This window comes from Rhizobium sp. CFBP 8752 (assembly GCF_014842035.1).
In the GTDB taxonomy this organism is placed as follows: Bacteria; Pseudomonadota; Alphaproteobacteria; order Rhizobiales; family Rhizobiaceae; genus Neorhizobium; species Neorhizobium soli.
The window spans coordinates 402,951-460,621 of record NZ_JACYUZ010000002.1; the positions used below are offsets into that span (position 1 = coordinate 402,951).

A 57,671-nucleotide genomic window follows, 5' to 3' on the forward strand; every position below is an offset into this window, starting at 1 on the left:
AGCCGAACATTGGGCAAGGCAACAACGGCCGAGGGTGTCGAAACCGAGGAGCAGAGGGAGTTCCTGATCGCAGCGGGATGCGACGAGCTGCAAGGTTACCTTTTCTCGCGACCCATACCGATCGGGGCCTTCGGCCACCAGGTGCGGCCGAGCCAAATACGCGTCTCTATATAAACGGAACACGAACGGTGGCAGAATTCCATCGGTCGTTTCGGATCTGCCACAACTCTCGACAGTCGATGACGTCTTGCCTACAACGGATCAGGTCGTATGTTGACTTGCTAACGTTACCGCGCGCGAAACAACTCCTGAGGAGGAAAGCTGGAATGAATTTCTTCCCGAGGGTGGCTTTGGTGGCCGTCGTCTTGCAGTTGGGTCTCGGTCACGCGCGAGCAGACCGTCCTGATCTGGATCAGTCGGTGATGGTGTTCGGTGGCGCTATGGTCGATGAGAATATGCTCGACGCTGCCAACGTGTTCGGTTCTGACTACGAAGATAACGCGTTGATTGGGCTGGGGTACCAGGTGTTCCCATACCAGTTCGGGACGTTCAGCTTCGGCCTGGAGGCGGGTCTTGCTGGTCGGTTCGGCCAGAGCACGAGCGGCGAGGTGTGGGGCGGTGTTGTGGGCCGACATGACGGCGTCAAGCTCGGCCCTGTGCGTGTCGCGCCATCGTTCACGTTCGGCCTCAGCCATGTCACCAAAAGCCAGAAAGGTCGGGAGCGGGATCACGAGCAGGAACGGGACGGCAACGCCCGCACCCTGTTCTACCTTGGACCCGAGCTGAGCCTTTCGAGCGACAAGCTCCCGAACACGGAGGTGTTCTGGCGGCTCCACCATCGCTCAGGTGCCTGGGGAACGTTAGGCGACATGCACGGCGGCTCGAACGCCAATGTCGTAGGGGTCCGGTACAAGTTCTGACAAAAAAGGCCCGTATCAGGCTCAGCCTGATCGCATAGCCTGACGTTGGAAATGTCGATCAGCAGATGCAGGCTGCAGATCACACTGACTTTGGGAACAGTGGCGTCACATTCGTGGCTGCATTCCCAGTGGCGGGTTGGAGCTTGTTTGCGGTCGCCTTATCGAGGCCGTGCAGAATCTTGGCCAGCCCTTCCGCCTGACGATAGTAGTCCGGTTTTTCAGGAAGGGTCAGGTCGAACTCGCTGCTGATCCGAGCAATCAGATCCATCGCTCTTGCAGCAAGCCGGGCGTAACCCTCAATGCGGCGCTCGAAAAAGCCGTCATGCGCGGGTTTCGACAAATCGAGGCTTTCGAGAGCGTTCTCGTGGTTGCTAACACGGTTTGAAAACCACAATATCTCTTCGCCAAGATCTGCACCGAAAAGTTGCCAGTCCGCGTCGTCAGGAAGGATCAGCACTGGTTCGGGAAGATGGAACGCGAACTCCTCTTGGTCCATAGGATTGAACTCAGGCCGGTCATGGACGGCTGCGTAGGCAGCCCCGACGTAGTCATCGAGCGCCAGCATCGTTCGCATTGCAAGGCTGCGCGCGTTCCGGTTTGTCTGTCCCGGACGGACGAGAACGCCAAGTTTGTGGATGGACCGACTGGCGGATCCCAGAGCAAAGCTACCAGCGCCAATCAGCGCTCCCAACGTCATGAAACCTTGCGTTGTGCCGAAGAAATCAATCACCGAGTACCTCGTTAAGTAAGCCCGTCGTGGAGTCGACTGAAGAGTAAAAACCGGAATCGTTCCAAGTGACAGTCTGCACCGAAGTGTGCAGAAAACAAACGTTACCGTTCCAGTTTGATGAGATTTTCAAGACGGAGCGGGCTTTACTGGCAATAGATGTGATGCCGAGCAGCCGTGTTCAAGTCTGCGGGCGATGCCCATCCTTCAGCGCGGGGCCTACGTCATAGAGGTTCTCCATGTCTTCTGGACGAGGCATTGTCACGAGAAACAGGCTTCGTCGCCGGCAACAAGAACCGCGTCCATGCGTTATCGTCGCAACGGTCTGATGGTAACTGCGAATAGATCGATAATGGAGACGACGATGGTGGCGGGTGTATTTGACGTTAGGCAACTCAACTTGATCAGAGACGCGCACCTCGACTGGTGCGCCGTTAACACCGTTGAGCCGACCAGCGTGTTGGGGGAGGAAGCGGTTGCCTATCTGTTGAGGGCATATGGCGCTGGCTGCGACAGCCCCCAAGAGATGATCGCGTCCCTCGATCGTCACATCAGCGAACGGGCGAGCCACGTACAGCTGGGATCGCCTGCTATACCATCATCCGGCGACGAACGTTGAGATCAGCGGCTGAGGCAACTCTGCCCGGCGACCGACCACGCAATTTCGTTCGTAAGTCTTAGACGATCGTTCGAGCGTCGGTCACAAGGCTTTGCCTTCCAGACGGGCCCGCAGTGTCGCGTTTTCGGCTTCCAGCTGATGCAGTCTTTGACGAAGGGGTGCTACCGCTTCCTCGACCTGCTGCTCGGTGTAGCGCGGGATGATGTGTTGTGGGCAGTTCCAGTCGTAAGCCTCGAGCCGAAGCTTGAATAACCGCTCAGGCCTGCCTTTGTAGGTGGGATCGGAGACCAGATCTGTAAGAGCCTGATCGGCATCGAGCGTTAGCCGGTCGACATGTGCGTAGATTTTGAGCCGGGCTCGTCGGACGTAGTCCATCAGGAACAGGCAGGCCCGGTCATTGGCTGCGAAATTTCCTGCACTGATGTACTGGCGGTTACCTCGATAATCGGCAAATGCCATGGTTCGATGATCGACGACCTTCAAAAAACCAGCTGTCCCTCCACGGTGTTGAACGTATGGCCACCCGGTTTCAGACACCGATGCCATGTAGAAGCTGTCGCGCGAGGCGATGAAGGCGATTTCGTTTTCCGTGAATGTATCTGAGGGGCGGTCGTGGTTGCCCAACCATATTTGATCCGCACCCATATCCGCCTGTGCGGCTCTGACGCTCGGCGTCACGGCGACTTCCAGGAAATGATACGGCACGTGAACCCCCATATTCAGGCGGGCCCGCATGGTGACCGGACGGTGCGGCGCCGCGGATCGGACTATAGCTCGACCAAATCAAAGATTGGAATGCTCATTCTTCCGGCCGGTGGACATTCCGGCCGCAGTTGATCGGGATCACACTCTTCGGTTCGTCTCTATCGATGCACGCTTTCTCCCGCCAAATTCTTCCTGTCCGATCTCCTACCGCACAACAGTGAAAACCGAGACTTCCTCGCTCTTGCCTTTGACGAGGATGCGGCCGAGCTCCCTCACACCGCTCGTGTCGGCCAGGCTGGCCGCGGTCCCGGCCCCGATCAGTAGGGATACGCCGAGGTTCTTGGATTCCCCCTCGAGACGTGCTGCCAGATTGACGGCATCGCCGAGCGCGGAATAGTCAAAGCGCCGGGTCGAACCCATGTTGCCCACGACGCAATCACCCGTGTTGATGCCGATGCCGATACGCAGCTCGTGATGCGTTCGACCGGCGATCTCCGCCTCACGCGCGAGCTCGGCGTTCAGGCTCTCCATTGAAGCGAGCATTGAGAGCGCGGCTGAAACCGCGTGATCGGCATGGTGGGGATCGTCGAGCGGCGCATTCCAGAATGCCATCAGGCAGTCGCCGATATATTTGTCGATCGTTCCCCCATGGGAGAGCACGATATCCGACAGCGGCGTCAACAGCCGGTTTATCAGCTCGGTGAGGTGTTGAGGGTCATCCTTTAGCTGCTCGGCGATTGTCGTGAACCCGCGGACATCGCAGAAAAGGACGCTCAGCTTCTTCTTCTCGCCGCCAAGCTTCAAACGGGTCGGATCGCTGGCCAATTGAGAAACAAGGTCAGGCGATAGGTACTGAGCGAACGCTTGCGTGATTTGGCGACGGCCCGCCCGCTCCTTCGCGTAATCGAGCCCCGCCTGCGCAGCGCTCATGCTGAGCATCGCCAAAGCGGGTGAGACCGGAGACACAAACACCCTCCCGAACCGCAACGCCGCGTAAGCTCCACCCAGCATCACGACAAGCGCGACACTGTTGTACAACACGGTTTTCCAACCCGTATCCTTGCGGACCAGCAGCGCCCCGATGACGACCGCACCAAACAGCAGAAGTTGACGCAGTGCCTGGTCAGCTTCTGTAACGGAAGATCCCAGTCTTATGTTGTCGACGATCGTCGCCTGGATTTCAGCGCCGGCCGTCAGGTGACCGGTGTGGACGGTGTAGGGTGTTGCATAAGCGTCCGCTCCGCCCTTCTCCACCGTCGCTGCGGTTTGAAGGCTTAGACCGACCAGAACGATCCTATCCTTGAAAAACCCATCGGGCAGGAACCGCTCCGGCTCGAGCGCCTGGTAATAGGAAACTGTCGGGTATGTGCGGGCTGGCCCGTAAACCTGAAGCAGTTTGTTCGGCACTCCCAGAGGAATTTCGAAACCTGCAGCAGTCGCAACCGTGGCGGCGAAGCCATCGTCATAGGGTGGCAGACGACGCAGAACGCCGTCGCGATCAAGCGTAATCGAGGCAATGCCCGTCAAAGCATAGGCGTCACTGAACATTTGCAGCGGCAGAACCCGCACGAACTGATCCGCCTGCGCAGACGTCACAAGCGTTTCGTCACCGGCGAGCACGACGTCTGGTCCAAGCGCTGCGGCAAGGGCGGCGTCGTCTCCCGGATTGGACGGCTCCGCGAAGATGATGTCCATGCCGATCGTCTTGGCACCGGCCGCGCGCAACGCCGTGACCAGTCTTGCATGCAGGCCTCGTGGCCACGGCCACTGGCTCTGGATTTCGGCGAGAGAGGGTTCGTCGATCGCAACGACGATCGGGCTGTCCGAGGTAAGCGGCAAAGGGTTGAGGGTCGAGAGATAGTCGAACGCACGGTTGTCGAGCAGCGACCAAGCTGGAAGCTGAGCGATCAACGTCAATGCGACGTAGATTATCAGTGACAGCGCCGTGAGCTTTAGCTGCCGAGACCGGAGCATGGGCCCGCCGCGGGCATTCGACCGACTACCGGACATCTAAAAACGAACCTTCAACGTACCCTTGAAGGATCTTCCCCATGCGGGAACGCCGGCGTCGACTTCGAACTCTTCGTCGAGCAGATTGAAAGCCTCCAGTATCAGCGCCATCCGCTTGTCGAGAGGCTCCCAGGTCAGCTTGCTGTCGAGCGTCCAGTAGTCACCAAGGCCAGTCCCGGCACTGCCTATCCGCTCGCCAATGTAGTTGGCGGCCAGCGAAACCTGGACATTGGCCGGATTGACATAGGTGAGCGCCAGCTGGCCTGCCCATTCCGGGATGAACGGCAAGGATGAGCCGGCGGGCAGGCTGCCGCCTTTTTCTTCCGAATCCGCGTAGGCGATCGTGGACGAGAGACCGAAGCCGTGCCCTAAGAGAAGATTGCCTGTCAGACTCGCCCTATCGATGCGTCCCTCGCTGGTGGTGAAGGGAACGGCTGTCAGTGGAACTGCAATCTGCATGTCGCGCACGTCCTGGTGCTGGAACTCCGCAGCCGTGAAGAACCGGTCTGTCCACTCGGCATCCCACCGAAGTGCGACCGTATCGGCACGTCCTTCGGGTGCAACGTCGAAAGCATTCGGCTGCAGGCCGACGACAGAGACCGGCGACAGCGTCGGCGTCGACAGATCCGTGCTGCTGCGCATCACGGCAGCGCGGAGCCACTGTCCCTCGACCGGTGACCAGGCAAGGCCGAGACGCGGCTCAAGGCGAACACCGTCAGATGCGTCGTTGCTGAGGTAGTTACCGAATACGGCGTACTCAGCCTTCAAGTTTGACTGGATCTCGTGGAGCAGATCGACATAAACGCTTGCGACGCTCGTGCGATCCGAGCTGCTGGCGGTCCCGGAAGCCCCGCCGATAAGGTCTTCTATCGTCTGTGTCTGGGATTCGGAGATCCAGCCACCTTCCAAACCATAGCGCCAGGTGAGATCACCCGCTTTGAACGTATGGCTTAGAGCAGCAATATAGGCATTTTCTTCATACTCATCGCGTTCGCGAGCATTTGGAATCGTCGGAAACGGAGTTCCAAGGTCGATCTCGCTGTACCGTGTGTCATTGCGCCTCGTGCCGCTGTGAAGAATGGCGGCATTCATGACATTCTCGTAGGCGAACGTGTGGCTCCAGCCCAAACCTCCGTTGCGGCTTCGGCCGACAATCTCGTCTTGCCGCGTTCCCGTGACGACGGGCAACGTTCCGGGGATCGTCACCTCCTGCTCGAAGGTACTCTTTGCATCGTTGTAGTAGAACACGATGCGGTCGTAATAGGTCGGACTGGTGGTCAGGAAGACATTGCCGCCGAGCACCTCCAGCTCTGTCCCGATATCCGTGATCAAGCCGGCATCGCGGGCGTCGAGTGACTTCTGCCATTCGAAATTGGCATAGTAGCTCGTCGGGTTCGGGAAGTTCGTATAGCCCTGAATCTCTGCCTCGCCCGTCCCGCCGGTGCCTCCGCCCGCCGCAGTGAAGCCACCTCCGAGAGACACTTCGAAGAACGGCCGGGTGAGAATGTCAAACCCGCGACTGGGAGACGAGATCAGTGTCGGCTCCAGCAGGAGCCCCTGAAGCGTTGATGAAAAGAATTGCCCGTTCGGGGCGTTGTTGATGACGTCCTCACCATAGAGGTAGCTGTTCGCGAAAGGGTTGACGCTGCCACGGATGCTTTCATCGATATAGGCAGCACCGGAAAATGGATCGAAGACGGCATCGCTGTAGAATTCGCCCCAGGCGTTCAGCCCTTGAAAGCGGAACGCACTGTTGAGAATCGAACCCGCCTGCTGGTTTGCGCCAAGCGACGTGTACTCTCCACCGCGCGCTCGCGCACGCAGGACGTAGTCTCGCGCATGTTGGATCGCACCCGGCGCATCATACTCCGAAATGGCCACCGAGGCCCGAACCGCCGAGATGACGGGATCGTTGTTATCCAGTCTATCGGCATTGTCGATCGCCTGTTCTGCAGCGACACGGTCCCCTTTCTGGTAGTAGGCCGCGCCAAGGACAATTTGCCCCTGGGCATCCGCCGGATTGGAAACAGTGCCTGCGAGCAGGTCTTCGACCGCCTTGTCGGGCTCGCCTTTCTGGAGATAGTAGCGACCTCTCGCAATCAGAACCTGATCCAGCGCCGGATCCGCAGCCATGGCGAGATCGATCTCGCGCTTCGCCTCCTTCACCCGGTTTGTGTCCAGATAGAAGATCGCCAGATTCGAGTGCGATATAGGATCGATCGGATCCAGCTCGATCGCCTTTCGAAGCGCTGCCTCTGCCTCTCGATTGGCACCTCTGGTCGAGTGGATGTCGGCGATCGCATTCCAGGTGGTGCTGCTTCCAGGCGTTACCTTCAGAACCTCGTAGAGATCTGCCAGCGCTCCGTCGTTATCGCCCTGGAACCCTGCCTTGAAATGAGATCGCGCCTCCAGCGCAGTGGGCTCATGCGGATCGAGAGACAGTGAGCGGTTTATCGCCTCCTCCGCCTGCATGCGGTCATTCAACAACAGTGCGATCCAGCCGCGATAGGCCGGAAGCGAGGGGTCGGAAGGGTACTGTCGCTCCGCTTCGCGAAGAGCCTCGATCGACGCGTTCAGGTCCTTCAGGAAACCGACCGCATAGGCCCGCAGAAATGCGGCTTCCGGTCCCCCATTGCTCGGTGGCAGCGGCTCGACACGGCTCGGATCTGCCAGCGACCGTGCGTAATAGCCACCCCAGAGCGCGATCGCTCTCCTGCGCGGATCGAGGCGGTGAGAAACCTGCGCGAAAAGGGCCGCCGCTTCACCGTATCGCGCTTGGTTGGCTGCGATGATGGCCTTGATCAGGATCAGCCGGTCCCGTTGGGTCGATGATAACTGCGTGCGCTCCAGCGCACCAAGCATCCCCATTGTCTTTGCCGGGCCTTCAAGCGACAACTGCGCTTCCGCCAGATCGACCAGGTCGGCGGTCGAACGTTTCTCAGGTGGAATCGCCAGAATCCGATCGGCATTTCGGCGCATGTCTGCAAATGGGACCGCTGCTGGCGGCATACGCTCGAACGCTTCTCGCGGTGGAAGGTAGAACGCATTTGTTCGCGGTCATCGGACTCGACGATAACCACCTTGCGAGGCGCCTGACCCAAGGTGGCTGCTGCCGCCTCACCCGCACGCACGTCGACCATGCCTTGTGGATTGGCGAGTTGCACGATCCCGTCGAGAACCGTCAGCGACGTGTCGTTGCCGCTGACCGTCATGGTCCAGTCGGTCCCTCGAATAGCGGCAGCCGCTGCGGCCGTCTGGACCTGTACGCCGGGCCCGCCGCGCTCGGCCCGGGCCCAGATCGTTCCTGACTGAAGCTGCAACACCGTGTCGGAACTCGTTTCGCTGGTGATCTGCTTCACGACCATCGAGGTGTTGCGGCCGAGCCTGACCTGGGTACGGTCCGAGAAAACGATGGCGAGCTGGCCGACCTCGTTCGTGCGCAGGATATCGCCGCTCATCAGGTCCTGTTTGAGATCGACGGACTGCCAGTCGGACACGTCAATAAAGCGGACTTCCTCGCCGGTCTTACGTGCGATGACGGCCCCAGCTGCAGTACCTGAGCGCGGAACGGGCTCCGCACCCGCATGCTCAAGTGCAGCCGACAACAGAACAGCCGTCGTCAGCGACAGCACTGTTACTGCCTTAAAAAGTTTCACTCTACAATCCGGCATCCCCCGCCGCTCCAACCTTAAGCAACTAAGTGTCGTAGTCGCCCTACCAAGACTATTGAATAGCCGCCAGAGTCTTATTAGAGAGGATACTTTGTAAGCGGAGAATTTTCACGTGAGTGACTTTGATAGCGCACCTACAGAGATGCTTGACCTGACCATGGCGAGCGGTGAGGTGACGGAGGAGTACATAAACCACATCCGAAAGATCAACGACGTCTTCTATGACCAGATCAAGATAGCCGACCAAAAGGCCGCCTATATCTTCACGTTCATGCTGGCTTTCTTGATCTCTTCTGCGGAAGGGCGAAGCGTGTTCGATTGGGCGCTCTATGCAAAGGCAGACATTCCGGAGGCATTGCTTCGCGCGATACTGGCCTGCGCGTCAGTCTTTTCAATCATTTGCGCAATCCTGGTTGTCCTCCCCCGCAACATCCCCCGCTCGACGTCTCTCTTCTGGGGCACCTGGCCGCATCATCGCCCGCTGTTCGAGCTCGCTGCGGCGAACCGCGATGTCTCTTACCTGTTCAACGAATATCTCGATAACGCCGACATCCTGTCGCTGATCGCGCGCCGCAAGTACAAGTGCGTGTCGTTCGCCTTTCGCGGACTGGTCCTGACGGTCCTCGCGTATGTCATTCTCCTGCTGGCGACGCAGAACATCCGCTAATCCCGCCACTTGGAGGCGATGAGCGATACTCAACCCCGGTCCTGCGCTTCATCGTCACATCGGCAGAATTGCACGGCTGCGGCACCCACCAAGCGACCGCGGGCTCGGTCTTTCGAAAGAGGTCGATCCCTTCCGTTTCTGACGTCGATTTGGATCAGGTGTGATCGCCGCTATGCCACATCGTGTTTGTATCGATCTCGGACCGATGCGAGGGAAAGTCTTCGCCGCGGTAGCTGATCAGCAGCTTGAACAGGTCGCTGCGCAGCCTTTTGCGGGGTTCGAGACGGTGCTCGATCTGACGCGTCAATGCGGCCTGCATGACCGATAAAGCTTCGACAGAGGTTCCTTCGGCGATGATGACAACATTGACCGTATCAGGGTCGGTCGCTTCATCTTGCTCGAAAACCTCGTACACCTGGTTGGGCTCGGCGAGTGCGACCTGGAAGCCCGTTATGCGGGTTTGGGTCATCAGCTGGCGCAGAGTTTCTTCCATCATCGGTATTGATGCATGGGCCTTTCCGCTTTCGACAGAATAGGCCTGCACGAGTGTTGCGCCGCCGATACCGCTTCCAGCCTTTACAGCGATCTCGCCTGGGATCCGCAGCACGCTCGAAAAATGCTGCCGCATTTTCTGAGACCAGGGGGTCGGATTTCGCACAAGATCGAGATAGGACGGCTGCTCGATCACCGCGAGACTTTCAAGCTCGTAGAGGGTGAAATAGCTCTCTTTTCCGGCTGCCGAAACGTATCGGCTGGCGGCACGCATGCCGGCGACCGTCAATCGCTCCGGGACATGCTCGAATGTGTGCCAGGCTTCGTATTCCTCCGCCATGGCGGCGGGATAATCGTTCCAGAGCGCGAGAATGGCGGGGCTCATCAGGGCTCTCCCATGCGAAGGACGACCTTGGATGCGATACGGTCCTGCGCGGCCTGGAAACCCGTTAGCGCGTCCGACAGTGGGAGCGTGTGCGAAATCAGCTGTCGCATCAGCGGCTGATTGGCGTCAAGAAAGGCAATGACGCCGTCCCAGTCGGCAGCAGGTGCCCGGTAGGAGCCGCGGATCTGCTGATGCATGCGCACGACGGATGTGAGGTCAATTTCGGCTGGCCGAGGGTGGATGCCGACAACGGTGAAGATCCCTCGCTTCTTGAGATACGGGAGCGTGGCGCTGACGAGCGCGGGTACGCCGGCCGCCTCGATGATCGCGTCGAACGGCGCAAGGTCCGCCAGGACGCCCGCCATGTCTGTCTTCGCCGTATCGATCAGTTGCTCGAAACCCGCCGCGCGGAGGGAATCCAGCCGCGGCCCGTCATCGCGGCCGATCACTACGACCCTGGCACCTATCGCCCGTGCCATGATGGCGATGCCCTGTCCGATGAAACCCGGACCGATCACCAGAATTGTTTGACCCGGCTGGACCTCCGCAGTCGCGACCGCCTCGGCGCAGACAGTCATCGGTTCTGTCAAAGCCGCGACATCCATGTCGAGACTGTCGGGAAGGACGTGGCAGTTATCGTAGGGCACACAAACAAACCCTGCGAATGCGCCGTTGCGGCCGATGCCGATCCCTTTGCGCGCCGTGCAATTGTCTTCGTCGCCGCGAAGGCAGGCATCGCAACGGCCGCAGGTGGTAGAGGGTCTTGCGGTCACGCGGGTGCCGATAATCGTTTCCGACAAAGCTTCCCCTACCCGTTCGATCGTGCCCGCAAACTCGTGGCCAAGGGTGACGGGCATGGCGCGCTCCATCGACTCGTAGCCCGGCGTCCACTCCGCGATGTGCAGGTCTGTTCCGCAGATGCCGGCCGAATGGACACGGACCAGAACGTCGCGCGGAGCAAGAGCTTCCGGCACGCCGATCTCGCGAAACTCCACGCCTTTGGCGGGCCGGACCTTTTGCAATGCCAGCATGGTGTCGTTCCCTTCGATAATATTTAGGTGTTTAGCCGCGCCAGCTCAGAAAGCGCTTTTCTACCTGCCCGATTACAAAATTCACGAGCAGTCCCATGACCGACAGGATGGTGACGCCGGCAAAGAGCTTTTCCAGGTCGTAGAGCGAGCCGGCCTCAAGGATGTAAGAGCCGACGCCGTATTGCGCACCGAGCATCTCTGCGGCAACGAGAAGAATGATCGCGATCGAAATCGAGACGCGCAGACCCGAAAGGATGGCCGGGAATGCCCCGGGCAGGACGATCTTGCGAACGATCGACCACCAATTCAGCCCGAAGCTCTGGCCCATGCGGATCAGCGTGCGATCGACGTTGTCGACGGCGCCATAGGTGGCAACCACGGTTGGCGTAAACGTGCCAAAAGCGATCAGTGCGTATTTCGACATTTCGTCGATGCCGAACCAGATGACGAACAGAGGCAGGAGCGCGATCTTGGGGATCGGAAACAGCGCGGCGACAAGCGGGACCAGTCCGGCGCGGACATAACTGAAAAGACCGATCAGCACACCGACCGCTATGCCGACGCTAATGCCCATGAACGCACCGACGAAAAGCCGCTGCAGTGAAGGCAGAAGATGCTTCCACAGCAGACCCGTCTGCCAAAGCTGGACAAAGGTATCGAGGACCGCCGAGGGCCGTGGCAGCGTCAGGTTCGAGATGAACCCGCTACGGGTGCCGATTTCGGCGAGCGCGATCAGAACGACAAAGACTGAAATGCCGACGCCCTGCACCGGGATCGGCGCAAAGCCGCCACCGCGGAACGATACGGTCGATATCTTTCCTGTTTCACCCTTGCTTGATGTCTCTACAGGGCTGGAAAACGTGGTGACGTCAGACATTGACCAACTCCTTGTCGGCCGCCATGGCCTCTTCACGCATGAGATCCCAGAGCTGCTTCTGTTTTTCTTCCAGTACGGGATCGCCGAGATGCCGATCCGACAGTGGAATGTCGATATCGACGATCTCGCGGATCCGGCCTGGTCGGCGGGACAGGACGACGACTCGGTGCCCGAGCCGGACCGCCTCGTTGAGATTGTGGGTTACATAAACCGAGGTGAACGGCTGGCGCGTCCAGAGCGAGATCAGGTCATCCATCAGCAGTTCGCGGGTCTGGCTGTCGAGGGCCGACAGCGGTTCGTCCATCAGCATGACTGCGGGACGGACCGCCAGCGCCCGGCTGATTGCCACGCGCTGGCGCATGCCGCCCGACAGTTGCTTGGGAAGGGCTTTGCGGAATTCGGAAAGGCGGGTGCGATCGAGAACATCCGTCACGATTTCGTCCATCTGACGTCCGCTCAGGCCATGGTCCTCGAGGACCAACCGGATATTGCCCTCGACCGTGCGCCAAGGCAGCAGAGCGAAATGCTGGAAGACGTATGTCAGCGGGTTGAGCGAATCTGCCGGCGGATTGCCGACCTGCAGCACGTTGCCGGAGGTCGGCCGCTCCAGGCCACCCAGGAACCGAAGCAGGGTCGACTTGCCGCAGCCAGACGGTCCAATCAGGCAGATGATCTGCCCTTTCGGAATGTCGAGCGAAATATCCTTCAGAACCTCGACGGCTCCATAGGAATGGCTGATGTTGTTGAGCTTCAAATCCATGGGTACTCCAGGCAGGCCACAGTGCTGCCGCGGGTTCGACCGGTCAGATGGTCTTGACGTAGGACGTATCGAACAGCTGTTCGTTGGTGATCGCGTCCTTGACCATGCCTTCGGACTTGAACCATTCGAGCTGTTCGACACAGCTTCCAAGCGACAATGCGAGGCCCTCGTTGACGCGCATGGCGCCTTCGATCAGGTTCTGCTTGGCCGTTTCGAATGGGCTGTCGCTTTCCACATACTTGTGGACGATCTTGGCCAGAGCGTCGCGCTCGGCGTCATCTGCCTTGTTGTCAACGAAGGCAGCGTTGTAGTCGGCGATCGCCCGCGAATAGGCCTTGACGAAAGACGCTGTCATGTCGCGCTCTTTGGCGGCGTTTTTGGTCGAGGTAAAGGCGGTCGTCACCTGGTAATCCGGTGCGTAGTCCGACACGAGGCCGATTTGCTTGGCAGCGCCTTCGCGGATCATCTTCTTGGCGACATTCGGCTGAATGGCCCAGGCATCGATCTGACCCGTGGTCAGGGCGCCGACGATTGCGCCGAGCTTCTGCAGCGGACGCAGCTGGATGTCGGACAGCTTGATGTTGTTGGCTGTGGCAATCTTGTGCGCCATGAAATGGAAGGAGGATCCGGCCGTTGTGATGCCGAAACTCTTGCCGGACAGTTTCGAAGGGTCGGTGAGACCGGCCTCATAAGCCTTGTTCGACGCAAGGATAATCGCACCGGTAACGCCCTTCTGCTCGGTCAGCGCGCCGCCGATAACCTTGATGGCGTCCTTTTGCGCGAGGCTGATCAGGCCACCGCTCATCGCGGTAACGCCGAAGTCGGCATCACCTGAAGCGATTGACACGGCCATCGGCTGCGCTGCCTCGAAGAACTTCAGTTCGATGTCCAGCCCTGCGTCCTTGTAGTAACCGCGTTCGAAGGCAATGAAGCTCGGTGCGTGGCTGGCAAGGTGAAGCACGGCGAGGTTACGGGTTGCAGCCCGTGCAGGCAGACCAAAAGCCGCAGCGCTGCCGAGTGCACCCATGCCGATGAGTGCCTGACGGCGATTCATTTGAAACTTCATGATTATCCTCCTCCAAGGACGGCGTTGCGTTACGCCAGTGCCCCTCATTGCCACTCACCGCACCAGAAGACAACAAACAATGATTATGCCTCCCATGCCTTCAGAGCATGTTACCCGGCCTCTCAGGGCAGCGGCGGCAGGGCTGACAGTCGTGCGGCGAGGATCTCGATCAGTTTGCGCAGGTTGGCAGAGTGCGAGCGACGACGGTTCCACAGGACGGATATCGAGAACTGGGGTGCGTTGTGGATCGGTCGGATGACAAGATTGCTCCCAACCGGGCCGAGAGTCGTGACGTAGTCGACAAGGACGATACCCATGGCTTCGTTCGCCAGCGCCAAGGCAGTGTCGGAAAAGCGCGCAACGGCACGGTTGTTGACCTTGAGCTTCTCGCGGCTGAGGAAACGATCGACGATTGTCTGATGGGCGCCACCGGCGGCAAAGCTGATGAAGTCCACGTCGGCAAGATCCGCTGCATGGATGACGGGACGGGCCGCAAGGCTATGGCTCTTGGGAATGACCGCGACCAGATCGACGCGCCCGACATGTTCCCTTTCGATCAGCGGATGGTCCAGCGATGCAATCGTCACCACCGCTTCACCGCGGCCGGTAATCAGATATTCCTCGATCTGGTCGACCGGCAGCACGTCGAAGAACAACTCGATTTCAGGCACTTCGACGGAGAGCGTCCGCAGCGCCTGCGGAACCAGCGCCCGCGCCACGCTGGCCGTCGAGCCGACCCGAAACACGGCGGTTTCGCCGCGCGCGATACGGCCGATCTGCGTTCCAACACCGGTCAGCTGGCGGATCAACGGATCGATTTCCGCGTATATTTCCAGCGCCTCGGACGTCGGCACCAGCCCGTTACGATCACGGGCGAAAAGCGCGATTCCAAGCAGGTCCTCAATCCGGCGGATCGTGCGGCTGAGCGCCGGTTGCGATATGGTGAGAACCTTGGAGGCGCCGGTGATCGAACGCGCCTGCATTACCGCATGGAAAACCTCCATCTGGCGCAGGCTCAGCAATCCGTCGGTGGTGGCCGGCACCCTGTGCTGGTGGTCGTCGTTCTCAGCGGGCATCGGTGATTTTCCCAAGGAAGGCCAGCAACCTCTCGATCATCTGGTCAGCCGCCGTTTCGGGCAGCAGATGTCCGCCTGGAAGACCCTCGCATTCTACCGAGACCGCCCAGTCAGCCCAGATGTCGAGCGGCGTGCGTCCGCCACCGTAGAGCCGGCCTTGTTCGGAGAGCACCAGCACCGGCGCCTGTATCTTTCGACCGGAGTTGCGATCGGCAAGGTCGTCTGCCTCGTCCACCGACGCGCCAGCCCTGTAGTCTTCGCACATCGCATGACGGACCTCGTCACTGTCGAAGGCCATCCGGTAGTCTTCCAGCGCCGCAGGATCGATCAGGCGGATGTCGCCGGCCATCTTGGCGAGCGTCAAGTCGATAAGAAAACGCGGATCGGCCGCCATCAGCGTTTCAGGCAGCGGTGCGGGTTGCGCCAGCATGAACCAGTGCCAGGCGCCAAGCCCGAAAGCCTTGCCTGCCCCTTCCCACATTTCCGGCGTCGGCACGACGGTGACGGAAACCAGTGCGCGCACCTCCTCCTCGAAATCGAGCGCGAGCCGATAGGCAACCCTTCCGCCGCGATCGTGGCCGACGACGACGAAGCGGTCGTGCCCAAGGGCTCGCATCATCTCGTGCAGGCTCTTCGCCATCCGGCGCTTGGACCCCATATCTTTGAGCGTCCCGGTGACCCGGCTATCGCCGTAACCCGGCAGGTCGGGCACGACCACGGAATAGGAAGCAGCGAGCACGGGCGCGATCCGGTGCCAGGCCGAACGGGTTTCCGGATAGCCGTGCAGCAGCAGGATGGCAGGGCCGGAGCCTGAGGTGAGGACGGCGAAATCGACATCAGCCGTCTGGACGCGACGGTCCTTGAACCCCGGGAACAGGGCGTTTGCCGGTCTACTCATCGGTTTTCGCTCCTGCTTGCGTGTTTGTCACAGCTGCCGCGATTTCTCGGAGCGCGGTTATTAGGCTGTCGACGCCTTTCTGTCTTGGACGACGGTCGCAGACGTGAACATAGGCGGAAACGCTGGCGCTGTTTTCGATCGGTATTGCCACCAACCCATGGACATCGCAGTCGATTGCCGAAAAGGCATCGAGAACGCTGATGCCTATACGTTCGGCGACGAAGGCGAGAGCGGCGTCGACAAAATGGACGTAGACCGCCGTTTTGCGCGTCTCGCCCCAGCGCTGATAGGTCTGATCGATCAGAAGACCGTGCGTCGTGGTCGCGCCAAACGAAATCAGTTGTTCGTCCGCAAGATCCGCTGGCCTGACAGACCGTCTACCTGCCAGCGGATGGCCAGCAGGCACCACGCAGACCAGGCCAGCGGTGGCGATCGGGACAGTCTGGATAACCGGATCGTTAACCTCCGCGATCGTCGCGACGCAGGCCCCCTGGCCAAAGAGGAGGTAGTCACGCACATCGCGCTGCGACAAGGAATCGCTGTAGAAAGTGCCGGCGGTGCCCTGCTGCTGCAAGCGCTTCAGTGCCTTCGGGATCAGCCGGGCGCCAAGGCTTGGCGTGGAGCCGAAGCGGAAGGTGGACGCGTCGCCCCGGGCAATCGAGTAGATGACATCGGACAGTATTTCCGACTGCTGGTGGACATGCTCGACCTCGGCAAGGATCAGTTCGGCCTCCTGCGTCGGGACCAGCCGGCCAGAGATGCGGGCAAACAGCGCGATGCCGAGCTGGTCCTCCAGACGCTTGATCGCGGTCGACAGGCTGGGCTGCGAAACGCCGAGATGTCTTGCGGCAACCGTCAGCGAACCCGTCGCCATGATCGTCCGGAAAATCTCGATCTGCCGTTCCTTGAGCTTGGGGTTCGGCATCCGCCACGGGTCTCCGTCCTATAAATCCGGGTTATACCCTGGTTCGGAAACTGTATTGGCGTCAATACCCGCGGCCCCCTATCGTCGCCTTTATGCTCGCAACCGCAGTGAGCATCATCGATTGAGAACCATAGGATGAGCATTATGCGTGGTGGTCGATATGATGTCGTGGTGGTCGGAGGCGGTGCAGCCGGCATGAGCGCGGCGGTGGCCGCATCCCGATCGGGCGCACGAGTTCTGCTCGTCGAGCGGTACGGATTTCTCGGCGGCGCAGCCGCAAATTCTCTGGTTCTCGCCTATTGCGGCTTCTACCAGAAAGGCCCCGAACCGGTCTTTGCCGTGCGCGGCATAGGTGCGGATCTCTTGCACACCCTCGGCACGCTCGGCCAGGAGGTCGCGCCGATCAGGTCGAGCAGCGGCAACTGGATCGTCATGCTGGATCCGGAGGCAATCAAGTTCGGCTTCGACCAGATGACCGACGCTGCCGGTATCGACGTGTTGCTGCACTCTCGCGTGACAGCCGTCGCAACCAGCTCGGACGGCCTGACCGCAATCACCGTGACTGACCACGCCGGCTGCTACGAGATCACTGCCGCCGCATTCGTCGATGCCAGTGGCGAGGCAGCGCTCGCATCGCTCGCCGGGTTCGAAATGACAGTCAACAGCATGGCAGGCGACAAGGTTCAGCCGGCCTCCATGCCGGTTCGCATCGGCGGAGTAGCGCCAGGGGTTTCATTCGACCGGGCGCGGATGGCAGACCTGATTGCAAGGCACAACGAGAGCGGCGATACGCAAATCCACCGTGCAGACGGGGGCGTTATGCTGCGGCTTCCGACATCGAACGACTACTGGTGGATGACGATCGACCTCGACACGGACGGTTTGAGCGGCGCAAGTCTTGGATCAGCGGAACGCCAGGCACGACGAGAAGCGTGGCGAAACCTTCAGTTGCTGCGGCAGCTACCGGGCTTTGAAACGGCCTTCATCGCAGCGACCGGACCGCAGATCGGCATCCGCGAAACGCGCCGGACACGGTCGCGCAACGATCTGACCGGTGCAGCCCTAGCAAAAGGCGAGCGGCGCGAAGACGGTATCGGCCGCGCAGCCTGGCCGATGGAAGTTCACGAGGCGCCTGGAAAAGTTCGTTTCGTCGATCTTGGAGGAGAAGGATTTGCAGACATCCCGATGGGATCGATCGAGGCTGCCGGAGCATCCAATCTTTACCTCGCGGGCCGCGTCGCCGGGGCCGATCAGGCAGCCTATGGTTCGCTGCGGGTGATGGGAACCGCTTTCGCAACAGGGCATGCAGCCGGCATTGCCGCAGCATTGCGCGCCTCGAGCACCACAGTTTCGGCCGACGACGTGCGGGCAGCGCTTACGCTCCAGGGCGCGTTGATTTGAAATCCTGCAGGTTCACTGGCGGCCGGAAATCTTCGGGGCAACAATGACTTTGATCACCGCAGTGCCGGGGCCGCGTTGAGTTCAACACGGCCACGGCGTTTATCGTCGCGGAAACAGGAACCGTTTTACCCGCGAGCGCAAAGATCAGGGCTTGCAGGTCTGTACAGCGCCGGGGAGCGTGCACCAGTCGGCATACCATGTGTCGAACAGCGTCAGCTGGGCTTCCACATAGCCGCGCTGGCTGTCGCTGAGCACGTCCGTTTCGATGAAGTTCAGCGCATATTCTGCGTCGCCCTTCAGGACCATCATGTGCTTGAAGTAGAGAACCAGATCCGGGCCTTCATCGAAGGAGGAAAGCACGCCGAGCGCTTCTTCCAGTTCCTTGGCGCGCAAGCGTGCATCCGCGTTACCCGTGGCCGCGGCTTTCGCGAGGTTGCACAGATGCAGCACTTCCCTGGGAAGAACGTTGCCGATGCCTGTAATGGCGCCGGTTGCGCCGCAATTGACGTAGCCGTGGTAGACGGCCGTATCGACGCCGATCATCAAAGACACGCCGTCATCGCGGCTGGTAATGGTTTCGGCCGCATAGCGCATGTCGGCCGGACCGCCGAATTCCTTGAAACCAACAAGGTTGGGGTGTTCCGCGCGAAGCGCGAAAAACAGATCGGCGCGCGTGGCAAAGCCGTAATAGGGGCTGTTGTAGATGACCGCAGGCAGGTCCGGTGCCGCGGACAGGATTGCCTTGAAATGCGCCTTCTGGGCGGCGATCACAGAGCCGCGCGACAGAACCCGCGGGATGACCATGAGACCATTTGCGCCGACCTTCTGGGCGTGTGCGGCAAGCGCGACGGCAGATGCGGAGTTGATCGCGCCAGTGCCGACAATCACGGGGATGCCAGCCTCAACCAGACGCGAGACGCCTTCCATGCGCTGCGCATCGGTGAGCAGGGGCCAGTCACCCATGGATCCGCAATAGACCACTGCCGACATGCCCGTTTCGATCAACTGCTGTGCCTTACGGACCAGCGCGTCAAAATCCGGCATGCGGTTTGCGGTGCACGGTGTCATCAGCGCCGGAACGACGCCCGAAAATATGCTTGCAGTCACGGAAAGCTCCTTCGTTTCGGCGCACGGAAACGCGCCCCTGTCCCTATCGACGAGCAGCATAGCGTCTTCTTCAATCTTGTCGACAAGAAAAATACAAAGACCTACAAGAGGATGTCGAGCCTGTCATGGCGGGTCAGCAACCGCTCGATCTGGGCTTCGATCTGCTCACTGTGAGCGCGGCCGAGCCTGTCCGCGGCCTCCACGTCTCGCGCTTCGATCGCCGCGATGATTTCTTCGTGTTCGTCCACAAAGCGGGATGGCAGCCGATCATCATAGGATTGGTAGTAGAGACGCAGCATTCTCCGCCCTTCGCCCAGCAGACGCTCGAAGAAGCGCGCATAGTATTCATTGCGGCCAGCCGCAGCGATCGCCGCGTGAAAGTCCGCATTGGTTGCGATCATGGCCAAGGCGTCCTGGGCTTCGACAGCCGCTTTGAATTCTGCCTGATGAGCTCGAATGATGTCGAGGTCACCTGCCTTGTGGTGCTGCGCGGCGAGCCGCGTCGTGACCCGGTACATCAAACCCAGCGCATCGAAATAGGCGTGCATGCCGAGAAAGTCGATGTTCGACACCATGGTCGACCGGTTCGGCAGGGTCTCGATCAGCCCCTCTCCGGCAAGCCGCACCAGAGCTTCACGGATCGGCGTGCGCGACATGCCGAACCGCGTTGCCAGTTGAACTTCGTCGATCGCACTTCCAGGGGCGAGGCGAAGATCAAGGATTTCATCCCGCAAGAGGTCATAGACCTGCCTCGCGCCGGACCCCCTCTTGCGCTCCAGCGCATGATTTTGATTGCTGTCGTCCATGCCGGCACCCACAAAGTTTTTATCTGTCATTCATGCACTACTGCATCCTCTCCTCGTCGTCAGCCCGTCCGGCAATTCGAACGAAAGTCTTGACGACCGTCGCCATCAGCATATTCATCGCCAAACGCTACCGCTACGCCAACTGCGCACGCTCAAAGATCTCACCCCTCGCGTAGGCCCCGCCCGCCGAACAGCGCTTTCAGGAAAGTCCCAGCATGAGTGCCCCTGCCTACATATCGTTCGAACAGTCGCTTGCCGGTTTTGACAATATTGCTGCCGCGGTTCCGCCGATCTCGAAGGAGGAACTGAACGCGCGCATAGCCAAGCTGCAGGGGCTGATGCGCGACGGAGGCGTCAAGGCGGTCTATCTCGATACATCGACGAGCCTGACCTATTTTACCGCTATGACGCTCGGGGCGAGTGAACGCATGCATGGCGCAATCATCCCTTCGAGCGGCGCTCCGATCTATATCAGCCCCGCCTTCGAGGAGCCGAAGACCCAGACCCTGATCACGATCCCCGGCGAGATCGCGGTCTGGGAGGAGCATGAGGATCCGGCCCGCTTGGTCGCAGACCTGATCTGCAGCCTTGCCGCGGACGGCGACATTCTGGCCTTCGATCCGGCGACGCCGTTCGCATTTTCCAGCACGATCACCACGCATCTCGGAGACCGCCTGACGGTTACCGGCGCCAAGGACTTGATTGCCCAGTGCCGGCAGATCAAGTCGGCGAACGAGATCGCGATCATCCAGGCCGCGATGACCGCGAGCCTTCGTGTTCACAAGGCCGTCTGGGAAGGTCTCTACGAGGGCGTGAAGACAACGGAAGTCACCGATTTCATTGCCGCTGCGCATGCCAAGCTCGGCATGAAACACATCTTTGCCGCCGCGCAGTTCGGCGAAGCGACCGCCTATCCGCACGGCGTTCCCTATGCGCAGACGCTGAAGGCGGGCGACATGGTGCTGATCGATCTCGGCGCGCATATCCACCGCTACTGCTCTGATATCACCCGCACTTATGTCTTCGGAGAGCCGACGGAACGGCAGCGCGAGATCTGGTCGCTCGAACAGAAAGCCCATCGCGCCGCCTTTGACGCGGCAAAGATCGGGATCGCCTGCGAAGAGGTTGATTTTGCCGCCCGCAAGGTGCTGACCGATGCCGGCTACGGTCCCGACTATCAGGTTCCCGGCCTGCCGCACCGAACCGGACACGGGCTCGGCATGGATATGCACGAAGACCCCTACATCGTTCGCGGCAACAAGACACCTCTTGCTCCAGGCATGGTGTTTTCCGACGAGCCGATGCTTGCACTCTACGGCGAATGCGGCGTGCGCCTGGAAGACATCATCTACATGACCGAAGAGGGCCCCGCCTTCTTCACGCAGCCGTCGTCCTCTCTCGAGCGGCCGTTTGATTGACGAGGCGAGTCTATCCGAGGGCGTGAGCCGGGGCCGGCGTCACCTGTGTCGGCCGGCGCAGCCTTCTAGCCAGTCGTCATCCTGCGCAGAACATTTGTTTTCCAATAGAACTGGTGGACAAGAGCGCCCAGCACATGGCCGGAGATCAGCACCCATAAGGCGACTTTGAGGACATCGGCATGCAGTTCCCCTGCACTGCCGTAGCCAAGATAGTATGCAGCCATGCCAGTCAGCGGCATTGCGACGAGCAGAATGTAGAGCGCGGCATGCGCGGCTGTGGCAGCCATCCGAAAAATCGGGGGTTCCTGCGGCGGGGATGCCGGAACGCCACGGGTGAAGCGGATGATCAGGCGAAGCACGACGAGAGCCAGAATAGAAATGCCCACATAGGCGTGAATATTGGCACTTGCCACTTGGTCGGCAGAGGCCATCCCGTCTCGCTCCATACTCCGGTTCCAGTCGCTCATGCCATCGGGCAGGACGAGGTTGAAAGTGACGAGCGCAGCGGTAAGCCAGTGCAGGACGCGTTGAGATACGGAGAATGATAGAGGTCTAGACGTTGTCATTGGTGATCCTTCCATCGTGGTTGTCTCAGACGTCGCATGGGGCGATCGGATGGTGAGCGTCGACGGGGCATTGGGTTTGATCATCGAGATCGCTTGGTGCGGGGACTTCAGCTTCACACGCACCGTTTCATTCCTTCGGTTGTCAGGATAATCGACTAGAGGCCGAAGCTGACATTGAACTGAAGGCGCTCAGGGTCATTTCCCAACGCCTGCCTCCGCTGCCATGACGCGGTCTCGAAGCGTTTTGCGACTGCATCAGGTAGAGAGACCCAGCCGCCACGACGTCCCGTTCCGGACGGCCCGAACACCGTGCCGGTCGCCGTGGAAAGGTTCATCCGCGCGAGCCGTTGCGGTCACGGATAGAGTTACACGGGGTGAAAGACCGATCATTCAAAGCGTATGCGAAAGCAGAAGAAAAACGGACGCCGTGTTCAGGGGAGTTAATCCAAAAGTTCGCGTAAGACCGTCGCGAGCTCCCGAGCAGTATGTGGTTTCCGCAACCATCGTCCTGACTGAGCCAGTTCTTTACCTGCGATGGTTGGCTCGGCGTATCCGGACGTGAACAGAACCTTTATCGTCGGCTTTGCCATCCTCACTTGATCCGCAAGCTCGTTGCCTGTCATGCCGCCTGGCATGACGATGTCGGTAAAGAGGAGCGAGATGTCATCGTGCTTTTGGAGAAGTTCGAGCGCCTGAATTCCAGTTGCTGCTTCGATGATTTGGTAGCCGAGGTCTGCAAGCCGTGCGACCACCACTCGACGCACCCTCGGATCGTCTTCGACGACCAAAAGCTTTTCCCGGCCTCGGGGCAACGGAGCGGTTTCTGCCGTGTCGAAATGCGTGATCTCTTCGTCAGCTTTTGACCGGGCGGAAGGCAGAAAGAGCCGGACGCTCGTTCCCTGCCCGGGCTCGCTGTAGAGCTGGATGTTTCCACCGGATTGCTTGGCAAAACCGTAGACCATACTCAAACCCAGACCTGTCCCGGCACCAAGGCCCTTCGTTGTGAAGAACGGGTCAAAAGCCTTCTCGCGAACCTCGGCCGTCATTCCCGAACCCGTGTCCGTTACTGAGATCAAGACAAAGTCACCAGTCCTTACCGACGGATAGGTTTTCGCGTAGTCAGCATCGAGTTTGACGCTGGAGATATCGATCGTCAGCCTTCCGCCTTTTGGCATAGCGTCGCGCGCATTTATCGCCAAATTCAGGATGGCATTCTGGAGCTGCGATCCGTCGACCGAAGCCTCGATGGCCGCGCCTGATATAACCGTGCGAAGCTCAACGGCTTCTCCAAGGGTTCTGCGTAACAGGTCCGAAAAGCCGCCGACGAGTTGCCCTATATCCACCGTTCTCGGATTGAGGCTTTGACGCCGTCCGAATGCGAGAAGCTGGCTTGTCAGTTTGGCACCGTCATCTGCCGCGCTTTGCGCCTCACGCAGAAGCACTCGAAGCTTTGGATCCTCAAGCTTGTTATCGATCATTTCCAGATTGCCGCTGACCACGGTCAGGAGATTGTTGAAATCATGAGCCAAACCGCCGGTCAGCTGGCCGATGGCCTCCATCTTCTGCGATTGGCGCAGTTCTTCCTCGATCTTGTGTCGGCTCGTCAGGTCCCGGATGAAGCCCGTAAAGATCCGCTTGTTGTGGGTTGCTGCTTCGCCCACCGAAAGCTCCATCGGAAAGGTCGAGCCGTCCTTGCGTCGTCCGGTCACAACCCGGCCATATCCGATAATGCGCCGTTCGCCGGTCGTCAGGTAATTGGAAATGTAGCTATCGTGCGCCGCGCGGTCGGGATCGGGCATCAAAACCTTGACATTCAGTCCGCAGACTTCTGCTGCCTTGTATCCGAACAGCCGTTCCGCAGCCGCGCTGAACGATGAAATGATGCCCGCTTCATCAATGACGACCATCCCGTCAGGAACGGTATCCAGGATAGAAAGCTGGTGGGCCTCGCGCTCGGCGACGGTTTCCTGCATCACTTTCATGGCCGTGACATCGTTGTTTGTCTGGACCACGACCTGCTCGGCCGAGCCCAGCGGCGATAGAAGAACCCAGTGGGTCGCAATGAAGAGAGGACGGCCATCCTTGTGGTGATGGATGACTTCGCCGCTCCAAGACTGCGCAGCCAAGAACCGGTTTCTTTGCTCTTCAACAGATTCAGGGAACTGCGTGCTAAGAAGCTCGTGAACCTCTTGGCCAACGGCCTCGATGCGTGACCATCCGTAGAGGTTTTCGCATCCTGCAGTCCAGCTGCGGATGATACCATCCGTTCCGTGAACAATGATGTTTGCCGCATCCAGCAAGCCTGTAACAGCAGAAAGCTGTCGTTCGAGCTCATCTCGACTGCCTCTATATGACATAGCTTTCCCATGATCGCACGCTCAGTGGGACCGTCCCCCGCGGACGATCGTTAACCGGGGCTCGCGGGAACGATCATCTTCATCTCCGGCCATCTGCGCAAGCAGAACCGGACGGCAGATCGTTATCGCGTTTCGAGCCGCCACACCGTCGATTTGGATGGCACCCTTGCCGATGAGCTTTGTCATGGTGCGCGAGACTGTTTCGATTGTCAGTCCAAGGTAATCGGCTATGTCCTGCCTCCCCATGGGAAGCTCCAGCGTGGTCCGGTTGCCTGAGGAAGCCGCTTGGCGCCGGAGTGTCGCCAGCAGAAAGGAACAAAGGCGTTCCTCCGCGTTCTTGGACGACAGGAGCACCATCTGATCCTGCGCTGCCGCCATCTCGTCGGAGACCAGAGCGAAGAGCTGTGGGCGCAAGTGATCACTCTCGGTCACCGCTGCATCGAACCGGCGTCGTGACAATCGCCTCAGGGTTACAGACGTCACCGCCTCGGCACTGTAGAGATAACGCCCGCCAAGCGAGATGCCGACGATATCGTTTGGATAGAGGAAGCCGGTAATCACGCGCCGTCCGTCGGCGATGATCCGAAAAATCCTCAACGTACCTTCGAGAATTTCGAAAACATCGACCGCATCGTCGCTCTCAAAGAAAAGCGCTTTTCCCGCTGTCAAATGTTCAAACGGCTGCTTGCAGAACAGGCTGTGAAGGCTGGTTTGGTGATGGACTGCGTGAAGAGCAGTCGTCCCACTTTCATAATTCTGAGTTGTACTGAGCATAACCGTGCCTCCAATCTCGATGCGCGCAGTTGACTCGCGTGGCGTGACGGGCGGATGCTGTTTCCGTGACAATCTATGGAATTGCGTAACACATTGTAACAGGAGGGGATAATGGCGCGGCAAAATCCTGCGACAGCTCACATCCTCATCGTCGATGATGATGTGAGGATCACTCAAATGTTGAAGCGATATCTCAACGAAGAGGGCTATTTAACCAGCGAGGCCAAGGACGGTGAGGAAATGCGCCTGCAACTTGCGCACACACAGGTCGATCTCATCCTGCTGGACGTCTCTTTGCCCGGAGGGGCCGATGGTTTCGATCTTGTTCGGGAGGTGCGAGCGGCGTCCGATACCCCGATCATCATGCTGACCGGTCGAAATGACGTTGTGGACCGGATCATCGGGCTTGAGATGGGCGCCGACGACTATCTCGCGAAGCCGTTTAACCTCAGGGAGCTGCACGCCAGGCTGAAAGCCATTCTTCGCCGGCGAAACGTGCAACCTCCCGAGCAGGAAGAGACCGACAAGATCGTCCATTTCGACCGCTGGGCTCTGAACCTTACGCGACGCGAGCTGTCATCAGCGGATGGCGAAGGTATCCATCTGACAACAGGCGAATACGACCTCCTTGCTGCCTTTGTGGCCCATCCAGGACGCGTGCTGTCGCGAGATTTCTTGCTAGAGGAAACAAAAGGGCGCCATCTCGATGCCTACGATCGGGCAATCGACGCTCAAATCGTCCGGATCCGGCGCAAGGTGGAGATCGACCCCAAACAGCCGCAAATCATTCGCTCCATCCGGGGCGTCGGCTATATTTTCGCCGCACGCGTCAGCGTGGCGAAGGTTGCTTAGAGGGCGATAGGTCATACGTTAAACCGGCCCGCGGTACTTTGAAAGTCGAGGTGTCGCCCAGAAGCCAGTGGTCGGTTTTGGCGACGGGCCAGACGTGGATGCGATTGCATCCTTCCTCTCCAGCGCGGCGTTTCGCATACTCCAACAAGCGCCCTGCCACGCTGTGCTCATTGAGGAGACTTACGGACGCGAGAACAGGAACTTCCAGCTGTTTGCTCAAGCCACTTTGCGGGCTGACAAATACCAGGGAAATCCCGCGGACAACCCCTGCCGGGTCGATTACAGTAAGCCAATTTCTCCGGAGGTCTTCTGTGGAAGTCGCTGCCTGCCACTCGGCAAGATCAATGTTCGGAAAGAGATGCCGAACGATTGCGTAAGCACGAGCAACGTCCGAGGCTCGAAGTGCACTGACCGTATAGTCCGCATCCATCTCCATCCCCCCGTTGCACCGATAATCTTTGGTGGACCGGCTGAGCCTGCATTGACGGCGGTCAACGCAACGACTGCAGATGTCGAAGGGTCAGCGCGGGTGAAGAAAGACGCAATATGGACGCTGAAGCGCCTTCTTCAGCGCGTAGCGTGAAGATGGAAGGAGAGCGCAAGGATGTGCTTATCCATTCGCCCGATGAACCTGGAAGGCATGCCTGCTCGGAAATCAGGCGACGGTCTTCAACTGGTCCTCTGCCAACATCTGCTTCGCCACAAACGCCTGACCCGCAATGGCTCGACGATCAACGCCCCGTTGCATTGCGCTTTATCAATGAGAGCCGCACCATTCCGGGTGAAAGAGTTACCGGAGGCGAGCCACCGAGAACGACCGTTTTGAACACGCGGCCCCAAAGCCCAGCCATGCGGTCGCAGGACTACTGAATGATTGCCATTACAGCGCCGTGTCGAGCCGCGGGCTGCAAGAGGACGTGAAACAAGGACGCCTTTATGACGGACAAGCTTCTCCTCACCTTCAATGCCGGATCTTCATCCGTGAAAATCGGCATCTTCAGAGTGGACGGTGAAAGGCCTGAGCGGATCGGCAAAGCCGTGGTCGATTTTGCAAGCGACCCCGTGTCGCTGCATCTCAAGGAAGGTCCGGCGCAGTTCGAACTGTCGCTGGAAGGCGCTTCCGGCGACGATCTTGCCGGCCTGATGGACAAGGTGTTCGGGGAACTGAGTGCCCATTTCGATCTCGACGCCGTCACCTCCGCCGGTCACCGCATCGTCCATGGCGGCGACGTCTTCGACGGTCCCGTGGAACTGACGACCGAGACTGTTGCGAAGGTTCGGTCGTTGACGGCACTTGCGCCACTCCATCAGCCCCAGGCGCTGCGGATGATCGAAGCCGTCCGGCACCTGCGCCCTGATCTGTTCCAGACCGGCTCCTTCGATACGACTTTCCATGCGACACAGTCCGACCTCGTGCGGCGTCTCGCAATTCCGCGCGCCTATCATGACGAGGGCATCAAGCGGTACGGCTTCCATGGACTGTCCTATCGCTACGTCGCCGGTGCACTGGCCGCCAAGGCGCCCGGTATTGCGGACGGCAAGGTCATCATCGCCCATCTGGGCAGCGGCGCCAGCCTCTGCGCCATCGAAAAGGGTCTCAGCCGCGATTCCAGCATGGGCTTTTCGACGCTGGACGGAATCCCGATGGCAACGCGACCCGGCTGGCTTGATCCCGGTGTGCTGCTGCATTTTCTGGGGCCGCTCGGCAAGTCGGTCGAAGACGTGGAGGACATGCTCTACCACAAGTCCGGCCTGCTGGGTGTTTCAGGCCTTAGCGGCGATACGCGCGAGCTCCTGGAGAACGACAGTGAAGAAGCGCGGGAGGCAATCGATCTCTTCACGCTCCGGATCGCCGGCGAGGTCGGGAGGCTTGCATCCACGCTCGGTGGGCTCGACGGCCTCGTCTTCACCGCCGGCATTGGCGAGAACCAACCGGAGATCCGCAGGCGTATTGCAGACCAGCTTTTGTGGCTGGGCGTAGAGCTGGACGGTTCGGCCAATCAAAACAACGCGCCCACGATCAGCACCGCGGCAAGCCGCGTTGCCCTTCATGTCATCGCTACGGATGAAGAACAGATGATCGCAGAGGAGTGCCTGTCCGTTTTTCGCGCGAGGGAACATCCCGCCACCTGACGGCACCGCGGAGGCGTCGCTCCCAGTCACGACAGTAATTTTCGATCACTCGCCGTTTCGAAGGAGCAAGAAGATGCAGCTACGTAACAACCTGCCCGTCACGCCCGAGATCAGCACCGAGGAGCTGACGCTCATCGACCGCTATTGGCGGGCGGCAAACTATCTCTCCGTCGGGCAGATTTATCTTCTCGACAACCCACTGTTAAAGGAGCCCTTGAAGCCGGAGCATATCAAGGCACGGTTGCTCGGCCACTGGGGCACGACGCCCGGCCTCAACTTCATCTATGCGCATCTCAACCGGATGATCCGCAACCGCGATCTCAGCATGATCTATGTCTGCGGACCCGGCCATGGCGGTCCCGGCATGGTGGCGAGCACCTATCTCGAGGGCACCTATAGCGAAATCTATCCGGACATCTCCGAGGATGCCGAAGGTATGCGGAAACTGTTCCGGCAGTTTTCCTTCCCTGGCGGCATTCCGAGCCATGCGGCCCCGGAAACCCCGGGCTCGATCCATGAAGGCGGCGAACTCGGCTACGCTCTGGTGCATGCCTATGGCGCAGCCTTTGACAATCCGAACCTCATTGTCGCCTGCGTCGTCGGCGATGGCGAGGCAGAGACCGGACCGCTTTCCGCAAGCTGGCAGTCGAACAAGTTTCTGAACCCCGCCCGCGACGGTGCGGTGCTGCCGATCCTGCATCTGAACGGCTACAAGATCGCCAACCCAACTCTTCTCGGCCGCATGGCGGACGAAGACATCGAGCACCTTTTCCGCGGGCACGGCTACGAACCGTTTTTCGTGGAGGGCCATGAGCCTGCCGATATGCACCGGCAGATGGCTGCGGCATTCGAGACGGTTTTCGATCGCATCCGCACGATACAGGCCGAAGCCCGCGACGGTACGGTGTCGGAAGGCTTCCCACGCTGGCCGATGATCGTGTTTCGCAGCCCCAAGGGCTGGACGGGACCAAAGGAAGTCGACGGCAAGAAGGTCGAGGGTTTCTGGCGCGCGCACCAGGTGCCGGTCTCCGGCTGCCGCGAGGACGACGGGCATCGCAAGGTCCTTGAGGACTGGATGCGGAGCTACAATCCGGACGATCTGTTCGACGCCAACGGCCGGCTGAAGGAGGAATTGCGGGCGCTATCGCCCGGCGGCGAACGCCGCATGGGTGCCAACCCCCACGCCAATGGCGGCCTTTTGCGCAAGGAACTCATCGTCCCCGACATCCACGACTATGCGGTTCCCGTAAGGACGCGGGGCGCCGACATGGTGCAGACGACGGAGATCCTCGGGAAGTATCTGCGCGACGTAATGAAGCGCAACGACGCGAATTCGAACTTCCGCATCTTTGGTCCGGACGAAACGGAATCGAACCGGCTCGGCAATGTCTTTGAGGTCACCGACCGCGTCTGGATGGAGAAGATCGAGCCCTACGACGTGCATCTGTCCCGCGACGGCCGGGTGATGGAGGTGCTTTCAGAGCATCTTTGCCAGGGCTGGTTGGAAGGTTATCTGCTGACCGGCAGGCATGGCCTTTTCTCCTGCTACGAGGCCTTCATCCACATCATCGATTCGATGTTCAACCAGCACGCCAAGTGGCTGAAAGTGTCGAGTGAACTGCCATGGCGCAAGCCCGTCTCTTCGCTCAACTACCTGCTCACCTCGCATGTCTGGCGGCAGGACCATAACGGCTTTTCCCACCAGGACCCGGGCTTCCTCGATCTCGTTGCCAACAAGAAGGCGGATATCGTGCGCATCTACCTGCCGCCGGATGCCAATACTCTGTTGTGGATCGGCGACCATTGCCTGAAGACCTGGGACCGCGTCAACGTGATCGTTGCCGGCAAACAGCCTGAACCGCAATGGCTGACCATGGACGAAGCGATCCGGCATTGCGAGGCCGGCATCGGCATCTGGGACTGGGCTGGCAACGAGGACGGTGCGGTCGAACCCGACGTGGTGATGGCCTGCGCCGGTGACGTGCCGACGCTCGAGACGCTGGCGGCGGTTTGCCTGCTGCGGGACGCGATCCCGGAACTCAGCATCCGCGTCGTCAATGTCGTCGACCTGCTCGCCCTGCAATCGCAGGACCAGCATCCCCATGGTCTCTCAGACGAGATGTTCGACAGTCTGTTTACCACCGACAGGCCGGTGATCTTCGCCTATCACGGTTACCCCTACCTCATCCACCGGCTGACTTACAAACGCACCAACCACCAGAACATCCATGTTCGAGGCTTCATCGAAGAAGGCACGACGACAACTCCATTCGACATGACGGTGCTGAACGAACTCGATCGCTTCCATCTCGCGATCGAGGCAATCGAACGCGTACCCGGTTTGAAGGACAAGGCAGGCAGCGTGATCGCGATGCTTGAGGACAAGCTGGCGGAACACACACGCTATGTCCGCGAACATGGCGAGGACATGCCGGAAATTCGCGACTGGAAATGGAAAGCCTCCAAGACGGTCGGATAAGAGGCCGGGCATCAAACGAAGCAGCCCGACCTATCACGCTCGGGCTGCTTTGAGCGGAAGCACCAAGTCCGCTTGACCACGATCAATGCCCTTTCCTGCGAGTGGAAGAATATCCGGTCTCACACTTAAAACTCGGGGACACGATGACGACATTCTCATTTGAGCAGCGGGAGCAGCGCGAGACGAAGTTCAAGGCGATCCTCCTCCAACGACAGCAGTATCTGCAAACGCGCCTCGAAAAAATCGAGCATGACTTTGAACAACCTCGTAATCGCGACGACGACGATCGTGCGGTCGAACGCAACAACGACGAGGTTCTGGATGAGCTCGGCGAGGCGGGGCAAACGGAGCTGCTGGCGATCGAGGCCGCCCTTCACCGGGTAAAGGAAGGCACTTTCGGTATCTGCGCCAAATGCGGCAATGCCATCAGCGACCAACGTCTCGACATCGTCCCGCACACGCCGTTCTGCCAATCCTGCGCACACGCGCTTCAGCATCTCTAGACCGCCCTATGGCGGCGTTACGGGCGAAGGCGTGAATTCCGGCAGTGGCTGCGTCTCGGGCGCCTTGCGTTGCGAAAGATCAAAGGTCTCCAGCATCGCATCTGTCAAAGTGAATAAAAGCTGCGAGAGGATTGTTTGATGTTGGTCAGGGACTTCATGACACAGAGGCCGATCTGCGTGTCGGCGAGCACGAGTATCAAACATGCGATCCAGCTGATGCTCGATCACAAGGTCAGCGGTCTGCCGGTGATCAGCGACGATGGTCAAGTCGTCGGGATGCTGACGGAAGGCGATCTCTTGAGTCGGAGCGCCTTCAATCTCGGCCCGCAGTCTCCACCGAAAGATCCTGACGATAGTTTCTTCGAAAATTACGTGCGAGCGCACGGCACCACCGTGGCAGATTCCATGACAAAGGACGTTATCTCCGTCTCGCTACAACAATCGCTTGCGGATGTTGCAGCGCTTGTCAGGACGCATGGTATCAAACGGTTGCCCGTTCTTCAGTCGGAAAGGCTCGTGGGGATCATCAGTCGGAGCGATATCATACGGGCCGTGACTGCAAACCGCGATGCGGTGGCAAAAGGAGATCTCGCGTTGCGGCTTGCAGTTTTGACGCGGCTGCGCTCGGAGCTCGGCCTCGAGCCAGAGAGACTTACAGTTGAGGTCAGGAATTCGATCGTCGAAATCTTCGGCCCTGTCCCCTCGCCTGCGCAAAGGCGAGCCATGCAAGTCGTGGCAGAAAGCGTTGCTGGTGTAGCCGGCCTGATTTTCGAAACCAACTGCGTTGAGACACTGGACCACTGACGCGACGTTCGCCCTGTCTGACGCCTTTCGGTTGTCCACATAGGCGGGCGCAGGCGGCGACCGCCCCTCAAAACAAAGACGATCATGCGCGAGCGATTTCGTACGGTCCGTCCTTCGCAGGCACTGTTCGGCTTAAAATCCTGGAGGTGAGACTGGCATCTCCGGTAGTCCGACAACCAGAATCTGATCGATCACCTTGGTGACACCCAGAGTGTTCTCAGCCGCGACCCGCGCAGCCGTCTTTTCGCGTGCATCCAGTACCCTGCCTTCCAGTGTGACCACAGTCGCGTCGACGGCCACCGTGATGGTGTCACCCCAGCGTTGCCGGTCATATTCAGCCTCAAGTCCGGCTTTGATATCCGCGTCGATTCGATCGACGGCGGACGCTGACATCTGTCGGATCAGGGTGCGCATGATGTCGGCTCGCGTGACGATGCCGACGAGATTGTTATTTTCGACAACCGGCAGGCGTTTGATGCCGCGATCGCCCATCAGGTTCGCGGCATCCTCGACGGTTATCCATGGCTCGACCGTGATCGCCGGCGAGGACATGACTTCGCTCACCTCTTTCCCGAAAGCTTTCGCGTAATCCTCCGCCAACGCACCGCGTGACGAAAACAGCCTACGCCACATCCCGGGCGAAGCCTGCGACCGAAGCTCCCCGCGTCGCAGGAAATCGCTTTCACTGATCACGCCCAGTACCTGCTCGTCATTATCGATCACCGGCAGACCGCTGAACCCGCAATCCAACATGGTGTTGGCCGCCTCCCAGATCTTGGCGTCTGGGTGAACAGAAATCGGATCTGCCGTCATGATTGATCGCACGGTCTGCATGGTCTTTTCTCCCTCGTTGTCGGGAGGTTAAACCCGCGGCTCGGGCCGTCCTTGATCTTCATCAACGATCACCGCTTCGAGCCCCAGTCCGGGCAACGCGCGTGCGACGAGGCCGGTCTGAAGATAATGGACCTGTTGGGTCTCCCGAAAGCGCTTTCGTACCCATCGATTGACAAAGATCATCGCCATCTCTTCCGAGGCTTCTAGGCTTGCTTCATCCAAGACCTCTGAAATGATGGAGCCAACCATGTCGTTCAAAACTATTCTTGCTGTCGTCGGTGAACACGGCGCCAACGCCGATATTGCCAAGGCCATCGAGCTGACAATTGAGTCAGACGCGCATCTTTCGATCATGGTCATCGGCACGGCGTTGCAACCGATCACGTCCGACTATCCCGTGGGGACCGCCTGGCTTGAGCAACGGCAGGAAGAGATAAAGGCGCTGGTCAACGTCAAGACGGGCGCCGAGGCGCTGTGCAGCCAGAACGCCGTTTCCTTCGATATCGATCACTTTTACGACGACACCTTCATTCTTCAGAGCAATATCGGCGTGCGCGCCATGTATGCCGACCTCGTCATTCTCGGCAACAGCGTCCGGCGCGAAAGAGGGTTGCGACGTCTGGTGGTTTCGGCTGCAGCCTTTGACGCCCGCACGCCGATCCTGCTGATCCCTTCCAAGGGCAACATCACTTTTCCGCCCAAAAATGTTCTTCTCGCCTGGAATTCCAGAGCGGAATCCGCAACAGCCGCCAAGGATGCACTGGATATTCTGAAACGAGCCGATGCCGTGCATGTCGTTCTCGTCGATCCGGATGGTGCCTACTTCAAAAACGGGGGCGAGCCTGGCGCAGACGTTGCCGCATTTCTCTCGCGACATGGCATCAAGGTTGTCGTCGAACAGCTGGCGAGCGGCGGCCGAGCAACCGAGGACATTCTCACGCAGCATGCATTGGAAACCGGCTGCGACATGATCGTCATGGGAGCCTACGGCCATTCGCGGCTGCATGAACGTATCTTCGGCGGTGTGACGGCAACCTTGCTGGAATCTTCGGATTTTCCGATATTCATGGCCCGATGAGCGGCTGTCACGCACAGTCTCCGAACCTTAGGGGCATCGGCTGCGGTCGGGCCTCTCGTTCCGTCCGGCACGTTGACGGCCTCATGGCCGTCGCGCGCCCGATGGTTCTCGTGGTTCAGGGCTTGGTCCGCCTAGCACGTTCCCGCGTCGCTGACCTGGTCGATCCTATACAAATCGTCTCGGCGGCAACCGGGGTTAGGAATACCGCACTCTTAAGATTGCAATCCTGATCATGCGGTCGGTCCCTGGTAGCGGATCCCGGTGACGGTCCCCTGCCTCAACAACAGGCGCTTGAAGACGAGGATGACTATGCCCCTGGAACACTGGCTCCGGCCGTTACGGCCCCTTCTCGTCGCGGCCCCGATCTTCGGGCTGACAATAGGATTGATCGCCTGGCACGGCGGATTTCAGGATCTCTATGCCACATCGCTGGCGCTTGCGACCGGCCTCGTCATGGTCGCCCTCGTTGCCCAGATCATCGCGCGGATTGGCGCCGGTGAAATCGGTCTGGATGCCATCGCGCTTCTCTCCATGGGCGGAGCCCTACTTTTTGGCGAATACCTTGCGGCGACGATCGTGGCCTTGATGTATTCCGGCGGTCAATATCTCGAGAATGTCGCCGAGGGCAGAGCCCGCCGCGAGATGACCGCGCTTCTTTCGCGTGCACCTCATGTGGCAACGAGGCGCCGTGAAAGCCAGATGGAGGAAGTGTCGGTCGATTCCATAGCGGTTGGCGACTGCCTTGTTGTTCGGCGTGGCGATCTGGTGCCGGTCGACGGAACCGTGAATGACGGCGAGGCTGTTCTCGACGAGTCCGCACTGACAGGCGAACCGCTGCCTGCCAAGAAACGCCCGGGCGATATCGTCATGAGCGGGGCCGCCAATGTCGGTGACCTCTTTAATATGACCGCCACAAAAGCAGCCTCCGACAGTACCTATGCGGGCATCTTGAAGCTTGTTGAGGCGGCCCAGCAGAGCAAGGCGCCGATGGCCCGCATGGCAGACCGGTACGCGTTGGTCTTCCTGACCGTCACAATGGCAATCGCTTTGCTAGCTTGGTGGATTTCCGGGGATCCTGTCAGGTCCGTCGCTGTCCTCGTGGTCGCAACACCCTGCCCACTCATCCTCGCCGTACCGATCGCTTGGGCTGCTGGTGTCTCAAGGGCGGCAAGCTCCGGTCTTCTGATCAAGGGGGCAAAAATCCTTGAAGAGCTAAGCATGATCCGGACGCTGGTGCTCGACAAGACAGGGACGCTGACCGATGGCAGACCGACCCTGCGAGAAATTTCTACATCTTGGGCAGAGGACGAGTTTCTGCGGCTCGTCGCTTCGCTCGATCAAGCATCGAGCCACGTGGCAGCCAAGGCGCTGGTTGATGCAGCGCATGCCCGGAACTTGAGCCTTGTTTCGCCGGAACAGGTGAGCGAGGAACCCGGCGAAGGAATTGCTGGGACGGTTGGCGACAGAAAGGTTGCCATCGGTGGCATCAACTTCATCGCCTCGGCCTACGGCGTTGAAATCAACGACGCACACACACCGGGAACCATCGCCGCAGCGGTCGCGATCGACGGGAAATTTGCCGGCATCTTGTTGTTTTCGGATCAACTGAGGGCGGGAGCTGCTTCGGCGTTGAACGGTTTCAAGGCAATTGGGGTAACGCGGATCATTCTGGCCACGGGCGACCGCGCGATTGTCGCACGCCAAATCACCGCCGGCCTGCCTTTCGATGAGGTCAGAGCCGACCTCTCGCCAGGCCAAAAGATCGACATCGTCAAGGATGAAAAGACACGCGCGCCGGTGATGATGATCGGCGATGGCGTGAATGACGCGCCTGCCCTTGCTGCAGCGAATATCGGACTTGCCATGGGTGCGCATGGCTCAGCTGCCGCCATCGAGTCGGCCGATGCGGTTCTGTTGGTGGAGAGGCTCGACAGGATTGTGGAGGGCATCGCGATTGCGCACGCCTGTCGACGGATCGCGCTACAGAGTATTTTTGCGGGCATCGGTCTGTCGGTTGGCGCGATGATCCTCGCCGCAGCGGGGTATTTGACGCCGGTGCAAGGTGCACTGTTTCAGGAAATCATCGATATCGCCGTCATTCTCAACGCCCTGCGTGCCCTGAGAATCCGACCTTCCGCCTCGCGTATGTCATAACGCGATTGGCGTCGCGCCTGTCTATTCTACCGCCACTGCTTGGTTTGGCTTGGATCGACGACCCGATCTACAGAGGCAGCAGTTCTCAGCTGCTCTCACCTTCAATCAGGTCCATGGGCCATACCAAACGTTTGACGGCATCGGGGTAGTGCAACTTGTATTCCGGCATGACAGACAACAGACCCTCGGCAAGGCTTATGCCGAGATCGCGAAGAGAAAGACTGAAGCAGGTCAGGCTTGGTTTGAGAAACTGGGCCTGCGGGCTCTGCCGCCCGATGATGGCGATGTCCTTGCCGGGCATAAGCCCGACCTCTTCCAGCCCGCGGTAGAGCCCGGTCACCAACGTCTCGTTGACAAGGACAACAGCGGTCGGACGGGTTTCACAGTCCATGATCTGACGAGCCACGCCATAGCCACCCGTTTCGCTCGGCGTGGCACGAAAAATGTGCTCCGGCGAAAGGGACAGATTGTGCCGGGCAAGAACCTCCTGGGATCGGTGAACGAACAGATGGCCGAGGTTCAGATCACCATTCGGCCAGATCAGGCCGATGTGCCGGTGACCGCTTTTCACAAGCCGCTCGATGGCGACCTCCGCCATGCCCTCGAAATCCAGATCGATCCAAGGCTGGCCGACATCGGTCTGGCTTCGCCCCAAGGTGATGAAGGGAATATTGTGGCGAGCGAGCAGTTCAAAACGCGCATCGTGGAGACGGGTGGCAGAGAGAATGACAGCATCCGCGAAGCCACGCGCGACGACGCGCTGAAGATAGGCGTCCGGGTCTTGGTCGGATGAACACAGCAGTGCGACGAGATCAAGCTTGTGACGGGCAAGGACGGTTTGCACGCCGTCGAAGACACTCATAAAGAACGTGTCGCCCTGGCCTGTAATTTCGGGTCCCGTCTGCATCATGAAGCCGATGACGCCTGTCGACCCCTTGCGCAGAGAACGCCCCGACTGGTTGGCGACATAGCCCAGTCTGGTGGCCGCTTCGAGAACCCGGCGCCGAGTCTCTTCATTCACGTCCGCCTTTCCGTTCAAGGCGCGGGACACAGTTCCTATTGATATATCTAGATAATTTGCCAGCTGGCGAATGCCCTTCATGAACTGCCTTTCCGCGGACCCGAATGCGTCGCCCAAAACAATATTGACAAATTCTGGCTCCTGTCCATACTACCGTAAACGTTTACGGAAAATCGGAAGAGGAGTTTTGATTTCCGTAAGGAGGAGGATACTAGTGACATACAATGCTGTTTTGTGTGGATGCGGAGCTATGGCCAAAGGCTGGCTCCGGGCGGTGCGGGACACGCCCCACATCAAAGATGCCATAGAAATCGTTGGCCTCGTTGATCTCGACCGAGCGACAGCTGAGGCGCTTGCAACCGAATTCAATCTTCAACAAGCGGTTATCGGGACGGATCTGGAAGTTGTTCTCGCGGAGACCAAGCCAGACATCCTGTTGGATGTCGTCATCCCCAACGCTCGCCATTCGGTGGTCAGCGCCGGCCTCGCCCATGGCTGCCACGTCTTAAGCGAAAAGCCGATGGCAACCTCCATGGAGGAAGCGCAGGATCTGCGCCGTGCCGCCAGCGCAGCGGGTCGTATTCATGCCGTCGTTCAGAACCGACGTTTCATTGCAGGCGTCCGCCGCATGCGTCGTCTGGTCGAAAGCGGCGCGATCGGCGAGGTCACGGGCATTCATTCCGATTTCTTCCTCGGCCCACATTTCGGTGGCTTTCGAGAAGAGATGGAGAATGTCCTGCTCCTCGACATGGCGATCCATACGTTTGATGCAGCGCGTTTCGTGTCCGGCAAGGCGCCCCTCTCGGTCTATTGTGTTGAAACCAATCCGGCCGGCTCATGGTACGCCCATGGCGCTGCGGCCAATGCGATTTTCCGTTTCTCGGACGATGTGGTCTTTACCTATCGAGGTTCCTGGTGTGCCGAAGGCGAGCGCACCAGCTGGGAAAGCGCGTGGCGCATTGTCGGCTCGAAAGGCATGCTGACCTGGGATGGCGAAGACACGTTTAGGGCTGCCGTTGCCGGGAACGAACCCGGCCTCCTCCCGGGCTTTACGTCAATTGACGTGCCTGACCCTGCCAGAGACGAGGAAACCCACGGCCACGCCAGCGTGATCGCCGATTTCCTCGATGCCATCAGCACCGGGCGCGAACCCGAAACAGTCAACCACGACAATATCAAAAGCCTGGCCATGGTGCTTGGCGCCATCGAAAGCGCCAAGTCGGGCCAATCCGTCGACATTTCAGCATAGGGACCGTGACATTGATCAACCAGCAGGAAAAATCCATTCGCATCGGCACCATGGTCAGCGCCTCGAAGGGGCAGGCTGCAGAACGCATTTCGCAGATCGCCGACATGGGGTTTGAAAGTTTCGAGCCCTTTTTCTGGCAGACGACCAATGGTCAGGACATTGCCGAGCTCGGCAAGCGCTGCCGCGAGGCGATTGGAGATCGCGACATTACGATGTCGACACTTGGCATGTTCGGTAACCCGCTCGAAGAGACCGACATGGACCTTCAGACGTTGCAGGGTTGGAAGGATTGCATCGACAATGCCCACCATTTTGGAGCGACGTGCGTTGCCGGCTTTACCGGCCGCATCCGCAACAAGCCCCTGCCCGACAGCCTTCCACGTTACAAGCAGATTTGGAGTGAGCTCGCCAAGCGGGCGGCGGACAAGGGTGTGAAAATCGCTTTTGAGAACTGCGCCATGGACGGCAACTGGGCGACGGGCGACTGGAATATCGCTCACAATCCGGATGCCTGGGAGCTGATGTTCAACGAGACCCCCGATGACAATATCGGGCTTGAATGGGAACCCTGCCATCAGATGGTCTATCTCATCGACCCACTGCCGCAGATCCGCAAATGGGCTTCGAAGATCTTTCACGTCCACGGCAAGGATGCGACCATTCGGTGGGACGTCATTCGCGAACATGGCATTTTCGGCAAACATCCGTTCGTCTTGATGCGCACACCCGGTTTCGGCGACAGCAACTGGACGGACATCATCTCCGAGCTGCGACTGGCGGGCTGGTCCGGCTCCATCGACATCGAAGGCTGGCACGACCCGGTCTATCGGGATGGACTGGAGATGACCGGACAGGTTCACGGTCTCAATCACCTGAAACAGGCGCGCGGCGGCGATTTCGTCGTCGACCCGGTTTAGATCGTTCAATGTTGGCGCGGCAAGGAGGAGGCCGCGCCGCGCGAAAGTGCATTCCGGAGAACCACAAAGGAGGACAATATGGGTATCCGAACATATACGATCGCCATCGCTACGGCGTTTGCAGCAACTGCATCGCTCTTTGCGCTCAGCGCTCAGGCAGAAGACGTCAAGCTGACGCTATGGTCGCTCGACCGCGACATTCAGCCCGCCCCCAATCTCATCAAGGAATTCAACGCCCAGAAGAACGGCATCCAGATCGAATATCGCCAGATTCAGTTCGACGATGTGGTCAGCGAGGCGATGCGAGCCTATTCGACCGGTAAAGCACCTGACATTATCGCAATCGACAACCCAAATCATGCCATGTTTGCGTCCCGCAAGGCATTTCTGGACCTTACCGACATGATTGCCGGTTCAAGCACGATCAAGCCGGAAAACTACTTCCCCGGCCCGCTCGCCTCCGCCACCTGGGACGGAAGATATTACGGCGTGCCGAAAGCGACGAATACGATCGCGCTTTACTACAACAAGGATCTGTTCAAAGCCGCGGGCCTCGATCCGGAAAAGCCGCCGCAGACCTGGGACGAGTTGCTCGAGACCGCCAAGAAGCTGACCGACCCATCCAAGAATGTTTACGGCATCACCTTCTCGGCCAAAGCCAATGAGGAAGGCACGTTCCAGTTCCTGCCCTGGGCACAGATGGGCGGCGCCACCTACAAGTCCATCAACAGTGATGGGGCTGTCCGGGCGCTGACGATCTGGAAGCAGTTGCTCGACGGCAAAATGACATCTCCCGATACGTTGACGCGCAGCCAGTGGGATTCCACGGCAACCTTCAATGCGGGCAATGCGGCGATGGCGATATCCGGACCTTGGGAAATCGACCGCATGGTGACCGATGCCAAGTTTGACTGGGGAACCGCGCTCTTGCCAGTGCCGCAGGAAGGTGCCGAGCGCTCTTCCGCTATGGGCGACTACAACTGGGCGATTTTCTCCAATACCAAACATCCGGAAGAGGCGTTCAAGGCGCTTGAGTTCTTCGCCTCCAAAGACGTCACCATGTACAAGGATTTCGGCCAGATCCCTGCCCGTTCCGACCTGCCGATCCCGCCGACCGGAAATGCGCTTAAGGATGCGGCCCTCAAGACCTTCGTGGAACAGCTGAAATATGCCAAGCCACGCGGCCCTTCGCCAGAATGGCCGAAGATTTCCAAGGCAATTCAAGATGCCGTCCAGGCGGCGCTGACCGGACAGATGGAGCCTAAGGCCGCGCTCGATCAGGCTGCAGAGAAGATCAAGCTTATCGAAGGCTGAGGCAGGACTGCCTTTCTCAGGAGCCGAGGGCACTCGTGCCATCCACCTTTTCCTCCCGGAAGGAGCTGTCTCGTTCGTCAAGAGCGGACAGCTCCACACCGGATCTTATGGGGTTTCCATGAAAAGGATACTTTCCAGCATCACGGACGGCCGCGGCTTCGACATTGGCCTGGTCGGAGTTCCCTTTGCCTTCCTGTTCATTCTTGCGGGCTTGCCCTTGCTCTACAATATCCTGATGAGCTTTCAGGAAGTGGACATGTTCAGTCTGGGAAGCATCATCAGGCCATTCGTCGGCTTCAAGAACTACATCGATCTGTTCAAGCAGCCCGAAACCCTGCCTATTCTCTTCAACACCGTCATTTTCGTGGTCGGCTCGATCGCTGGCCAGTTTCTCATCGGGTTTGGCCTTGCGCTGTTTTTCTGGGTCAACTTTCCGGGATCATCGTGGCTTCGTGGATTGTTTCTGGTCTCTTGGGTCATGCCGGGTCTGGTCGTCGGTGCGATCTGGAACTGGATACTCTCGGGGGACTTTGGCGTCCTGAACTTCTTTCTGCGTGAAAGCGGCCTGATCGACAGCAATATCTTCTGGCGCTCAGACCCCAATTTCTCGCTCTGGGCGGTCGTGCTCGCCAATATATGGCTTGGTACATCGTTCAACATGATCCTTCTGTCCGTCGGTCTTTCCGCCATACCCGGCGATCTCTATGAAGCAGCCGAGCTGGACGGTGCAAACGCCTGGCAGCGCTTCTGGACCATCACACTGCCCATGATGCGCTCCACCATCGGCGCGATCATTTCGCTCGGGCTTATCTTCACACTGCAACAGTTCGATCTGTTCGCGGCAATCACGGATGGCGGGCCGAACAACTCATCCAATGTCGCCCAATACTGGGCCTGGGACCTCTCCTTCCGGCAATACGACTTTGGCAAAGGCGCGACGATCTCGGTCATCATGACCGTGTTCGTGATGTTTGCGGCTATCGTCTATGTGCGCTCGACCCGTCATGAGGTGCGCGGATGACTGAAACCAACCGAAACCGCCTGATGCTCGCCATCGCCATCATCATGGCGGCGATCTACCTGTTTCCGCTCTACTGGATGTACGTCACGGCTTTGAAAACGGGCTCGGAGATGTTTGCCACCCCGCCCAGCTTCTGGCCATCGACAGCGCAGTGGAGCACCTTCGCGTATGTCTGGGAAAGCCGGAACATGGGCCGTTACCTATGGAACTCAACGCTGATCGCCTTTGGATCGGTGGCGCTCATCGCCGTTCTCGGTACCGGCTGTGCCTATGTACTGGCGCGGTACCGTAACCGCTGGGTGGATGTAGGCCTGTTCCTCATTCTGATGCTGCAGGTTCTGCCCGCATCGCTGATGATCACGCCGATCTTCGTCGGGTTCTCCCAAGTCGGTTTGCTGGACTACCCGCGCTTTGCCGTCATCCTGGCGATAGCGGCAAAGAGCATGCCGTTCTTCGTGGTTCTCGTGCGGGCGACATTCATGGCTGTGCCGATGGAGCTTGAGGAGGCCGCATTGGTCGATGGCAACTCGCGCATCGGTGCCTTCTTCAACATCGTGCTCCCGCTTGCCCGCAACGGTATTCTTGTCAGCGCCATCCTCATCTTCATGCAGGCATTCGGCGAGTTCGTCTATTCGAAGTCGATGATCCAGAACATCGAATTGCAGCCCGCAAGTGTCGGTCTCAACTCGTTCATGGGCCCAAACACCAGCGAATGGAACAACATCATGGCGTACGCAACGATGTACGTAACCCCGATCCTTGCCATCTTCGTCCTTCTGCAGCGCCGCATCGTTTCCGGCCTCACATCGGGAGCTCTCAAATGACCAATCAAATCGAATTGTCGGGCGTCAACAAATATTACGGTGCCTATCACGCGCTGAAGAACATCGACCTCACCATTCGCAAAGGCGCTTTCGTCGCCCTGGTGGGACCGTCCGGATGTGGCAAATCAACGCTTCTGCGCGCCCTCGCAGGGCTTGAATCGATCTCCGAAGGTAACCTTGTTATTGCCGGCGACCGCATGAACAATGTACCGCCCCGCAAGCGGGATCTCGCCATGGTGTTCCAGTCCTATGCGCTCTACCCGCATATGACGGTTGAGGAAAACCTCACCTATAGCCTGCGCATTCGCGGCACCAAGAAGGCGGATGCGAAGAAGGCGGCAGAGGACGTGGCCGCCATTACCGGCCTGTCGGACCTGCTGCATCGCTATCCCCGCGAACTCTCCGGCGGACAGCGACAGCGTGTCGCGATGAGCCGGGCCATTATCCGCAATCCCAAAGCCTTTCTGTTCGATGAGCCACTGTCCAACCTCGACGCCGCCCTGCGTGTCCATATGCGCAAGGAAATCAGGGCACTGCATGACCGGCTTGGCGCGACCTCGGTCTATGTCACGCACGACCAGATCGAAGCGATGACAATGGCTGATCACGTCGTGGTCATGCGCCAGGGCGTGATCGAGCAACAGGGCCGGCCACTTGAACTCTATGACCGACCGGTCAACCGTTTCGTTGCCGGATTTATAGGATCGCCGGCCATGAATTTCATTCCGGCAACGACTGGACCGGATGGAAAAAACCTCATTCTGGATCTTGGCCGGCCACAGACGATCGGTCTCGACAGAACCATTCCGGCCAATCGAAATCTTGTCGTCGGTCTGCGGCCCGAACATCTTACCATCGCCGAAGACGGCAAGGGTTTGTTGGAAGCACCAGTGGCCTTGGTCGAGTCGACAGGGTCAACGACCTTCGTCACAACGGCAACGACGCCCGAATGTGTCGTCGTCGTAAATGGACGAGTTCCAATAACCGGCGGTCAAACCGTCGGATTGAATTTCCAGCAGGAACACATTCATCTGTTCGATGCGGAAACGGACAGTCGGATTGAATGATTGATGCCTATGGCGACAAGCGTAACCACGCTCTTGAGCCGGGTGGCCGCGTCCGACGGCTTGCAGAAATCGTTCTGGCCGGTTTTGGTGAGCGCAGCTGGCACCGTTGTTTTTCCGCTGCGGCTTTCTTCTCTGCATTTTCCCCTTGCGGTCCGCCAATTCTGACCCGCCACACCCCCATGTTCATGGCTGGCGCGGTTTGGGGATTTGCTCAATAATCCTTTCTGGCCAAGCCGAGGCCTGAAAGCGAGTGTTATCTTGAACACCCAAACGGAGAGAGCCGGACCTATATCCGTTGTCATCGTCGAGGACGATGGACCAACACGTCGGCGTATCGCTGACGGCCTGTCCGACGCTTCCGCATTTTCGGTTCTTCAGGCGGGAACGCTCTCGGAGGCGCGCCAAGTGCTGGAGTCTGGTTATCCTGATGTGCTTCTGACTGACCTCCAGCTACCCGATGGCCATGGCATGGACCTGATCCGCGACGTCCGGCAGCATAGCCAGACCACCGAGATCTTGGTCATCTCCATCCTGGGCGATGAAGAAAGCGTCATTTCGGCTATTTTACTCGGCGCCAACGGCTATCTGCTGAAGGACGCTCTGCTGACCGACATCGCCGACACGGTGCGCGATCTTATGCGGGGCCACTCGCCAATCTCGGCCTCGATAGCCCGTTTCATCGTCAAACGGACCCAAGGCGTCAAGGATCCCGTCGTCGGGACGGACTTGAATACCGCCAAGCTGACAGCGCGCGAAATCGACATTCTGTGGGGCATCGCCAAGGGTTTCAGCTACGCCGACATCGCGGATTATCTGGGTATTTCACGCCAGACCGTTCCCGGCTATATAAAGAACATCTATCGCAAGCTCGAGGTGAATACCCGCGGTGAGGCCGTATTCGAAGCCTTGCAGCAGGGCTTGATAAAGCTTTAGGATGAAAGCTGCCGCTCACCAAGTTGGAAGGATGGCTCGACCGCGTGGCAGGATCGGCTGGGTGCTGCTGTACCTGGCGCTGCAACCTGTCATCATCGTCCTTTGCATCCTGGCCCGCCAGATCGGCCCGCCCCTGCCTCCCGCGGTCTATGAACTGAGCGGCGTTGAGCTTCAAGACGCGACAGGCCAATTCCGTTCTGTGGACCTCCCGGACTTTCGCCCCGTCTCCGAAGATGCGACCTCCTCTGCGATTTATCGCGTCTCACTCGAACGACCGACCACGCAGAAAGATGTGGCATGGAGCATTTTCGTGCCGCGCTTTACCACGGGCGTACAATTCGAGGTCAACGGCTCAATGATCCACGATACGCACCGGAATGTTATGAGCCGCAGACCCGACCGCAATACGTCCGCCATAGCGACGATTCCGGAAAGCCTGCTGCATGAGGGGCGCAATGAGCTGATCATTCACCTCGTCACATGGGGGCCGGTCGGCGGCTATCTGGACAGCGTTTATGCCGGTCCGGACAAGATCCTGAGACCGGTTCACGATCAGCGGTCGATCATGTTCGAGACCCTGCCCCTCATCCTTGTTGCCGGACAGGCGACATTGGGAGCGATCCTCGGCCTGATCTGGATCAACCGCCGGAACGATCGCAGCTATGGGCTGCTTGCGCTCGCCATGCTGATCGGTTTTTTTCAGTATTTCGTCTCGATGCCAGCATCGCCACAGACGCTCGGCCTCGTCGGCGCTGCCGTTGTTACGCAAGCGCCGCTGGTTCTGCACTTCATCGTGCGCTTCATCGACATGCCGCCACCGCGATGGCTTCATCTCACATTCGTACCCGGCATTATTATTGCCTTTGCGGGCCTTACGGGACAGCATGATTTACTTCACGCACTCTTCCTGCCGCTAGGGCCACCAACGATTGCTCTCTGCGCCGCCGTTGCTTGCCTCCTTTTGGGCAACGCAGCTCTGCGCGGAAACCGAAAGGCGCTGATAATGGCGCCTGTATTCTCAGTCATGCTGGGGTGCGCCCTGAACGATATCCTGACGGTCAGCCGGCTCATTCCGGGTGAACGGATCTTTATCGGCTGGTTCGGTTATTCGATCGTCCTGATCGTCATCGGAGTCTGGCTGACCTGGCGTTTCGTCCAGGCTTTGAATGATGCCGACAGTTTCGCCGACCGGTTGGTGAAGCAAGTATCGGAGGCCGAGGTCAAGCTCAGGGCAAGTTTTTCCCGCGAAGAAGAACGCGCAAGGGCGGCGGCTTTGGCCTCGGAGCGGACGCGATTGATGCGGGACCTGCATGACGGGTTGGGCGGGCAACTCGTCAGCATCGTCGCTCTTGCCGAACAGCCGAGAGATACAACGAATACAATCGGAGATGCCGCTCGCGCTGCGCTGCGCGATCTTCGTCTGGTCATCAACGCAATGGAAGAGATCGATGGCGACCTCATGCTTGCCCTTGGCTCCTGGAGGGAGCGGATATCAGGCCAGTTGCGTGTCCACGACATGCAGCTGGTTTGGAGCGTGCAGTCGCCACACGGACTTCCCGTCTATCCGGGCCTTCGTCCAAGGCACGTTATCCAGGTTATCAGGCTGCTTGACGAAGCTGTCACCAATGCGATCAAACACTCGGGCGCATCGATGGTGACGATCATGATCGAGACCATAGCTGGCCCCGACGGCGACGCGAGGGGCCAGATCTCCGTCAGGGACAACGGTTGCGGCTTTGCGGTCGATGCGGTGAATGGGGCGGGGACGGTGCAGGGCCGAGGCTTGCTCAACATGAAAAAGCGCGCAGCCCTCTGCGATGTGACCTTGTCCGTCACAAGCGCACCGCTCGGCACGACGGTCTCGCTGCTGCTACCCGCCGACTTCCCCGAAGCCACCCAAGGGGGCTGATGCCAGCGGGGAGCGCGCGTATAAGGTGATAGGAACCGAGCGCGGAGAAACTTTCATCGCCTGGACTATCTGATGCCGAGACGGTTCCTCGGGCCACCACGATTGACCGGCGCTACACCGAGACCGGGTGCGCGAACGCCCGGCCTGCGGACACACCCAACCGGCAAGCCCGGAGCAGTACAATAGATCGCGGTCCTTGCCACGGGACGCGCCACGCAACCAAGCGGAACCCCCGGCGCCGTGCAGTAAACGACCACCGCGGCCGGGGGGCGCACCACGCAGCCTTTTGGGACGCCGACGGCGTTGCAATACACGACGGCCGCCGCCGGCGCGGCCGTGAAAATTGGCGCTGCCAGCACGGCAAGATAGGTAAGGGCCAATGCGGCCTTGAAACCATTTGGGCGATGTTTCATGGCGAATGTCTCCCGGATTCTAAACTGCGCCGACGGATACCGGCTTGACCCCATCATGCCCGTTTCCGGTGCCGCGAATACGCCATGAACATGGGGTGGATGCGCACCTTAAACGCACTTAATGGTTGAAACTATCGATTGCTCGCCAAGCCGGTTTGCCCGGCGAGCCGTAGTTTCTCTGCAAGTGCGAACGGGACTGGCACGATGGACGTCTCCGCGACTGCAACAGGCCCGTCCCCGGCCCCCGATCAGTCTGTCGTCAACGTCGCGGACTGGATCGTCAGTGCAGAGCAGGTCGTCGATCGTCTCGAGACGGCGTTGGTGGACACGGCGCTCGCCCTGCCACATCTTGATCGGGAACTGTTATGGGCGGGCACGGTGTCCATGACCTCGGCGCCCAGGGTTCTTGCCCTCAGCCTTGGCGCCGTCGGTGTCGTCATGCTGATTTTTATGCTGAGCAGTTACGGGCTGAGAGGCCGACGCGAGGCTGCCGCGCGCGAACGCGTCCCATTCCTCGCCGTCTTGAAACGGACGGCCTGGAGCCTTGTGCCATTGCTGGCCGCCACCGCGGTGGGGCGCGCAATAGCCGTTCGACTGCTGAGCGCCGATCCGCTCGGGGATGGTTTTGCCAGGGAGTTTCTTGTTTCCGTCATCTACTGGCTGTCTGCCATTACCTTTCTCGGCATTGTCTTTTCGCCCCGCACTCCTCAATTGCGGCTTCTGCCGCTGGACGAGAGCGGCGCGGAAAAAGGACTTCGGCGAAGCGCCGTGATCCTGGCGTGCGGATACCTGATGGTGTGCCTTCTGGCAGCAGCCGCCCGCGTCGGCATGCCGCCGAACTCGGTGCGGCTGCTGGCGATACTCGGCGCGTTTGCCATGACGGCGGCGGCTTTGAGATTACTGCATCTTCTGCGCCGGCACGGCCTGACGCCGCGGCTACACATGGTCGCCGCCTGGATGATCCTGCTGGTGTCAGGCTTGTGGATATGGGGCTGGCTGATGCAGCAGTTTGACCTGTACCAGGGCATCAAGGGAACAACGATCGCTCTTATGCTGGCGCTGGCCTTCGATCGCTCGATCGCCCTCTCGATCCAGCTGTCGCGCAAGCCCGAGGTGATGCGTCGACTGTTCGTGGTGCGGGTGGTGATCGATGCCTTGGCGGCAGCTGTCATCCTCAGGCTGATCGTCGAGTACTGGCTGGTCGGCACGCTTGCGGTCATCCCGCAACAGGATTGGCCGCATTACTCGCGGCAGATCAATTTTTCGCTTTTGGTGTTGGTGCTCGCTGCCGTACTCGCCGCGGTTACCCACGCATGGGTAGAGTCGCGCATGATGCCGAAGGAGGCTCTCACCTCGCTGGAAGACGCGGAGTTGCACCTTGCGCGTATGACAACGGTTCTGCCGATCCTTCGTGTGGTCTTGCTGGGGCTCATCGGATCGATTTTCTCGCTCGTGACCCTGTCGGTTCTTGGGGTCGACACCACTCCCATCATAGCCGGCGCCGGCATTTTGGGTCTGGCCATCAGTCTCGGGTCCCAGGCGTTGGTGAAGGACGTAATATCGGGCATTTTCTGGATGCTGGACGATGCGTTCCGGCTCGGCGAAGAGATTGAAATCGACTCCACTCCCGGCAGGGTGGAGCAGATACTGATCCGCAGTCTCAGACTGCGCGGCTTGGATGACAGGCTGCATACAATTCCCTATGGCCAGATCGAGACCGTTGTCAGCCGCAGTCGCGGACTCGTCCTCGCTCGGGTTAGCCTGAGACTGGAGAACGACACGGACGCCGTCGGGCACGCGCGGTTACTGCGGTTGGCGGCGTCGACCCTTCGAAGCGAAACCAGGCTTCAGGCCGATATCGTCGGCAAGATCGCGATCAGCCCGCCTGAAGCCCATCTGCAGACCAGGGAGCTGGTGTTGAGCTTCAATTTGGCGCGTGCCGCAGCGGTGACCGCCCTTCCCCTGATCCGCTCTCTGCTGCTTGAAGTGCTCGAAGCCTCCGGCTTCGATCTCGCGCCAGATGGCGTCCACGTCTCTCTTGCTGAAAGGCGCGCCACGGCAGCCCCGGTGGCTGGCACACTGGACGAGGTGCAGACCCCATGAACATGGGATGGCTTCACTGCAGCCTTTGGTTGATCGTGCCGTCCAGCATCGTAGGGACATTGACCAGTCCCTTGGAGCAGGTCCTGCGGCCTCGTCGCGAAGAATTGGTCCGGATTAGCTGATGCTGGCAGTTCCGCAACTGAAGAATGGACTGCTGACCGCGTCCGCCCGGCAGGAGGCTCCCGACACAGGGATCAACCTGGCGGATATCGCAACACTCAAAGGAGATCGAAATGGCAAACGTTAAGCTGATCACCCCTGTTCTGATCGTCTTCGGGGGGCTGGCCGTCGCTTCGAGCGGCTATGCGCAACAGGAGGCCTTCATGACCGCAGACAAGAACGCCGACACGATGCTGGACCAACCCGAATTCAAGGTTTTCATCGACACGATGGCCGCGTCCGGAAAGCCGATAGCACTCAAGGTCAAGCAGGCCGGTCGCTACAACCTGGCGTTTGGCCGGATCGACAAGGACAAGAACGGACTCCTGACGCCGAACGAGTTGCAGTCGCTGAAATAGCTGCCGCTCCCTGAGCAGGCCTGCCACGACATGCGCAAGGGAAGGATCTTTCCATGAAACATGCACTGTTGCCCCTGGTGGCCGCAGCTCTGCTGATTGGCTGGGTCGGGCAGGCCTGCGCCCAGGCCGAGAAGCGGAAAGTCATGGTCGAGGCACCTACCCTCGTCGAGGTGACGCTGTACCTGGAGACGACGGGAACGTTCCGCGCGGTCAACCAGGTTGACCTCGTCGCCCGAGTCTCCGGTACGCTCGAGAAAGTGAACTTCAATGAAGGCGACACCGTGCGAAAAGGTGACGTCGTCTTTCTCATAGAGCCCGAACCCTATCGCATCAGCCTTGCAGCTGCCGAAGCAGAACTGCGTCAGCAACAGGCCAACCTGCAACAGGCGGTCTCAAACGCGGCCCGGCAGGAAGGACTTTCTGCCAAGCAGGTCGTATCGCTAAGCGCAAATGAATCGGCGGTGGCACAGCGACTGGCAGCCGAGGCACAGGTCGAGGCCGCCAAGACCAAGGTGCGAAGTGCTGACATCAACCTCAGCTACACGGAAGTGAAGGCGCCGTTCGACGGTATCCTATCCGCACGCGCGGCCGATCTCGGCGCCTTTATCAATGCCGCATCGTCTCCGAAGCTCGCCTCGCTGGTCGAACCGGACCCGCTCCACGTACTCTTCTCGGCCGATGAGCGGCAGGTAATCGCCATTCGCCGCGCGATGGCTGAGCGCCATATAGACCTGAGGAGCCTCGGGGCGATCCGAGTTGAAGCCGGTCTTCAGGGTGATGCGACCTACCCTTACAGTGGATATCTCGACTACATCGCGCCAGAGCTGGATAGCGCGAGTGGGACCATGACCCTTCGCGGCGTTATTGCCAACACGCACCGCTTGCTATCGCCGGGCATGTTTGCCCGCGTCCGAGTCCCGATCGTCACGCGCAAGGCACTGACCGTGCCGGAGGCCGCGATCGGCAATTCCCAGTTGGGCCGAACGCTTCAAATCGTCGATGCCGAAGGCAAGGTCGCAGCCGTCAAAGTCGCGCTCGGAGAAAAAGCCGCCGGCGGCCGACGGGAGGTTGTCAATGGCGTGAGAGAGGGCGACCGCGTGATCGTCAAGGGCGGGGCTGGGTTGCGTGCCAGAGAAGTCGTCGAAGTCGTGACGGCACTCGATTGATCTGCTTACAGAAACAGGGAATGCCCCAGGATGGCCAGGTTCTTTATCGATAGACCGGTGCTTGCGAACGTGATCGCGCTCCTGACCGTCATACTCGGTCTGGTGGCGCTGGTCGGCCTGCCTGTCGCACAATATCCGAATGTCGTACCGCCCTCGGTGCAGGTGACGGCACGCTATCCCGGTGCCAACGCCGAGACGATCGTCCATGATGTGGCATTGCCGATCGAGCAAAAGGTCAATGGGGTCGAGGGCATGCTCTACATGCAATCGACCTCCACCAGTGACGGCACCTACGCACTCACCGTGACCTTTGCCATCGGCACCGATCCCGACGCGGCGCAGATCCTTGTGCAGAACCGTGTGGCGAGTGCGACGCCTTCCCTTCCGGATGCCGTACAGGCACAAGGCGTGCAGACGGCCAAGCGCTCGACGGCTATTCTGGCGATTGTAGCACTCACCTCCGACAACCCGGATCATGACAGCCTGTTCATGACCAATTATGCAACCATCAACCTGATCGATCAGATCGCTCGCATCCCCGGCGTCGGTAGTGTTTCGGTTTTCGGCGCCGGCAACTATGCGGTGCGCATCTGGATGGATCCGGACCTGATGGCGGCACGCGGTCTCATGCCGTCAGATGTGAACAACGCGATCCGTCAGCAAAGCCGCACATCGTCCGCCGGCCAGCTTGGCCTTCCACCGGTGCCGGAGGGGCGCGATTTCCAATACACGCTGAAGCTCGACTCCAAGCTCGCCGATGTGGCGGCCTTCGAAGACATCGTCCTGCGCGCAAATGACAATGGTGATCTTGTGCGCCTGCGCGACGTGGCACGGGTAGAGCTGGGTGCTCAGCAATACAGCCAGGATTTCAGTCTCGATGGAAAGCCGGCGGCAGGCCTCGCACTGTTTCTGTTGCCCGAGGCCAATGCGCTTGACGTCGTAGCGGCGGTCAAGGCGAAACTGGAGGTCATGTCGACCGACTTTCCCGAAGGGCTTCGCCACTCCGTGCCGTTCGACACGACGCTGTTCGTCAAGGCCGCCATCGATGATGTCTACCACACCCTGGTGGAAGCCGCGTTCCTCGTGCTGGTTGTCATCCTCATCTTCCTGCAGGATTGGCGCGCGATGCTGGTGCCTGCCACTACGGTGCCTGTCACCATCATCGGCGCCTTCGGCGCATTGGCATTGTTCGGTTTCTCCATCAATCTTTCCACCCTGTTCGCCATCATCCTTGCCATCGGCATCGTGGTTGACGATGCAATCATCGTGGTCGAGGCCGCTGCTCGCCATCTCGATAACGGAAAAACGCCAACGGAGGCTGCGGCGCTTGCCATGGACGAGTTGATGGGCCCGATCATCGGCATCACACTTGTGCTGCTTGCCGTGTTCCTCCCGGCCTCCTTTCTGCCTGGCCTCAGTGGCGAAATGTATCGCCAGTTCTCGCTGGTCATTGCCGCAACGGCCCTGATCAGCGCGGTCAACGCCGTGACCCTGAAGCCGACCCAATGCGCCCTATGGCTGAAACCACATGCCCTGAAGCCGCGCAAGAACGTCGTCTACCGCGGTTTCAACGCAAGTTACGATGCCGTCGAACGGGTCTATGCAGGGCTGGTGAGGGTCATGACCCGTTTCAGTGTGACGGTCTCGCTGGTGGCACTGCTGTTGGTCGCGCTCTCGCTCTCCCTGCTGGCGCAGGTGCCGACGGCCTTCCTGCCGATCGAGGACCAGGGGTATTTTCTGGTATCGGTCCAGTTGCCCGAGGGCGCGTCGCTCGAGCGCACACGCCTCGCAATCGAAAACCTGCGGGGGCGGGTCGAGAAGCTGGATGCCGTTGAAACGGCGGTCGCAATCAGCGGCGTCTCCGCCCTCAACAACAATGCCAGCCTTTCCAACGCGGGTGTCCTCTACGTGATCCTCAAGGACTGGAGCCTTCGCCAACAGGGAGATGACCTGTTGTCGCTCTACACCTACCTGCGTAGGCTGACTGCCGATCTCCCGGACGGACAGGCGCTCGTGCTTCCGCCGCCTCCGATCCAGGGTATCGGCAACGCGGCGGGCTTCACCATGCAGGTAGAGGCCCGTGACGGCGCCTTCGACTATGCGGCTTTGGAAGAAGTGGCGGCCAGCATCGCCCGTGCAGCAGGGTCTGATCCGACATTCCGCGAAGCCTTCAGTCCGTTCCGTGCCGACGCCCCCCAATTTGCCGTCTCGATTGATCGAAGCAAGGCTCAGCGCGCCGAGATCGATGTAGGCGGCGCCTACGACGCTGTCAGCCAGTACATCGGATCGTCCTACTCCGGCCAGATCAACCTCTTCGGCCGCATTTTCCAGGTTTATGTACAGGCAGACGCCTCAAGGCGCGCCGAAGTCGCCGACCTGGAGCGGCTTCGGCTGCGCGGCGCCTCCGGCCAGATGGTGCCGCTGGGCTCGATCGCAGACGTAAAACCGGCCACCGGGCCTGCGCTGATCAGCCTCTACAATCTCTATCCATCCGCTCAAATCATCGGCTCGCAGGCGCAAGGCTATTCGACCGGCCAGGCGCTCGATGCACTCGACGGGATCGCAAAGTCGCTGCTGCCTCACAATTTCGAACGGGAATGGACGGCTGCGTCCTACCAGGAACGAGAACTCAGCGGACAGATTTATCTGGTCTACTGCCTGAGCCTGCTTCTAGTCTATTTCGTTCTGGCTGGCCAATATGAGAGCTGGTACGCACCAATCAGCGTCATCGCGACCGTCCCGCTCGCGCTGATCGGAACGGCTACGACGCTGCTGTCGCTCAATGCCGCCGTCAACCTCTACACGCAGATCGGTCTGGTGTTGCTGGTGGCACTGTCGGCCAAAAACGCGATCCTGATCGTTGAAACCGCGCGGCATCTGCGGCTGCATGACGGCGCAGAGACCGTGGATGCGGCCATAAGGGCTGCGATCACGCGGCTTCGACCGATCCTGATGACGTCGATCGCCTTCATCCTCGGCGTCGTGCCGCTCGTGCTGCAGACCGGGGCGGGAGCGAGCGCGCAAAAGTCGATCGGGCTCGCGGTTCTGACCGGCATGATGGGCTCAACCTGCCTGACCGTCGTTTTCGTACCGTCGCTCTTCGTCGTCATGCAGAGAATGGAAGAGCGCTTCAAACGTCGCGTTCCAGTTTCAAGCTAACTGTGGCCGGCAAGCAGAGAGCCTTGTAAAGTCGTTCGCATGAAACCGAACCTCCACGTAAGCGCTTTCGTTGCGGGGACCTAGAACGACGCCTTCAGCTGGCCGCCGATGCTCCATACAGGATCGGCGTCTTCGCGAAACGTTGCTGCGGCAGAGGTGTTGACCTGCCATTTTTCGGTAACCATCCACCCGATGCGTCCGCCAAGCGCCGCATAATTCTGGTCCTCTGTGCTGCCCTTGACATCGCCGACCCAGTCGACGGAGGCTTCTACGCCCTTCTTGTCTGCGGACGTGCGTCCTACACCCAGTAAAAGCGTCAGGTCGAACCGCTCATCGAGCTTGCGGCTCCAAGCTAATTCGGCGCCGAGACTGTCAGTGATCGTTGAGCCGGATCCCATCCTGGCGGCGAAGAGATTGTCGGTCTTGTCTTCCCCATAGCCATCGAGGTCGAGCCAGGATCGAGCGAAACGGGTCGACAGCGCCAGTTCGTTGGTATCGTCGGGCGCGTAGATGACACCAACCCGAGCGTAGGACGCAAACAACGATCCAGATGTCGCACCCCCGGTCTGGATCATCTCATCGATGTTCATGTAGCTTCGGGTGAGCGACGCGGAAACATCGGGCGATCCCCATGCGCCAGCCTCCCCGAAAGCACGCCATGTTGCCGGCGCAGTCGTGTATCGGATACCTCCGGCAAAGAGCGCAAGGTCGTCCGAGCGAGCGTCCGACGCGCTCGCGCTGACGCGTGTTGCGCCCCCAAGCAGGCTGAAGCCGCTGCCAGCTTCCCAGCGAGCGTTAAAGCCCGCCGCCGCGTCACTGTTGCCCGAGAGAGAGACATAGCTTCCGCTGTCGAAGCGCTCGGATTGGCCTAACAGCGTTAGTGCTGTTTGAGAAAGATCGAGTGCAATGGACTGCCGCTGATGTGCAATCTGGTTCATCGAGTCCACCACGGAGCGGGTTGTGGTGAAGCCGAGGCGAGCGAAATCGATGGTATCGAGGAACAGGATTGCGTCCTGGGCCTCATCGTCCAAGGGCCCGGCGGATGTGAGGAGCACTGTAAGGTCGAGTGTGCTCGATCCCGAGACCCCGACCTTGCCACCAACCGCGACGTCGGCATCCACTGGGCCGGACGCCTCGTATTTCAGTATCTCCATCCGATCCTTGAGAGCTTGAATGGACACGGCCTGCCCTTCCGACGTCGAAACAAAGCCGCGATAGTCCATCGCATAAACTGAGTGACCATCCGGCTGTGTCACCGGTACGCTGAGCGAGCAGCGTGTCGTGGCGCGGCGGATACCGGAGGCACCGCCCGCTGTCGCCGAAAAATCGTCGAACAGATAACTGGTCGCGTTGCCGTCGGGTGATCGGACGCGCGAGTATGTCCCTTCAGCGCATCCGTCTGCTGCGAGCACCAGATCTGGAACAGAGAAATTGACCACAGCAAGCAGCGGGAGGAAACGGCGGATACGCATGACAAAATATTCCCGGCATCGGGGGGGCAGCGACCGTGCTGCCCCGGATTTTCCTTTTTAGCGGCAGTCGCGCCACTGAAGTTGGTAGACGATCGCTGCCTTCACGTCCTGCGTATCAACTGTCGCCATGGCCTCCTGCTTGCGCGTGGTATTGACGCGGATGCTGGAATTGGTGCGCAGGTTTACGTCCTCGCCGCACGCCGACCAGATCAGTGATTCCGCAACGAGCTTGTTTGAAATCAGATAATCCTTCTCGACCGGGCCGTTGAACGTTTTTGTGAATGCCGGACCACTTCTGCCCGCGAAGAAGTACTCCACATTGAACTGCGAGCGCGCGCCGCGTGGGAGCTGGTTAAACCCGCGGTAATCGATCGCGAGGACCGAAACACTGCGACCCTGCGGGACATGGACCGGTATGGCAACGTTGCAGGTCTTGCGGTCCAGGGATTTGCCGGTATCACCGCCGGCTTCAACAATGTAGTTGTCGAACAGCAGGCTGAGAGCCTTTCCATCAGGGCTGATGGTCGCCGATACGCTGTCAGAAGGGCAACCACTTCCGCCATAGCCTGGTGTGCCAAGCGAGATATCGTCTGCTTGGGCGGCCGAGGCCATAAGGAGAGATGCGAGCAAGAGACCTGCGGTTTTCATGGGGTTCCTCAAATTTTGTCGAACGTGGCGTTCGGTAGCGGCATGACGCGAGTGAGCTGAACTTCTCCTGAGTGGGACATTCATGTCGGAGTCATTCGCCTGATGCCAAATGTCAGTAGGAGAGTTAAAAGATTTTTAACTAAAAGTGGCGGTGAAGGTACTTTTCGTAGGTCTAATTAAGGCAATCCAATCACTTTGGGTGCGAAACCGGATCCATCGAAGCAAAAAGCACTGACCGAGGAGATTCAGATGTTCAGGATTGGCACAACTTTGCGTCTTTCAGCTCTGGCGGTCAGCCTCGGCATTGGCCTGTCGAGTTGCGCTGCGACGGCACCATCCATCCGTTCCAGTGAGGCCGGACCATCTCAATCCTCGCGGGCTGCCGAACACCGGCGCGCGCAGAGGCAAAAAGCGATTGATGGCGGTTATCAGCGGCTTTATCGTCCGAAAGGATGCCGCTCCTCGACGGCATCATGCGATAGATTTCCTCGAATGTCGTTCAAGCTGTCCACACCCGGCACGGCGACGACATAGAATTCGCGCCGAGCGACGCCCGATGGTGATCGTCTCTACCGCTCAAGCCCGCCGTCACATTTGAACAACCAGCCGGATCACTTCGCCCCGGTGCAAGCGGTCGAAACCTTCGTTGATCTCGTCGAGCCGGATCTCGCCGCTGAGAAGCTTGTTCACCGGCAGGCGCCCGGACTTGTAGAGAGCAACGTAGCGCGGAATGTCGCGGACGGGGACGCAGGTGCCGATATAGCTGCCCTTCAGCGTTCGCTCCTCGGCGACAAGACTGACGATGTTGAGGGGAAGCGTCGCGGTGGGTGCCGGCAGTCCGGCCGTCACCGTCGTCCCGCCGCGCCGTGTCATCCTGTAGGCGCTCTCCAGCGCCTTTTCGGAACCGGCAAACTCGAAAGCAAAATCAGCGCCGCCATTGGTGAGTTGCCGAACCTTGTCGACCGCATCCGCATCGCGGGCATTGACTGTCGCCGTGGCGCCCAGATCGCGGGCGATGCTCAGCTTGTCATCCGAGAGGTCGACGGCGATCACCTGCGCAGCACCCGCCGAAATAGCTCCCAGCAGAGCGGCAAGCCCGACCCCACCGAGGCCGATTATGACCGTGGTCTGGCCTGCCTGGACCTTCGCCGTATTCACCACCGCGCCGACGCCGGTCAGGACCGCGCAGCCGAACAGCGCTGCTTCGTTGAACGGCAGGTCCTTGTCGATCTTGACGATCGAGCGGCGCGACACGACCGCGTGTTCGGCAAAAGCCGAGCAACCGATGTGATGATGGACCGGCTCGCCGTGCGATTTCAGGCGGATGCTGCCTGTCAGTAGTGTGCCCTTGCCGTTTGCTGCAGCGCCCGGTTCGCAGAGCGCCGGTCTTCCTTCCGCACAGGGAAGGCAGTGGCCGCAGCTTGGCACAAAGGCAAGCACGACGTGATCGCCGACCTCGAGATCGTCGACACCTTCACCCAGCTCCACCACTTCGCCCGCGGCCTCGTGACCGATTGCCATCGGCAGCGGTCGCGGCCGGCTTCCGTTGATCACCGAGAGATCCGAGTGGCAGAGCCCTGCGGCACGAATGCGCACAAGCACCTCTCCCTGCCCCGGCGGATCGAGATCCAGCTCGGCGATTTCAAGCGGCTTGCTCTCTGCATAAGGCATGCTCGCGCCTGTCTGGCGAAGCGTTGCGGCTCGGATCTTCATGTCATACCTCTCTGGAATCTGGAATGCGGCGCGTGAAAACTAGCATTGTCTGCACCGCATGCGAAAACTTCCGCCGTCGGTTTCGATCTGCGTGGCGTGCGGCGCCAGGAAATGCCCCGTCATCAGCAT

The 57,671-nt window shown here is 59.6% G+C and carries 51 protein-coding genes (2 of these 51 cut by a window edge); 25 read left to right on the forward strand and 26 right to left on the reverse strand.

Annotation, left to right across the window (positions count from 1 at the left end):
• A protein-coding gene (locus IFT59_RS15050; RefSeq protein WP_192087377.1) for an EAL domain-containing protein crosses the window boundary here: on the forward strand, positions 1-174 show its end. 2,109 nt of this gene lie to the left of the window's left edge; the window shows 174 of its 2,283 coding nt (coding positions 2,110-2,283); its start codon lies beyond the left edge, outside the window; it ends in the stop codon at positions 172-174.
• 152 nt (positions 175-326) lie between these two features.
• Positions 327-920 (forward strand): hypothetical protein, encoded by a 594-nt coding sequence (locus tag IFT59_RS15055; RefSeq protein WP_192087378.1) that lies wholly within the window; start codon positions 327-329, stop codon positions 918-920.
• 79 nt (positions 921-999) lie between these two features.
• Here the strand turns inward: IFT59_RS15055 and IFT59_RS15060 are convergent, their stop codons facing one another.
• From IFT59_RS15060 to IFT59_RS23310, 5 genes are all read right to left on the reverse strand, one after another.
• Positions 1,000-1,650 (reverse strand): hypothetical protein, encoded by a 651-nt coding sequence (locus IFT59_RS15060; protein ID WP_192087379.1) that lies wholly within the window; start codon positions 1,648-1,650, stop codon positions 1,000-1,002.
• Between the two features lie 697 nt (positions 1,651-2,347).
• Positions 2,348-2,971, reverse strand: a complete 624-nt coding sequence (locus IFT59_RS15065) for a pyridoxamine 5'-phosphate oxidase family protein (RefSeq protein ID WP_192087380.1) — start codon at positions 2,969-2,971, stop codon at positions 2,348-2,350.
• A gap of 204 nt (positions 2,972-3,175) precedes the next feature.
• Positions 3,176-4,945 carry a CHASE2 domain-containing protein gene (locus tag IFT59_RS15070; protein WP_274598276.1) on the reverse strand — a complete coding sequence of 590 codons (1,770 nt, stop codon included), beginning with the start codon at positions 4,943-4,945 and terminating at the stop codon, positions 3,176-3,178.
• Positions 4,946-4,981: 36 nt separating this feature from the next.
• Positions 4,982-7,849, reverse strand: a complete 2,868-nt coding sequence (locus IFT59_RS15075; RefSeq protein ID WP_274598277.1) for a tetratricopeptide repeat protein — start codon at positions 7,847-7,849, stop codon at positions 4,982-4,984.
• On the reverse strand, positions 7,789-8,613 hold the full coding sequence (locus IFT59_RS23310; protein WP_342366111.1) for a FecR family protein: 825 nt from the start codon (positions 8,611-8,613) through the stop codon (positions 7,789-7,791). The genes IFT59_RS15075 and IFT59_RS23310 overlap by 61 nt, the downstream gene beginning before the upstream one ends.
• Positions 8,614-8,764: 151 nt before the next feature.
• On the opposite strand from IFT59_RS23310, the gene IFT59_RS15080 reads away from it, so the two are divergent.
• Entirely contained in the window at positions 8,765-9,319 is a 555-nt protein-coding gene (locus IFT59_RS15080) for a Pycsar system effector family protein (protein ID WP_192087382.1), read from the forward strand.
• A gap of 154 nt (positions 9,320-9,473) precedes the next feature.
• Here the strand turns inward: IFT59_RS15080 and IFT59_RS15085 are convergent, their stop codons facing one another.
• From IFT59_RS15085 to IFT59_RS15120, 8 genes are all read right to left on the reverse strand, one after another.
• Positions 9,474-10,196, reverse strand: coding sequence for a hypothetical protein (locus tag IFT59_RS15085; protein ID WP_192087383.1), 723 nt, complete (start codon positions 10,194-10,196; stop codon positions 9,474-9,476).
• Positions 10,196-11,227, reverse strand: coding sequence for a zinc-dependent alcohol dehydrogenase (locus tag IFT59_RS15090; protein ID WP_192087384.1), 1,032 nt, complete (start codon positions 11,225-11,227; stop codon positions 10,196-10,198). The genes IFT59_RS15085 and IFT59_RS15090 overlap by 1 nt, the downstream gene beginning before the upstream one ends.
• A 31-nt stretch (positions 11,228-11,258) precedes the next feature.
• The gene (locus IFT59_RS15095) at positions 11,259-12,140 is read right to left on the reverse strand and encodes an ABC transporter permease (protein WP_342366112.1); all 882 of its coding nucleotides are present in this window, start codon (positions 12,138-12,140) and stop codon (positions 11,259-11,261) included.
• Positions 12,097-12,864 carry an ABC transporter ATP-binding protein gene (locus tag IFT59_RS15100; RefSeq protein ID WP_192087386.1) on the reverse strand — a complete coding sequence of 256 codons (768 nt, stop codon included), beginning with the start codon at positions 12,862-12,864 and terminating at the stop codon, positions 12,097-12,099. The genes IFT59_RS15095 and IFT59_RS15100 overlap by 44 nt, the downstream gene beginning before the upstream one ends.
• A 43-nt stretch (positions 12,865-12,907) precedes the next feature.
• On the reverse strand, positions 12,908-13,930 hold the full coding sequence (locus IFT59_RS15105; protein WP_192087387.1) for an ABC transporter substrate-binding protein: 1,023 nt from the start codon (positions 13,928-13,930) through the stop codon (positions 12,908-12,910).
• A 122-nt stretch (positions 13,931-14,052) separates the two neighbouring features.
• A complete protein-coding gene (locus IFT59_RS15110; RefSeq protein WP_192087388.1) occupies positions 14,053-15,006 on the reverse strand; it encodes a LysR family transcriptional regulator in 954 nt (317 codons plus the stop codon).
• The gene (locus IFT59_RS15115) at positions 14,996-15,904 is read right to left on the reverse strand and encodes an alpha/beta fold hydrolase (RefSeq protein WP_192087389.1); all 909 of its coding nucleotides are present in this window, start codon (positions 15,902-15,904) and stop codon (positions 14,996-14,998) included. The genes IFT59_RS15110 and IFT59_RS15115 overlap by 11 nt, the downstream gene beginning before the upstream one ends.
• Entirely contained in the window at positions 15,897-16,829 is a 933-nt protein-coding gene (locus tag IFT59_RS15120) for a LysR substrate-binding domain-containing protein (RefSeq protein WP_174197770.1), read from the reverse strand. Before IFT59_RS15120 ends, IFT59_RS15115 begins: the two co-directional genes overlap by 8 nt.
• Before the next feature lie 144 nt (positions 16,830-16,973).
• Here IFT59_RS15120 and IFT59_RS15125 point away from each other — a divergent pair, with 144 nt between their 5' ends.
• Complete coding sequence (locus tag IFT59_RS15125) at positions 16,974-18,230, forward strand: FAD-dependent oxidoreductase (RefSeq protein WP_249407603.1); 1,257 nt, start codon at positions 16,974-16,976, stop codon at positions 18,228-18,230.
• A 144-nt stretch (positions 18,231-18,374) separates the two neighbouring features.
• Here the strand turns inward: IFT59_RS15125 and IFT59_RS15130 are convergent, their stop codons facing one another.
• Positions 18,375-19,337: a dihydrodipicolinate synthase family protein gene (locus IFT59_RS15130; protein WP_092663450.1), complete on the reverse strand. Its 963-nt coding sequence runs from the start codon at positions 19,335-19,337 to the stop codon at positions 18,375-18,377.
• A 101-nt stretch (positions 19,338-19,438) separates the two neighbouring features.
• The gene (locus IFT59_RS15135; RefSeq protein ID WP_062578394.1) at positions 19,439-20,143 is read right to left on the reverse strand and encodes a GntR family transcriptional regulator; all 705 of its coding nucleotides are present in this window, start codon (positions 20,141-20,143) and stop codon (positions 19,439-19,441) included.
• Positions 20,144-20,358: 215 nt separating this feature from the next.
• Here IFT59_RS15135 and IFT59_RS15140 point away from each other — a divergent pair, with 215 nt between their 5' ends.
• Entirely contained in the window at positions 20,359-21,561 is a 1,203-nt protein-coding gene (locus IFT59_RS15140) for a M24 family metallopeptidase (RefSeq protein WP_192087391.1), read from the forward strand.
• 65 nt (positions 21,562-21,626) lie between these two features.
• On the opposite strand, the gene IFT59_RS15145 is transcribed toward IFT59_RS15140, so the two are convergent.
• From IFT59_RS15145 to IFT59_RS15155, 3 genes are all read right to left on the reverse strand, one after another.
• Entirely contained in the window at positions 21,627-22,127 is a 501-nt protein-coding gene (locus IFT59_RS15145) for a cytochrome b (RefSeq protein ID WP_062578392.1), read from the reverse strand.
• Between the two features lie 440 nt (positions 22,128-22,567).
• On the reverse strand, positions 22,568-24,484 hold the full coding sequence (locus IFT59_RS15150; protein ID WP_192087392.1) for a hybrid sensor histidine kinase/response regulator: 1,917 nt from the start codon (positions 24,482-24,484) through the stop codon (positions 22,568-22,570).
• 21 nt (positions 24,485-24,505) lie between these two features.
• A complete protein-coding gene (locus IFT59_RS15155; protein ID WP_244473959.1) occupies positions 24,506-25,330 on the reverse strand; it encodes a Crp/Fnr family transcriptional regulator in 825 nt (274 codons plus the stop codon).
• A gap of 39 nt (positions 25,331-25,369) precedes the next feature.
• Here IFT59_RS15155 and IFT59_RS15160 point away from each other — a divergent pair, with 39 nt between their 5' ends.
• The 5 genes from IFT59_RS15160 to IFT59_RS15180 all read left to right on the forward strand — a co-directional run bounded on the left by IFT59_RS15160 (position 25,370) and on the right by IFT59_RS15180 (position 32,029).
• Entirely contained in the window at positions 25,370-26,110 is a 741-nt protein-coding gene (locus IFT59_RS15160) for a response regulator (RefSeq protein ID WP_192087393.1), read from the forward strand.
• A 936-nt stretch (positions 26,111-27,046) separates the two neighbouring features.
• The gene (locus tag IFT59_RS15165; protein ID WP_192087394.1) at positions 27,047-28,243 is read left to right on the forward strand and encodes an acetate/propionate family kinase; all 1,197 of its coding nucleotides are present in this window, start codon (positions 27,047-27,049) and stop codon (positions 28,241-28,243) included.
• Between the two features lie 73 nt (positions 28,244-28,316).
• On the forward strand, positions 28,317-30,722 hold the full coding sequence (locus tag IFT59_RS15170; RefSeq protein WP_192087395.1) for a phosphoketolase family protein: 2,406 nt from the start codon (positions 28,317-28,319) through the stop codon (positions 30,720-30,722).
• A 143-nt stretch (positions 30,723-30,865) separates the two neighbouring features.
• On the forward strand, positions 30,866-31,225 hold the full coding sequence (locus IFT59_RS15175; RefSeq protein ID WP_113111400.1) for a TraR/DksA family transcriptional regulator: 360 nt from the start codon (positions 30,866-30,868) through the stop codon (positions 31,223-31,225).
• Between the two features lie 156 nt (positions 31,226-31,381).
• Positions 31,382-32,029 (forward strand): CBS domain-containing protein, encoded by a 648-nt coding sequence (locus tag IFT59_RS15180; RefSeq protein WP_249407628.1) that lies wholly within the window; start codon positions 31,382-31,384, stop codon positions 32,027-32,029.
• A gap of 132 nt (positions 32,030-32,161) precedes the next feature.
• Here IFT59_RS15180 and IFT59_RS15185 read toward each other — a convergent pair whose 3' ends face one another.
• Both IFT59_RS15185 and IFT59_RS15190 read right to left on the reverse strand, forming a co-directional pair.
• Positions 32,162-32,863: a CBS domain-containing protein gene (locus tag IFT59_RS15185; RefSeq protein ID WP_192087397.1), complete on the reverse strand. Its 702-nt coding sequence runs from the start codon at positions 32,861-32,863 to the stop codon at positions 32,162-32,164.
• 27 nt (positions 32,864-32,890) lie between these two features.
• Positions 32,891-33,121 (reverse strand): hypothetical protein, encoded by a 231-nt coding sequence (locus tag IFT59_RS15190; RefSeq protein ID WP_192087398.1) that lies wholly within the window; start codon positions 33,119-33,121, stop codon positions 32,891-32,893.
• Between IFT59_RS15190 and IFT59_RS15195 the strand changes: the two genes are divergently transcribed.
• On the forward strand, positions 33,111-33,941 hold the full coding sequence (locus tag IFT59_RS15195) for a universal stress protein (protein ID WP_192087399.1): 831 nt from the start codon (positions 33,111-33,113) through the stop codon (positions 33,939-33,941). The two genes, IFT59_RS15190 and IFT59_RS15195, sit on opposite strands and share 11 nt — an antisense overlap.
• Before the next feature lie 303 nt (positions 33,942-34,244).
• Complete coding sequence (locus IFT59_RS15200; RefSeq protein ID WP_249407604.1) at positions 34,245-36,095, forward strand: heavy metal translocating P-type ATPase; 1,851 nt, start codon at positions 34,245-34,247, stop codon at positions 36,093-36,095.
• An 85-nt stretch (positions 36,096-36,180) separates the two neighbouring features.
• Here IFT59_RS15200 and IFT59_RS15205 read toward each other — a convergent pair whose 3' ends face one another.
• Complete coding sequence (locus IFT59_RS15205; protein WP_062577848.1) at positions 36,181-37,197, reverse strand: LacI family DNA-binding transcriptional regulator; 1,017 nt, start codon at positions 37,195-37,197, stop codon at positions 36,181-36,183.
• 133 nt (positions 37,198-37,330) lie between these two features.
• Here IFT59_RS15205 and IFT59_RS15210 point away from each other — a divergent pair, with 133 nt between their 5' ends.
• The 9 genes from IFT59_RS15210 (at position 37,331) to IFT59_RS15250 (ending at position 46,350) form a co-directional block, all read left to right on the forward strand.
• Positions 37,331-38,365, forward strand: coding sequence for a Gfo/Idh/MocA family protein (locus IFT59_RS15210; RefSeq protein ID WP_192087517.1), 1,035 nt, complete (start codon positions 37,331-37,333; stop codon positions 38,363-38,365).
• 50 nt (positions 38,366-38,415) lie between these two features.
• On the forward strand, positions 38,416-39,282 hold the full coding sequence (locus IFT59_RS15215; RefSeq protein ID WP_197978140.1) for a sugar phosphate isomerase/epimerase family protein: 867 nt from the start codon (positions 38,416-38,418) through the stop codon (positions 39,280-39,282).
• A gap of 78 nt (positions 39,283-39,360) precedes the next feature.
• The gene (locus IFT59_RS15220; protein WP_192087400.1) at positions 39,361-40,596 is read left to right on the forward strand and encodes an ABC transporter substrate-binding protein; all 1,236 of its coding nucleotides are present in this window, start codon (positions 39,361-39,363) and stop codon (positions 40,594-40,596) included.
• 118 nt (positions 40,597-40,714) lie between these two features.
• Positions 40,715-41,617, forward strand: coding sequence for a carbohydrate ABC transporter permease (locus IFT59_RS15225; RefSeq protein ID WP_062459955.1), 903 nt, complete (start codon positions 40,715-40,717; stop codon positions 41,615-41,617).
• Positions 41,614-42,441, forward strand: a complete 828-nt coding sequence (locus IFT59_RS15230; RefSeq protein ID WP_062577842.1) for a carbohydrate ABC transporter permease — start codon at positions 41,614-41,616, stop codon at positions 42,439-42,441. Before IFT59_RS15225 ends, IFT59_RS15230 begins: the two co-directional genes overlap by 4 nt.
• Complete coding sequence (locus IFT59_RS15235; RefSeq protein ID WP_192087401.1) at positions 42,438-43,508, forward strand: ABC transporter ATP-binding protein; 1,071 nt, start codon at positions 42,438-42,440, stop codon at positions 43,506-43,508. Before IFT59_RS15230 ends, IFT59_RS15235 begins: the two co-directional genes overlap by 4 nt.
• On the forward strand, positions 43,505-43,726 hold the full coding sequence (locus IFT59_RS15240) for a hypothetical protein (RefSeq protein WP_139283875.1): 222 nt from the start codon (positions 43,505-43,507) through the stop codon (positions 43,724-43,726). Before IFT59_RS15235 ends, IFT59_RS15240 begins: the two co-directional genes overlap by 4 nt.
• A gap of 40 nt (positions 43,727-43,766) precedes the next feature.
• The gene (locus IFT59_RS15245; RefSeq protein WP_092662887.1) at positions 43,767-44,441 is read left to right on the forward strand and encodes a response regulator; all 675 of its coding nucleotides are present in this window, start codon (positions 43,767-43,769) and stop codon (positions 44,439-44,441) included.
• Between the two features lie 31 nt (positions 44,442-44,472).
• Positions 44,473-46,350: a sensor histidine kinase gene (locus IFT59_RS15250; RefSeq protein ID WP_192087402.1), complete on the forward strand. Its 1,878-nt coding sequence runs from the start codon at positions 44,473-44,475 to the stop codon at positions 46,348-46,350.
• Positions 46,351-46,415: 65 nt separating this feature from the next.
• Here the strand turns inward: IFT59_RS15250 and IFT59_RS15255 are convergent, their stop codons facing one another.
• Positions 46,416-46,763 carry a hypothetical protein gene (locus IFT59_RS15255; protein ID WP_082476433.1) on the reverse strand — a complete coding sequence of 116 codons (348 nt, stop codon included), beginning with the start codon at positions 46,761-46,763 and terminating at the stop codon, positions 46,416-46,418.
• Positions 46,764-46,967: 204 nt separating this feature from the next.
• Between IFT59_RS15255 and IFT59_RS15260 the strand changes: the two genes are divergently transcribed.
• The 4 genes from IFT59_RS15260 to IFT59_RS15275 all read left to right on the forward strand — a co-directional run bounded on the left by IFT59_RS15260 (position 46,968) and on the right by IFT59_RS15275 (position 53,709).
• Positions 46,968-48,866, forward strand: coding sequence for a mechanosensitive ion channel family protein (locus tag IFT59_RS15260; protein WP_192087403.1), 1,899 nt, complete (start codon positions 46,968-46,970; stop codon positions 48,864-48,866).
• 233 nt (positions 48,867-49,099) lie between these two features.
• On the forward strand, positions 49,100-49,384 hold the full coding sequence (locus tag IFT59_RS15265) for an EF-hand domain-containing protein (protein ID WP_113111390.1): 285 nt from the start codon (positions 49,100-49,102) through the stop codon (positions 49,382-49,384).
• Between the two features lie 53 nt (positions 49,385-49,437).
• A complete protein-coding gene (locus IFT59_RS15270; protein WP_192087404.1) occupies positions 49,438-50,550 on the forward strand; it encodes an efflux RND transporter periplasmic adaptor subunit in 1,113 nt (370 codons plus the stop codon).
• A 30-nt stretch (positions 50,551-50,580) separates the two neighbouring features.
• Positions 50,581-53,709 carry an efflux RND transporter permease subunit gene (locus IFT59_RS15275; RefSeq protein ID WP_192087405.1) on the forward strand — a complete coding sequence of 1,043 codons (3,129 nt, stop codon included), beginning with the start codon at positions 50,581-50,583 and terminating at the stop codon, positions 53,707-53,709.
• A gap of 80 nt (positions 53,710-53,789) precedes the next feature.
• Here the strand turns inward: IFT59_RS15275 and IFT59_RS15280 are convergent, their stop codons facing one another.
• From IFT59_RS15280 to IFT59_RS15295, 4 genes are all read right to left on the reverse strand, one after another.
• Positions 53,790-55,181 (reverse strand): DUF4360 domain-containing protein, encoded by a 1,392-nt coding sequence (locus IFT59_RS15280; RefSeq protein WP_192087406.1) that lies wholly within the window; start codon positions 55,179-55,181, stop codon positions 53,790-53,792.
• A gap of 57 nt (positions 55,182-55,238) precedes the next feature.
• Positions 55,239-55,829, reverse strand: a complete 591-nt coding sequence (locus IFT59_RS15285; RefSeq protein WP_062577828.1) for a DUF4360 domain-containing protein — start codon at positions 55,827-55,829, stop codon at positions 55,239-55,241.
• Between the two features lie 588 nt (positions 55,830-56,417).
• Complete coding sequence (locus IFT59_RS15290; RefSeq protein ID WP_092662871.1) at positions 56,418-57,542, reverse strand: zinc-dependent alcohol dehydrogenase family protein; 1,125 nt, start codon at positions 57,540-57,542, stop codon at positions 56,418-56,420.
• Between the two features lie 39 nt (positions 57,543-57,581).
• Positions 57,582-57,671: the final stretch of an MBL fold metallo-hydrolase gene (locus IFT59_RS15295; RefSeq protein WP_192087407.1), read on the reverse strand. It continues 792 nt past the right edge of the window; the window shows 90 of its 882 coding nt (coding positions 793-882); the start codon falls outside the window, past its right edge; it ends in the stop codon at positions 57,582-57,584.

What these genes read in the sequence shown, in the direction of transcription:
- IFT59_RS15070 (WP_274598276.1), bottom strand. Translation starts at nt 4,945, where the DNA reads ATGCTCCGGTCTCGGCAGCTAAAGCTCACGGCGCTGTCACTGATAATC.
- IFT59_RS15180 (WP_249407628.1), top strand. Translation starts at nt 31,382, where the DNA reads ATGACACAGAGGCCGATCTGCGTGTCGGCGAGCACGAGTATCAAACAT.
- IFT59_RS15265 (WP_113111390.1), top strand. Translation starts at nt 49,100, where the DNA reads ATGGCAAACGTTAAGCTGATCACCCCTGTTCTGATCGTCTTCGGGGGG.
- IFT59_RS15140 (WP_192087391.1), top strand. Translation starts at nt 20,359, where the DNA reads ATGAGTGCCCCTGCCTACATATCGTTCGAACAGTCGCTTGCCGGTTTT.
- IFT59_RS15090 (WP_192087384.1), bottom strand. Translation starts at nt 11,227, where the DNA reads ATGCTGGCATTGCAAAAGGTCCGGCCCGCCAAAGGCGTGGAGTTTCGC.
- IFT59_RS15240 (WP_139283875.1), top strand. Translation starts at nt 43,505, where the DNA reads ATGATTGATGCCTATGGCGACAAGCGTAACCACGCTCTTGAGCCGGGT.
- IFT59_RS15100 (WP_192087386.1), bottom strand. Translation starts at nt 12,864, where the DNA reads ATGGATTTGAAGCTCAACAACATCAGCCATTCCTATGGAGCCGTCGAG.
- IFT59_RS15255 (WP_082476433.1), bottom strand. Translation starts at nt 46,763, where the DNA reads ATGAAACATCGCCCAAATGGTTTCAAGGCCGCATTGGCCCTTACCTAT.
- IFT59_RS15235 (WP_192087401.1), top strand. Translation starts at nt 42,438, where the DNA reads ATGACCAATCAAATCGAATTGTCGGGCGTCAACAAATATTACGGTGCC.
- IFT59_RS15175 (WP_113111400.1), top strand. Translation starts at nt 30,866, where the DNA reads ATGACGACATTCTCATTTGAGCAGCGGGAGCAGCGCGAGACGAAGTTC.
- IFT59_RS15185 (WP_192087397.1), bottom strand. Translation starts at nt 32,863, where the DNA reads ATGCAGACCGTGCGATCAATCATGACGGCAGATCCGATTTCTGTTCAC.
- IFT59_RS15285 (WP_062577828.1), bottom strand. Translation starts at nt 55,829, where the DNA reads ATGAAAACCGCAGGTCTCTTGCTCGCATCTCTCCTTATGGCCTCGGCC.
- IFT59_RS15115 (WP_192087389.1), bottom strand. Translation starts at nt 15,904, where the DNA reads ATGAGTAGACCGGCAAACGCCCTGTTCCCGGGGTTCAAGGACCGTCGC.
- IFT59_RS15160 (WP_192087393.1), top strand. Translation starts at nt 25,370, where the DNA reads ATGGCGCGGCAAAATCCTGCGACAGCTCACATCCTCATCGTCGATGAT.
- IFT59_RS15105 (WP_192087387.1), bottom strand. Translation starts at nt 13,930, where the DNA reads ATGAAGTTTCAAATGAATCGCCGTCAGGCACTCATCGGCATGGGTGCA.
- IFT59_RS15110 (WP_192087388.1), bottom strand. Translation starts at nt 15,006, where the DNA reads ATGCCCGCTGAGAACGACGACCACCAGCACAGGGTGCCGGCCACCACC.
- IFT59_RS15135 (WP_062578394.1), bottom strand. Translation starts at nt 20,143, where the DNA reads ATGGACGACAGCAATCAAAATCATGCGCTGGAGCGCAAGAGGGGGTCC.
- IFT59_RS15270 (WP_192087404.1), top strand. Translation starts at nt 49,438, where the DNA reads ATGAAACATGCACTGTTGCCCCTGGTGGCCGCAGCTCTGCTGATTGGC.
- IFT59_RS15055 (WP_192087378.1), top strand. Translation starts at nt 327, where the DNA reads ATGAATTTCTTCCCGAGGGTGGCTTTGGTGGCCGTCGTCTTGCAGTTG.
- IFT59_RS15165 (WP_192087394.1), top strand. Translation starts at nt 27,047, where the DNA reads ATGACGGACAAGCTTCTCCTCACCTTCAATGCCGGATCTTCATCCGTG.
- IFT59_RS15290 (WP_092662871.1), bottom strand. Translation starts at nt 57,542, where the DNA reads ATGAAGATCCGAGCCGCAACGCTTCGCCAGACAGGCGCGAGCATGCCT.
- IFT59_RS15085 (WP_192087383.1), bottom strand. Translation starts at nt 10,196, where the DNA reads ATGAGCCCCGCCATTCTCGCGCTCTGGAACGATTATCCCGCCGCCATG.
- IFT59_RS15250 (WP_192087402.1), top strand. Translation starts at nt 44,473, where the DNA reads ATGGCTCGACCGCGTGGCAGGATCGGCTGGGTGCTGCTGTACCTGGCG.
- IFT59_RS15215 (WP_197978140.1), top strand. Translation starts at nt 38,416, where the DNA reads ATGGTCAGCGCCTCGAAGGGGCAGGCTGCAGAACGCATTTCGCAGATC.
- IFT59_RS15075 (WP_274598277.1), bottom strand. Translation starts at nt 7,849, where the DNA reads ATGGGGATGCTTGGTGCGCTGGAGCGCACGCAGTTATCATCGACCCAA.
- IFT59_RS15150 (WP_192087392.1), bottom strand. Translation starts at nt 24,484, where the DNA reads ATGTCATATAGAGGCAGTCGAGATGAGCTCGAACGACAGCTTTCTGCT.
- IFT59_RS15280 (WP_192087406.1), bottom strand. Translation starts at nt 55,181, where the DNA reads ATGCGTATCCGCCGTTTCCTCCCGCTGCTTGCTGTGGTCAATTTCTCT.
- IFT59_RS15145 (WP_062578392.1), bottom strand. Translation starts at nt 22,127, where the DNA reads ATGACAACGTCTAGACCTCTATCATTCTCCGTATCTCAACGCGTCCTG.
- IFT59_RS15200 (WP_249407604.1), top strand. Translation starts at nt 34,245, where the DNA reads ATGACTATGCCCCTGGAACACTGGCTCCGGCCGTTACGGCCCCTTCTC.
- IFT59_RS15260 (WP_192087403.1), top strand. Translation starts at nt 46,968, where the DNA reads ATGGACGTCTCCGCGACTGCAACAGGCCCGTCCCCGGCCCCCGATCAG.
- IFT59_RS15205 (WP_062577848.1), bottom strand. Translation starts at nt 37,197, where the DNA reads ATGAAGGGCATTCGCCAGCTGGCAAATTATCTAGATATATCAATAGGA.
- IFT59_RS15275 (WP_192087405.1), top strand. Translation starts at nt 50,581, where the DNA reads ATGGCCAGGTTCTTTATCGATAGACCGGTGCTTGCGAACGTGATCGCG.
- IFT59_RS15230 (WP_062577842.1), top strand. Translation starts at nt 41,614, where the DNA reads ATGACTGAAACCAACCGAAACCGCCTGATGCTCGCCATCGCCATCATC.
- IFT59_RS15125 (WP_249407603.1), top strand. Translation starts at nt 16,974, where the DNA reads ATGCGTGGTGGTCGATATGATGTCGTGGTGGTCGGAGGCGGTGCAGCC.
- IFT59_RS15120 (WP_174197770.1), bottom strand. Translation starts at nt 16,829, where the DNA reads ATGCCGAACCCCAAGCTCAAGGAACGGCAGATCGAGATTTTCCGGACG.
- IFT59_RS15225 (WP_062459955.1), top strand. Translation starts at nt 40,715, where the DNA reads ATGAAAAGGATACTTTCCAGCATCACGGACGGCCGCGGCTTCGACATT.
- IFT59_RS15220 (WP_192087400.1), top strand. Translation starts at nt 39,361, where the DNA reads ATGGGTATCCGAACATATACGATCGCCATCGCTACGGCGTTTGCAGCA.
- IFT59_RS15195 (WP_192087399.1), top strand. Translation starts at nt 33,111, where the DNA reads ATGTCGTTCAAAACTATTCTTGCTGTCGTCGGTGAACACGGCGCCAAC.
- IFT59_RS15170 (WP_192087395.1), top strand. Translation starts at nt 28,317, where the DNA reads ATGCAGCTACGTAACAACCTGCCCGTCACGCCCGAGATCAGCACCGAG.